Annotated in this window: 54 protein-coding genes, 1 tRNA gene and 1 pseudogene (1 of these 56 only partly in view); 34 read left to right on the top strand and 22 right to left on the bottom strand. The window is 62.9% G+C overall.

Features of this window, described 5'->3' with window-relative positions; all coding sequences use genetic code 11:
* The 6 genes in view from sufC to ABDJ38_RS09225 are tightly spaced (each overlapping or abutting the next) and all read left to right on the top strand, a layout consistent with a single transcriptional unit that may run on beyond the window.
* Window positions 1-39, top strand: partial view of a Fe-S cluster assembly ATPase SufC gene (sufC, locus tag ABDJ38_RS09250; RefSeq protein ID WP_346784817.1) — the 3' portion only. It extends 708 nt beyond the left edge of the window; 39 of the gene's 747 nt are visible here — the last part of the coding sequence; the start codon falls outside the window, past its left edge; it ends in the stop codon at window positions 37-39.
* A complete protein-coding gene (locus ABDJ38_RS09245) occupies window positions 36-782 on the top strand; it encodes a SufD family Fe-S cluster assembly protein (protein ID WP_346784816.1) in 747 nt (248 codons plus the stop codon). The genes sufC and ABDJ38_RS09245 overlap by 4 nt, the downstream gene beginning before the upstream one ends.
* Entirely contained in the window at window positions 779-1966 is a 1188-nt protein-coding gene (locus tag ABDJ38_RS09240) for an aminotransferase class V-fold PLP-dependent enzyme (RefSeq protein WP_346784815.1), read from the top strand. The genes ABDJ38_RS09245 and ABDJ38_RS09240 overlap by 4 nt, the downstream gene beginning before the upstream one ends.
* Window positions 1966-2469: an SUF system Fe-S cluster assembly protein gene (locus ABDJ38_RS09235; protein ID WP_346784814.1), complete on the top strand. Its 504-nt coding sequence runs from the start codon at window positions 1966-1968 to the stop codon at window positions 2467-2469. Before ABDJ38_RS09240 ends, ABDJ38_RS09235 begins: the two co-directional genes overlap by 1 nt.
* Entirely contained in the window at window positions 2469-2966 is a 498-nt protein-coding gene (locus tag ABDJ38_RS09230) for a GNAT family N-acetyltransferase (RefSeq protein WP_346784813.1), read from the top strand. Before ABDJ38_RS09235 ends, ABDJ38_RS09230 begins: the two co-directional genes overlap by 1 nt.
* Window positions 2966-3328, top strand: a complete 363-nt coding sequence (locus tag ABDJ38_RS09225) for a HesB/IscA family protein (protein ID WP_346784812.1) — start codon at window positions 2966-2968, stop codon at window positions 3326-3328. The genes ABDJ38_RS09230 and ABDJ38_RS09225 overlap by 1 nt, the downstream gene beginning before the upstream one ends.
* 13 nt (window positions 3329-3341) lie before the next feature.
* On the opposite strand, the gene ABDJ38_RS09220 is transcribed toward ABDJ38_RS09225, so the two are convergent.
* Window positions 3342-3776: a hypothetical protein gene (locus ABDJ38_RS09220; protein WP_346784811.1), complete on the bottom strand. Its 435-nt coding sequence runs from the start codon at window positions 3774-3776 to the stop codon at window positions 3342-3344.
* The gene (locus ABDJ38_RS09215; RefSeq protein WP_346784810.1) at window positions 3773-4489 is read right to left on the bottom strand and encodes an EI24 domain-containing protein; all 717 of its coding nucleotides are present in this window, start codon (window positions 4487-4489) and stop codon (window positions 3773-3775) included. Before ABDJ38_RS09215 ends, ABDJ38_RS09220 begins: the two co-directional genes overlap by 4 nt.
* 86 nt (window positions 4490-4575) lie before the next feature.
* Here ABDJ38_RS09215 and ABDJ38_RS09210 point away from each other — a divergent pair, with 86 nt between their 5' ends.
* On the top strand, window positions 4576-5568 hold the full coding sequence (locus tag ABDJ38_RS09210) for an adenosine kinase (protein ID WP_346784809.1): 993 nt from the start codon (window positions 4576-4578) through the stop codon (window positions 5566-5568).
* A gap of 218 nt (window positions 5569-5786) precedes the next feature.
* Here ABDJ38_RS09210 and purD read toward each other — a convergent pair whose 3' ends face one another.
* Complete coding sequence (gene purD, locus ABDJ38_RS09205; RefSeq protein WP_346784808.1) at window positions 5787-7076, bottom strand: phosphoribosylamine--glycine ligase; 1290 nt, start codon at window positions 7074-7076, stop codon at window positions 5787-5789.
* On the opposite strand from purD, the gene xseA reads away from it, so the two are divergent.
* Genes xseA through ABDJ38_RS09185 form a run of 4 tightly spaced genes read left to right on the top strand, consistent with a single transcriptional unit; the run spans window position 7075 to window position 10711 of the window.
* A complete protein-coding gene (gene xseA / locus ABDJ38_RS09200; protein WP_346784807.1) occupies window positions 7075-8529 on the top strand; it encodes an exodeoxyribonuclease VII large subunit in 1455 nt (484 codons plus the stop codon). The genes purD and xseA overlap by 2 nt on opposite strands.
* Window positions 8530-8556: 27 nt before the next feature.
* A complete protein-coding gene (locus tag ABDJ38_RS09195) occupies window positions 8557-8769 on the top strand; it encodes a DUF2093 domain-containing protein (RefSeq protein WP_346784806.1) in 213 nt (70 codons plus the stop codon).
* On the top strand, window positions 8766-9698 hold the full coding sequence (locus tag ABDJ38_RS09190) for a M23 family metallopeptidase (RefSeq protein ID WP_346784805.1): 933 nt from the start codon (window positions 8766-8768) through the stop codon (window positions 9696-9698). Before ABDJ38_RS09195 ends, ABDJ38_RS09190 begins: the two co-directional genes overlap by 4 nt.
* A gap of 11 nt (window positions 9699-9709) precedes the next feature.
* A complete protein-coding gene (locus tag ABDJ38_RS09185) occupies window positions 9710-10711 on the top strand; it encodes an esterase-like activity of phytase family protein (RefSeq protein ID WP_346784804.1) in 1002 nt (333 codons plus the stop codon).
* A 22-nt stretch (window positions 10712-10733) separates the two neighbouring features.
* Here ABDJ38_RS09185 and rpmB read toward each other — a convergent pair whose 3' ends face one another.
* Window positions 10734-11021, bottom strand: a complete 288-nt coding sequence (gene rpmB / locus ABDJ38_RS09180) for a 50S ribosomal protein L28 (protein WP_137680530.1) — start codon at window positions 11019-11021, stop codon at window positions 10734-10736.
* A 137-nt stretch (window positions 11022-11158) separates the two neighbouring features.
* Between rpmB and ABDJ38_RS09175 the strand changes: the two genes are divergently transcribed.
* Window positions 11159-11614 carry a nucleoside deaminase gene (locus ABDJ38_RS09175; RefSeq protein WP_346784803.1) on the top strand — a complete coding sequence of 152 codons (456 nt, stop codon included), beginning with the start codon at window positions 11159-11161 and terminating at the stop codon, window positions 11612-11614.
* A gap of 36 nt (window positions 11615-11650) precedes the next feature.
* Window positions 11651-12196, top strand: coding sequence for a hypothetical protein (locus tag ABDJ38_RS09170; RefSeq protein WP_346784802.1), 546 nt, complete (start codon window positions 11651-11653; stop codon window positions 12194-12196).
* A 22-nt stretch (window positions 12197-12218) separates the two neighbouring features.
* Here ABDJ38_RS09170 and ABDJ38_RS09165 read toward each other — a convergent pair whose 3' ends face one another.
* From ABDJ38_RS09165 to ABDJ38_RS09105, 13 genes are all read right to left on the bottom strand, one after another.
* Window positions 12219-12779, bottom strand: coding sequence for a DUF305 domain-containing protein (locus ABDJ38_RS09165; RefSeq protein WP_346784801.1), 561 nt, complete (start codon window positions 12777-12779; stop codon window positions 12219-12221).
* Window positions 12780-12845: 66 nt separating this feature from the next.
* Window positions 12846-13553 (bottom strand): ribonuclease T2 family protein, encoded by a 708-nt coding sequence (locus ABDJ38_RS09160; protein WP_346784800.1) that lies wholly within the window; start codon window positions 13551-13553, stop codon window positions 12846-12848.
* A 71-nt stretch (window positions 13554-13624) separates the two neighbouring features.
* Window positions 13625-14485, bottom strand: coding sequence for a carboxylating nicotinate-nucleotide diphosphorylase (gene nadC, locus ABDJ38_RS09155; protein WP_346784799.1), 861 nt, complete (start codon window positions 14483-14485; stop codon window positions 13625-13627).
* Between the two features lie 229 nt (window positions 14486-14714).
* Window positions 14715-15512: a LytR/AlgR family response regulator transcription factor gene (locus ABDJ38_RS09150; RefSeq protein ID WP_137680536.1), complete on the bottom strand. Its 798-nt coding sequence runs from the start codon at window positions 15510-15512 to the stop codon at window positions 14715-14717.
* Entirely contained in the window at window positions 15509-16693 is a 1185-nt protein-coding gene (locus ABDJ38_RS09145) for a sensor histidine kinase (protein ID WP_137680537.1), read from the bottom strand. Before ABDJ38_RS09145 ends, ABDJ38_RS09150 begins: the two co-directional genes overlap by 4 nt.
* Window positions 16694-16776: 83 nt before the next feature.
* Window positions 16777-17469: a DsbA family protein gene (locus tag ABDJ38_RS09140; protein WP_346784798.1), complete on the bottom strand. Its 693-nt coding sequence runs from the start codon at window positions 17467-17469 to the stop codon at window positions 16777-16779.
* Window positions 17470-17479: 10 nt separating this feature from the next.
* A complete protein-coding gene (locus ABDJ38_RS09135; protein ID WP_346784797.1) occupies window positions 17480-18967 on the bottom strand; it encodes a M48 family metalloprotease in 1488 nt (495 codons plus the stop codon).
* Window positions 18968-19033: 66 nt separating this feature from the next.
* Window positions 19034-20377, bottom strand: coding sequence for a PAS domain-containing protein (locus tag ABDJ38_RS09130; RefSeq protein ID WP_346784796.1), 1344 nt, complete (start codon window positions 20375-20377; stop codon window positions 19034-19036).
* Between the two features lie 113 nt (window positions 20378-20490).
* Entirely contained in the window at window positions 20491-20892 is a 402-nt protein-coding gene (locus ABDJ38_RS09125) for a DUF2141 domain-containing protein (protein WP_346784795.1), read from the bottom strand.
* 26 nt (window positions 20893-20918) lie between these two features.
* Window positions 20919-21599: a sterol desaturase family protein gene (locus ABDJ38_RS09120; protein ID WP_346785316.1), complete on the bottom strand. Its 681-nt coding sequence runs from the start codon at window positions 21597-21599 to the stop codon at window positions 20919-20921.
* 93 nt (window positions 21600-21692) lie between these two features.
* Window positions 21693-22202, bottom strand: a complete 510-nt coding sequence (locus ABDJ38_RS09115; RefSeq protein WP_346784794.1) for an MmcB family DNA repair protein — start codon at window positions 22200-22202, stop codon at window positions 21693-21695.
* Between the two features lie 58 nt (window positions 22203-22260).
* Window positions 22261-22662 (bottom strand): hypothetical protein, encoded by a 402-nt coding sequence (locus ABDJ38_RS09110; RefSeq protein ID WP_346784793.1) that lies wholly within the window; start codon window positions 22660-22662, stop codon window positions 22261-22263.
* Between the two features lie 102 nt (window positions 22663-22764).
* Window positions 22765-23571: a hypothetical protein gene (locus ABDJ38_RS09105; protein ID WP_346784792.1), complete on the bottom strand. Its 807-nt coding sequence runs from the start codon at window positions 23569-23571 to the stop codon at window positions 22765-22767.
* Window positions 23572-23741: 170 nt separating this feature from the next.
* Between ABDJ38_RS09105 and ABDJ38_RS09100 the strand changes: the two genes are divergently transcribed.
* The 7 genes from ABDJ38_RS09100 (at window position 23742) to ABDJ38_RS09070 (ending at window position 37481) form a co-directional block, all read left to right on the top strand.
* Entirely contained in the window at window positions 23742-24128 is a 387-nt protein-coding gene (locus ABDJ38_RS09100; RefSeq protein WP_346784791.1) for a DUF6152 family protein, read from the top strand.
* Window positions 24129-24428: 300 nt separating this feature from the next.
* Window positions 24429-24505, top strand: a tRNA-Arg gene (locus tag ABDJ38_RS09095).
* Between the two features lie 532 nt (window positions 24506-25037).
* Window positions 25038-27056 (top strand): ParB/RepB/Spo0J family partition protein, encoded by a 2019-nt coding sequence (locus ABDJ38_RS09090; RefSeq protein WP_346784790.1) that lies wholly within the window; start codon window positions 25038-25040, stop codon window positions 27054-27056.
* A gap of 741 nt (window positions 27057-27797) precedes the next feature.
* Window positions 27798-29909 carry a bifunctional rhamnulose-1-phosphate aldolase/short-chain dehydrogenase gene (locus ABDJ38_RS09085; RefSeq protein ID WP_346784789.1) on the top strand — a complete coding sequence of 704 codons (2112 nt, stop codon included), beginning with the start codon at window positions 27798-27800 and terminating at the stop codon, window positions 29907-29909.
* 23 nt (window positions 29910-29932) lie between these two features.
* The gene (locus tag ABDJ38_RS09080) at window positions 29933-31225 is read left to right on the top strand and encodes a sugar isomerase (RefSeq protein WP_346784788.1); all 1293 of its coding nucleotides are present in this window, start codon (window positions 29933-29935) and stop codon (window positions 31223-31225) included.
* 47 nt (window positions 31226-31272) lie between these two features.
* Window positions 31273-34629, top strand: a complete 3357-nt coding sequence (locus tag ABDJ38_RS09075; protein WP_346784787.1) for a glycosyl hydrolase — start codon at window positions 31273-31275, stop codon at window positions 34627-34629.
* 227 nt (window positions 34630-34856) lie between these two features.
* Window positions 34857-37481, top strand: coding sequence for a TonB-dependent receptor (locus ABDJ38_RS09070; protein WP_346784786.1), 2625 nt, complete (start codon window positions 34857-34859; stop codon window positions 37479-37481).
* 95 nt (window positions 37482-37576) lie between these two features.
* Here the strand turns inward: ABDJ38_RS09070 and ABDJ38_RS09065 are convergent, their stop codons facing one another.
* From ABDJ38_RS09065 to ABDJ38_RS09050, 4 genes are all read right to left on the bottom strand, one after another.
* Window positions 37577-38353 carry a DeoR/GlpR family DNA-binding transcription regulator gene (locus ABDJ38_RS09065; RefSeq protein WP_346784785.1) on the bottom strand — a complete coding sequence of 259 codons (777 nt, stop codon included), beginning with the start codon at window positions 38351-38353 and terminating at the stop codon, window positions 37577-37579.
* A 65-nt stretch (window positions 38354-38418) separates the two neighbouring features.
* Window positions 38419-39519, bottom strand: coding sequence for an L-rhamnose/proton symporter RhaT (rhaT, locus tag ABDJ38_RS09060; RefSeq protein ID WP_346784784.1), 1101 nt, complete (start codon window positions 39517-39519; stop codon window positions 38419-38421).
* A gap of 2 nt (window positions 39520-39521) precedes the next feature.
* Complete coding sequence (gene lldD / locus ABDJ38_RS09055; RefSeq protein ID WP_346784783.1) at window positions 39522-40676, bottom strand: FMN-dependent L-lactate dehydrogenase LldD; 1155 nt, start codon at window positions 40674-40676, stop codon at window positions 39522-39524.
* Window positions 40673-42073 carry an FGGY-family carbohydrate kinase gene (locus ABDJ38_RS09050; RefSeq protein ID WP_346784782.1) on the bottom strand — a complete coding sequence of 467 codons (1401 nt, stop codon included), beginning with the start codon at window positions 42071-42073 and terminating at the stop codon, window positions 40673-40675. Before ABDJ38_RS09050 ends, lldD begins: the two co-directional genes overlap by 4 nt.
* Before the next feature lie 903 nt (window positions 42074-42976).
* Between ABDJ38_RS09050 and ABDJ38_RS09045 the strand changes: the two genes are divergently transcribed.
* The 13 genes and pseudogenes from ABDJ38_RS09045 to ABDJ38_RS08990 all read left to right on the top strand — a co-directional run bounded on the left by ABDJ38_RS09045 (window position 42977) and on the right by ABDJ38_RS08990 (window position 52379).
* Window positions 42977-43276, top strand: a complete 300-nt coding sequence (locus ABDJ38_RS09045) for a DUF736 domain-containing protein (RefSeq protein ID WP_346784781.1) — start codon at window positions 42977-42979, stop codon at window positions 43274-43276.
* Window positions 43277-43428: 152 nt separating this feature from the next.
* Complete coding sequence (locus ABDJ38_RS09040) at window positions 43429-43872, top strand: hypothetical protein (RefSeq protein ID WP_346784780.1); 444 nt, start codon at window positions 43429-43431, stop codon at window positions 43870-43872.
* A gap of 82 nt (window positions 43873-43954) precedes the next feature.
* A pseudogene (locus tag ABDJ38_RS16970) lies at window positions 43955-44155 on the top strand (DUF7662 domain-containing protein); the annotation flags it as partial.
* A 258-nt stretch (window positions 44156-44413) separates the two neighbouring features.
* A complete protein-coding gene (locus ABDJ38_RS09035) occupies window positions 44414-45259 on the top strand; it encodes a DUF932 domain-containing protein (protein ID WP_346784779.1) in 846 nt (281 codons plus the stop codon).
* Window positions 45260-45503: 244 nt separating this feature from the next.
* Window positions 45504-45755 carry a helix-turn-helix domain-containing protein gene (locus ABDJ38_RS09030; protein ID WP_119593161.1) on the top strand — a complete coding sequence of 84 codons (252 nt, stop codon included), beginning with the start codon at window positions 45504-45506 and terminating at the stop codon, window positions 45753-45755.
* Window positions 45756-45894: 139 nt separating this feature from the next.
* Entirely contained in the window at window positions 45895-46158 is a 264-nt protein-coding gene (locus tag ABDJ38_RS09025) for a DNA -binding domain-containing protein (protein WP_346784778.1), read from the top strand.
* A gap of 162 nt (window positions 46159-46320) precedes the next feature.
* Window positions 46321-47097 carry a DUF2285 domain-containing protein gene (locus ABDJ38_RS09020; RefSeq protein ID WP_346784777.1) on the top strand — a complete coding sequence of 259 codons (777 nt, stop codon included), beginning with the start codon at window positions 46321-46323 and terminating at the stop codon, window positions 47095-47097.
* Window positions 47098-47218: 121 nt separating this feature from the next.
* A complete protein-coding gene (locus ABDJ38_RS09015; protein WP_346784776.1) occupies window positions 47219-47485 on the top strand; it encodes a helix-turn-helix transcriptional regulator in 267 nt (88 codons plus the stop codon).
* A 5-nt stretch (window positions 47486-47490) separates the two neighbouring features.
* Window positions 47491-48384 carry a replication initiator protein A gene (locus ABDJ38_RS09010; RefSeq protein WP_346784775.1) on the top strand — a complete coding sequence of 298 codons (894 nt, stop codon included), beginning with the start codon at window positions 47491-47493 and terminating at the stop codon, window positions 48382-48384.
* Window positions 48385-48621: 237 nt separating this feature from the next.
* Window positions 48622-49140 (top strand): DUF2840 domain-containing protein, encoded by a 519-nt coding sequence (locus ABDJ38_RS09005; RefSeq protein ID WP_346784774.1) that lies wholly within the window; start codon window positions 48622-48624, stop codon window positions 49138-49140.
* A complete protein-coding gene (locus tag ABDJ38_RS09000) occupies window positions 49137-49694 on the top strand; it encodes a S26 family signal peptidase (RefSeq protein ID WP_346784773.1) in 558 nt (185 codons plus the stop codon). Before ABDJ38_RS09005 ends, ABDJ38_RS09000 begins: the two co-directional genes overlap by 4 nt.
* A complete protein-coding gene (locus tag ABDJ38_RS08995) occupies window positions 49691-50383 on the top strand; it encodes a lytic transglycosylase domain-containing protein (protein WP_429771103.1) in 693 nt (230 codons plus the stop codon). Before ABDJ38_RS09000 ends, ABDJ38_RS08995 begins: the two co-directional genes overlap by 4 nt.
* Window positions 50384-50648: 265 nt before the next feature.
* On the top strand, window positions 50649-52379 hold the full coding sequence (locus ABDJ38_RS08990; protein ID WP_346784772.1) for a relaxase/mobilization nuclease domain-containing protein: 1731 nt from the start codon (window positions 50649-50651) through the stop codon (window positions 52377-52379).
* A gap of 176 nt (window positions 52380-52555) precedes the next feature.
* Here ABDJ38_RS08990 and ABDJ38_RS08985 read toward each other — a convergent pair whose 3' ends face one another.
* Window positions 52556-53710, bottom strand: a complete 1155-nt coding sequence (locus ABDJ38_RS08985; protein WP_346784771.1) for a DUF3644 domain-containing protein — start codon at window positions 53708-53710, stop codon at window positions 52556-52558.
* Window positions 53711-54159: 449 nt separating this feature from the next.
* On the opposite strand from ABDJ38_RS08985, the gene ABDJ38_RS08980 reads away from it, so the two are divergent.
* Window positions 54160-55167, top strand: a complete 1008-nt coding sequence (locus ABDJ38_RS08980; RefSeq protein WP_346784770.1) for a hypothetical protein — start codon at window positions 54160-54162, stop codon at window positions 55165-55167.
* The last annotated feature ends 522 nt before the right edge of the window (window positions 55168-55689 follow it).

Here is a 55689-nt window from a genome sequence, read left to right as displayed (position 1 = left end):
CTTGAGGAAGAGGGCTACGACGAGGTGATGGCGGCATGAGCCATATGCCGACGATACGTGACGAGGAATGGCGCTATGCCGATTTCGCCGCGCTGGAGACCGTGCCCGAGGCCAAGGTCACCGGGTGGGACGAGATTGCCGTCGCACCGGGCGAAGTGCTTGCGCGCACCTTCGTGCTCGACGGTAACGCGCCCGATGTTCAGCGCCTGCGGGTAACGCTGGGTGAGGGCGCGCGGGCGGAGATTTTCGCCGTGAACGCCGCCAGCGCCTATGCCCGGCTCGAGATCGAGGTCACGCTTGCCCCGCAGTCGCACTTCGAGTTCGGCGGGGTGCTGATCGGCGGCGGCGATGTGACGCGCGAATTCGTCACCCGCACCATCCATGCCGAGCCTGAGGCGACCAGCAACCAGACCGTTCGCGCGGTGCATTGGGGCACGGCTTCGGGCAACTACCTTGGCCGGATCGACGTCGCCCGCCACGCGCAGAAGACCGACGCCGCGCAGGATTTCAAAGGCCTGTTGCTCGAGAAAGGCGCCAGTGCCAACGCCAAGCCCGAACTGGAAATCTTCGCCGACGACGTGAAGTGCGCGCACGGTGCCACCGTCGGCCAGCTCGACGAAATGGCGCGCTATTACATGGCGAGCCGCGGCATCGCGCCTGACGTGGCGGAGCATTTGCTGATCCGCGCGTTTCTCGCCGATGCGCTGGCCGCGCTTGGTGACGAGGCCGAGCAGGAACGCCTGTTCGATCACGCCCTCGCCGCGCTCGAGAAGGCGGCATGAGCGAGGCCCAAACCATCAGCCGCAAGGCAGACTTTCCGGGCCTCGTCCGCCCCGATGGCTCGCCCTGGCACTATCTCGATACCGGCGCGACGGCGCAGAAGCCGCAAGCCGTGGTCGATGCCGTAACCCGCGCGATCGGGATCGACTACGCCACCGTTCATCGCGGCGTCTATGCCCGCAGCGCCGACATGACCCGCTCTTACGAAGCGGCGCGGCGCAGCGTCGCGGCGTTCATCGGCGGGCGCGAGGAGGAGCTGGTCTTCACCCGCGGCGCGACTGAGGCGATCAACCTCGTCGCCTATTGCTACCCCGACAAGGGCCGTGTGCTGCTGAGCCAGCTTGAGCATCATTCGAACATCGTGCCTTGGCAACTGGCGGGCTGGCAGGTCGATGTCTGCCCGCTCACCGAAGACGGCTTGATCGACCTCGATGCGGCCGAAGAGATGCTCACCCCCGAGCACACCATGGTCGCCTTTGCCCATGTCTCGAACGTGCTCGGCTCGGTGCTCGATGTCGGCCGCGCGGCGGAGCTGGCGCACAAGGTAGGGGCGAAGCTGCTGCTGGACGGGTGCCAGGCCGTTCCGCGCCTTGGCGTGCATGTGGCGGCGCTCGATTGCGACTTCTACGCCTTCTCGGGCCACAAGCTTTATGGGCCGACGGGGATCGGTGCGCTGTGGGGCCGGGCCGAACTGCTTGATGCCATGCCGCCGTGGCAGGGTGGCGGCGCGATGATCGACAAGGTCGCCTTCAGCGGCACCACCTTCGCCCCGCCGCCGCAGCGGTTCGAGGCCGGCACGCCCGCCATCGTCGAAGCGGTCGGTCTGGCTGCGGCCTGCGACTACGTTTCCGCCATCGGCATCGACGCAATCGGCGCGCATGAGGCCGCGCTAGTGACCGAAACGCGCGCCCGGCTCGGGGCGATGAACGACGTGACGCTCTATGGCTCCGACCAGTCGGCGGGGATCGTCAGCTTCATGCTCGATGGCGTTCACCCGCACGATCTGGGCACGATTCTCGACGAGGAGGGCGTGGCGATCCGCGCCGGGCATCACTGCGCGCAGCCGCTGATGGAGCATCTGGGCGTGCCTGCCACCGCGCGCGCCAGCTTCGGGCTGTATTCGGACGAGGACGACATCGCCGCGCTGATCCGTGGCATCGAACGAACCAAAAGGATTTTCGGCTGATGGACCAGGAAACCAAACAAACCGATTTCATCGCCGCGCCTTCGCCTGCCGAAGACGTGGCTGCCAAACCACCGCGTGCGCGCGTTTCCGATGCGCCGATCGAGGAGGAAAGCGCGAGCGAGAAGCTCGAACGCAAGCGCGACTATCTCGAAGGCTTTCTGCAGAAGAAGCCCGAACCGGCCGGCGCGGGCGAACCGGGCGGCGCGATCTACGAGACCGTGATCGAGGCGCTGAAGGACATTTACGACCCGGAAATCCCGGTCAACATCTATGACCTTGGGCTGATCTACAATGTCGAGGTGAGCGATGAAGCCGACGTGGCCGTCACCATGACGCTGACCACGCCGAACTGCCCGGTCGCCGAATCGATGCCGGCCGAGATCGAGCTGAGGATCAGCTCGCTTCCCGGGGTGCGCGATGCCGAGGTGATCGTGACCTGGGACCCGCCGTGGGATCCGGCCAAGATGAGCGACGAGGCCCGGCTCGAACTGGGTATGCTCTGATGGCAACAAGTGCGCCCGCACTGGTGATCGAGCTGGCCGACTATGCGGATCCGCGTGATGCGGCGGAGCTGGTCGCGCTGCTCGATGCCTATGCGCGCGATCCGATGGGCGGCGGCGAACCCCTCAGCGACCACGCCCGCGCTCATTGCGTGGAGGGCCTTGCCGCGACGCCCGGCGCGTTCAGCCTGATCGCGCGGCGCGATGGCGAGGCGGTGGCCCTAGCCAATTGCTTTACCACTTTCTCGACCTTCGTTGCCGCACCGCTCGTCAACATCCACGATTTCGCCGTCGTGCGGCAAGCCCGCGGACAGGGCATCGGGCGGGCGCTGATGCAGGCGGTCGAGGCCGAGGCGTTGAAACGGGGCGCGGCAAAGATCACATTGGAAGTGTTGAGCGGCAATGCTCCGGCCCGCGCGCTCTATGCCGCCTGCGGCTTTAGCGACTACCAGCTGGACCCGACGGCCGGACAGGCCATGTTCTGGCAGAAGAGGCTTTGATGACCGAAACCACCAAAACCCGCCCCGCACCCAAGGCTGCGGTCGTGCTCACCCCCGGTGCCGAGGCGCGCATCGCCGCGCTGATGGCCAAGGCGCCCGAAGACGCCATCGGGGTCAAGCTCTCGACCCCTCGCCGGGGCTGTTCGGGGCTTGCCTATTCGGTCGACTACGTGACCGAGGAACAGCCCTTCGACGAGAAGATCGAAACCCCCGCCGGCATGTTCTATATCGACGGCGCTTCGGTGCTTTATCTGGTGGGCTCCACAATGGACTGGGTGGAGGACGACTTCTCCGCCGGATTCGTGTTCGACAACCCCAACGCCAAGGGTGCCTGCGGTTGCGGCGAAAGCTTCATGGTCTGACCACCCGCCCTGCTCACCGGCGCTGAAGCGCCCTTGCGCAGGCCGCGCGGTCCACCGCTGCACCATCGCTGGCCCGCCGCGCCTCGACCCAGGTGGCGACCGGCTCGCGCCCCTCGGCCAGCGGATAGAGGAACACGTCGAGCACGCAGGCTGGCCCGGCGAACTGCAGCTTGCGCATGTCGCCCTCGGCCACATTCAGCCGCGCCTCGCCGAACTTGCGCAGCAGTGATGCGCCGTCTTCACGGATAATCCCGGCAAGCCCCGGTTCGTTCATGATTTGCGGCGCGCGGAACCCTGCCACCGGGCGCGGCGGCGGTTGCGTCGGCGGAACGGGGACTTGTCCACGCGGCGGCGGAGGCGACTGCGGACCCGGCGAAGGCGCGCCAGAGGCGCAACCAGCCACGGCAAGCAATGCCAGCGGCGCGAGGGCCGAACGAAGTGCGATCATCGAAAACCCTTATGCACGCGCGCAGCCTGCGCACGATGAACGAGATGGGTGGCACTCGCCGCGCCGAGCACGGGAGCGAGGAAATTGACGAAGGGCACCAGCATCAGCGCGGCCACTACGCCGCCGAGCGCCAGCCGCGCGGAGCCGCTCACCGGGGCCTGCTCGCCAGCCAGATGAGTATGGCGCAGCCACACCATGTCCTGCAATTCGCGCCCCAGCAGCCAGGCGTTGACCGCCCAGAACAGCAGCGCCGTGCCGATCCCGGTGAAGGCCAGCGCCAGCGCGAAAGGCGCGGCGATCAGGTTCGACAGCAGCGCCCGGCGCGCGCCGCGCAGGGCCTGCCGCAGTTGCATCGACACGGGCAACTCGCGCGCCTGCGCGGCTGCTTCGGGATAGTGCCTGCGCTCCACCGCGAGCACTATCTCGTCGGCGTAGAACTGGATCACGGCCATGGCCACAATCCGCCACAGGAGCCAGGCCCCGATCAGCGCCAGCACGGCGGAAGCTACCCCGCGTAATGCGCCCGCGCCGGTGAACAGCCGATCGCCCAGCCCTGCCACGGTCAGCAGCCAGTCCACCGCATACCAGCCCAGCCCCGCCAGCACGGCGAAGATCAGCAAGGTCAGCGCTGCGCTCTTCAGCAGCAGGCGCAGGACCGCGCCCTGAAACATTTGCCCGAAGCCAAGGGCAAGGCTGGTGAAGAACACGGCCATCACGGCTTGCGATTGCGTCTGGCTTGCGCCAAGTCAACGCCGCCGCGCGGCCAGCGTCCGATAATTGCCGCAAAGAAGGAAATTTCATGACTGAACCTCGATACGATGTAATCGCCATCGGCAATGCCATTGTCGACGTTGTGGCGTCCTGTTCCGACGAGTTGATCGATGAATTCGGCATGGCCAAGGGCGGCATGACGCTGATCGACGAGGACGGCGCGCGCGATCTTTACGAAGCGATGGGGCCGGCACGCGAGATTTCGGGTGGTTCGGCGGCCAACACGCTGGCGGGCCTCTCGGCGCTGGGCGCGCAGTGCGCCTTCGTGGGGCAGGTGGCCGACGATCAGCTCGGGCAGGTCTTCGCGCACGATATCCGCGCCGTGGGGATCGACTTCGATATCGCGCCGCGTGCGGGCCAGCCCAGCACCGCGCGCTGCCTGATCTTCGTCACCCCCGACGGCCAGCGCACGATGAACACCTATCTCGGCGCCTCGCAGTACCTGCCCGCCAGCGCGCTTGACGAAGAGGCTGTCAGTGCGGCGGCGATCCTCTATCTCGAAGGCTATCTGTGGGACCCGGAAGAGCCGCGCGCAGCCATGCGCCGGGCGATTGAGGCGGCCAAGAAGGCGGGGCGCAAGGTCGCCTTCACGCTGTCCGACGGCTTCGTGATCGCGCGCTACGGCGATGATTTCCGCAGCCTGATCGCCGATGGCCTGATCGACATCCTGTTCGCCAACGAGGCCGAGCTGGCCGCACTCACCGGCGAGGACGACTTCGAGGCCGGCATCGCGCAGCTCGCGCCGCAGGTCGAAGTGCTGGTGGTGACCCGCAGCGAAAAGGGCGCGGTGTGTGTGCGCGGCGGCGAGCGGGCCGAAGTTGCTGCAGAGCCGACAACGGTGGTCGACACGACCGGCGCGGGCGACCTGTTCGCCGCCGGGTTCCTGTTCGGTCTGGCGCGCGACGAGACGCTGGAGGCCTGCCTTCGTCGCGGCGCGATCTGCGCGGCGGAAGTGATCTCGCACTACGGCGCACGGCCCGAGGCCGACCTCAAGGCGCTGATGGCCGAAAAGCTCGGCTGAGCCTTCGCAAACTTGACGAAGTTGACACGGCGGCGGCGCACTTGCGCCGCCGTTTTTGTTGCGAATCACGGCAATATCATACGGTTGCCGCGATCGGGGCGAAGTTGACACTTCGCGGGAACTGCGCGGCAGGGAAAGGGCTTCGGCGAGCAGCATCACCTCGCCAGCAAGCACGAAACGGGCGGTGTAGGAAAGCCGCCCGCATCGCATGAAGCGGCCTAGTTGCCCCGCTCAACCTCGCGCCAGCCGATGTCGCGGCGGCAGAAGCCGGTCGGGAAATCGATCTTGTCGACGGCGGCGTAGGCAGCCTCCTGCGCCGCCTTCGTGTCTGCCCCGCGTGCTGTGACGTTGAGCACGCGGCCGCCGTTGGCGCGCAGGCTCTCGTCCTCTTCGTCGCGCGCGGTTCCGGCGTGGAACACCACCGCGCCCTCGGCCTCGGCGTCGTTCAGCGCGATCAGGCCGCCCTTCTCGGGCGTGCCGGGATAGCCCTCGGCCGCCATCACCACCGTGAGAGCAACCTCATTGGCAAATCGTAGCGGCTCCTGCGAACCAAGCCGGTCCTCGGCGCAGGCGAGCAGATAGTCCGCCAGATCGCTTTCGAGCCGCATCATCAGCACCTGGCATTCAGGATCGCCGAAGCGGCAGTTGTATTCGACCAGCTTGGGGCCGTCCTCCGTCAGCATCAGCCCGGCGTAGAGCACGCCTGAATAGGGCGTGCCGTCGTCGGCCATCTGGCGCACGGTGGGGATGATGATCTTGGCCATCGCCTCGGCCTGCAGCTCGGGCGTCAGCACGCGGGCGGGGGAATAGGCCCCCATGCCGCCGGTGTTGGGGCCGGTGTCGCCGTCGCCCACGCGCTTGTGATCCTGCGCGGTGCCGAAGGCCATCACGGTCGCGCCGTCGGTGAGCGCGAACAGGCTCGCCTCCTCGCCCGCCATGAATTCCTCGATCACCACTTCCGCGCCCGCATCGCCGAACTGGCCGTCGAACATGTCCGCCAGAGCGGCCTCGGCCTCTTCACGCGTCTCGGGAAGGACCACACCCTTGCCCGCCGCCAGCCCATCGGCCTTCAGCACATAGGGCGGCTCGAACCGGTCCAGCGCGGCCAGCGCCTGTTCGAGGCTGGTGCAATGCTCATATCCGGCGGTGGGAATGTTCGCGCGGTCGCACAGGGCTTTGGTGAAGCTTTTCGAGCCTTCGAGCTGCGCCGCAGCCTGCGACGGGCCGAAGGTGGCAATGCCCTCGCCGCGCAGCGAATCGGCGAGGCCATCGACCAGCGGGGCCTCGGGGCCGATCACCACCAGTCCGATGCTCTCCTGCTCGCAAAAGCCCACCACCAGCTCATGGTCGGTGATGTCCATGGCGAAGCATTCGGCGAGGCCTTCCATGCCCGGATTGCCGGGGCTGGCGAACAACTTGCCCCCATCTTGCGCAATGGCGCGGGATTGCGCGAGCTTCCATACCAGCGCATGTTCGCGCCCTCCCGACCCCAGAACGAGGATATTCATGGCTTGCCCGGCCTCTTATTACGATGACAACGATCCGGCGCTCGTAGCGGCGAGCCGCCCCGGCGACAATTCCCACGCGCTCACGATCACCGAGATTTCCCAAGCGCTCAAACGTACGGTGGAGGATCGATTCGGCTTCGTGCGGGTGCGCGGCGAGCTTTCCGGCGTGAAGCGGGCGGCCTCGGGCCACCTCTATTGCAGCCTCAAGGATGAAAAGGCGGTCATCGACGCGGTGATGTGGAAGGGCACCACCGGCCGCCTCGCGTTCAAGCCCGAGGACGGCCTCGAGGTGATCGCGACAGGCAAGCTGACCACCTATCCGGGCCGCTCGAAATACCAGATCGTGATGGAGTCGATGGAGATCGCGGGCGAGGGGGCCTTGCTCGCGCTGCTCGAAAAGACGCGCCAGCGGCTGGCGGCGGAGGGGCTGTTCGCGCCCGAGCGCAAGCGGCCCCTGCCCTTCGCACCGAAGGTTATCGGGGTCGTGACCTCGCCCACCGGCGCGGTGATTCGCGATATTCTACACCGTCTGCGCGACCGGTTTCCCACCCATGTGATCGTCTGGCCGGTGTTGGTGCAGGGGCAGGGCGCGGCCTCGCAGGTCGCCAATGCGGTGCGCGGGTTCGGCGCGCTGGATGCGGATGGCGCGGTGCCCCGGCCCGACCTGCTGATCGTGGCGCGCGGGGGCGGCTCGATCGAGGACTTGTGGAGTTTCAACGAGGAAGAGGTGGTGCGCGCCATCGCCGATTCGCCGATTCCGGTGATCAGCGCGGTGGGCCACGAGACCGACACCACGCTGGCCGACCATGCCGCCGATGCCCGCGCGCCCACGCCCACCGCAGCGGCGGAGATGGCGGTGCCGGTGCGGCGCGAGTTGCTCGGCTATCTCGAAGACCTGAGCCTGCGCCAGAAACGCGCGGCCTGGCGTCCGCTAGAAATGGGCCGCGAGAGGCTGGCGGCGCGCGCCCAGCGCCTGCCGACGCCTGAGACACTGCTCCAGCCCGCGCGCCAGCGGCTCGACGATCTGGCCGAGCGCCTGCGCCGCGGGCTGACCGACCGTGCGGGCGCCGGTCGCGAACGTCTCGCCAAGGTCCGCTTCGGGCCGCACTTGCTCGGCAGCAACCTGCGCGATGCCAAACGCCGATTCGAACAGGTGCGGCTGGCCCCGGCGCTGCTCACCCGGGCGCAGGCAGACCGCCAGCAGCGCCTCGCCGGGCTGGAGCGCATCTTGCACCAGCTTGACCCCGAAGCGCCGCTTGCACGCGGCTATGCCTTGGTGAGCGCGCCGGGGCATCGGGCCATTTCCTCGCGCGATGTGGCGGCGGGGCAGCCCGTGCTGACGCTCAAATTCGCCGACGGTACGCTCGATGTCGCCACCGGCGGCGCTAAGAAGCCGAAACCCAAGCCGTCCGCCGCAAAAGATTCACCGCCGGGCCAACCCAAATTGCTTTGACCCGCCCGTGCCCCTACATGAGGCTCCATGCTGATGTCATCGGATACCCCTTCGCACCGGGCTGCCACGCTGATCTATGGCCCGAACGACTTTCGGGTGGTGAAGCCCGGCCACTTCGTGGTCTGCGCCATGAGCGGCGAGCCGATCCCGCTTGAAGTGCTGACCTACTGGAGCGTTGACCGGCAGGAGGCCTATGCCTCGGCCGAGCTGGCGACGCGCCGCGCGCTCGAAGATCTGTGAGGCGCGCCGCCGCTGCCGCGGCGCTGGCTGGCGCTGCGCTGATGTCGGTCGCCTGCATTCCGCCTGCCGAGGCGGGTGAGGACGTGCAGGTCGCGCCGGCTCCCGCCCCGGTCGCCGCGCCGGCACCTGCGCCGGTTCCGACGCCCACACCGTCTCCAGTGCCTAGCGGGCCCGCGCAGTTCACCTTTGCCGGTGAGACCGAACAAGGCGGCTGGATTCGCGGACAGGCCCCGGCGGGCACTGTCTCGGCCGAGCTCGGCGATGTGCCGCTCGCCCTCGATCCCGAGGGCTATTTCTTCGCCGCCTTCGACCGTGATGCGGGGCCAGAGGCTAGACTAACCGCGACGCTGGCCGACGGCACCACCAAAAGCGCGACGATCACGGTGCGCCCGCGCGCCTGGCAGCTCGAACATATCAACGCGCCCCTGCGCCCCGGCGGCGGGTCGTCGGAAGCCTTCCGCCGCCGTCGCCAGCCCGAACTCGATGCGATCTGGGATGCGCGCACCGCCGATTCGCCGGTCGATGGCTGGCGCGAGAGCTTCATCTGGCCTGCCGAAGGGCGGATTTCCGGGCGCTTTGGTGCGCAGCGGATCTATCAGGGCGAGCCGGGCAGCTACCATTCGGGGCTCGACATCGCGGGAGGTGCGGGTGCGCCGGTGGTGGCCCCTGCCTCGGGCAAGGTCACGCTGGCGACAACGCGGCCGTTCAGCCTCGAAGGCAACCTCGTCATTATCGACCACGGGGACGGGCTAAATTCGGCCTTCCTGCACCTGTCGCGGATCGACGTGGCCGAGGGGCAGATGGTGAAGCAGGGGGATCCTATCGGCCTGATCGGCGCGAGTGGTCGCGTGACCGGGCCGCACCTGCATTGGAGCATCAAGTGGCATCTCGCGCGGCTCGACCCGCTGTTGTTCGTGCCCCCGCGCTGATCGGCAGCCTCATGCGCAATACCCGGATCAGGCGGCTGGCAGTGGTGGTCGCGCTGGCGCTATTGATCGCGCCCGTTACCTGGTTGCGCAGCGATCCCGAGGTGACGACGCAGGATCTCGTGCAGCTCCAGCCGCTCGGCGTGGCACAGCCTGAAGGTTGGCCCGCCAGCCTGACGCTGGAAGGGGCGTGGAATGTCGCCAATGACAATCCGGCTTTCGGTGGCTTTTCGGCGCTGCGGATCGAGCCCGTCAGCAATGGTCTTGTCGCCTATTCCGACCGTGGCACCTATGCCCACATTCCGCGCCCGCCGTTCGCTGGCAGCTCCCCTGCACAAACGGCAGCCTTGCCGCGCGATCCGCTGCTGCGCGACCCGCAGGACATCGAATCGGTTACAGCCGATTCTGCCAGCGGCGCGATCTGGCTTGGCTACGAGCATCACAACGCAATTCGTCGCTATTCCGCCAACGGCACCTCTCAGTTTGTGCAGCCGGATGCCATGGCCGAATGGAGCACCAATTCCGGCCCGGAAGCCATGGTGCGGCTAAGCGACGGGCGCTTTATCGTGCTGGCCGAGCGGGGAGACGAGGGCCTGCTGTTCGCTGACGATCCGCTCACGGGCGGCGAGCCGATGCGCTTCTCCATCGATCCGCCGGGCGATTTCCTTCCCACCGACATGGCGCAGCTGCCCGATGGCCGGGTGCTGATCCTGTTGCGCGACGTGACTTGGGCTCTGCCGCCCTTCGCAAGCCTCCTGATGGTGGCTGACCCCTCGGCGATAGGTGAAGAAGAGATCTGGCCCCTGACCGAGCTGGCGCGGATCGACGAGGCGGGCCTGCGCGAGAACTACGAGGGAATCACGGTTGAGCCCGATGGCACAGGCGCCGCGACCGTCTGGCTGATTGCTGACGACAATCTGTCGCAGCTCCAGCGCACGCTGCTGCTGAAGCTGCACTATGTCTATGCGGCAGGCAAGCAAACGGCCCGCGAGGCGCAATCGCCTGCGGGCCGCTAGCTAGCTGGCAATCGCGAAGCCGTTAGGCTGCGGCGATGGCCTTCTTCAGCTCGCGCTTCACCTTCTGGGCGTTGGTCGAGAGCTTCTCGTCCTTGGTCTTCAGCAGCCAGTTGTCGAGGCCACCGTTGTGCTCAACCGAACGCAGGCCCTGCGTCGAAACGCGGAACTTGAAGCTGCGATCAAGCTTCTCGCTGATCAGCGTGACGTTCTGCAGGTTGGGCAGGAACACACGCTTGGTCTTGTTGTTGGCGTGGCTCACATTGTGGCCGACCTGACGGCCCTTGCCGGTAAGTTCGCAGATGCGCGACATGGCGAAATCTCTCGTTCGAAACGGTTTCAGTGAATCAGCAACTAGGCTGGGAAAGGCGCGCGCATACATAGTGGACGAAGGCGCGTCAAGAAAATGGCACATTGCCGCGCGCTTTTCGATGCCCTAGCGCCGTGGCCATGACCCGCTGGCCCATGCCCCCGCCGATGCTGCGAGCCCTTGAATTGGCTGGAGAAGCTGCCGCTTTCGGCGAGGTGCCGGTTGGCGCGGTGGTGGTCAAGGGTGGCGAGATTGTTGGCGAGGCGCACAACCTCACCCGCACCACCAATGACCCGACCGCTCATGCCGAGATCGTAGCGATTCGCCGCGCTGCCGAGGCTCTGGGGCAGGACCGGCTGGAAGACTGCGCTTTGTTCGTGACGTTGGAGCCCTGCGCGATGTGCGCGGGCGCGATTGCCCATGCGCGGCTGGCCTCGCTCACCTATGGCGCGAGCGATCCCAAGGGCGGTGGGGTCGAACACGGCGCGCGGGTGTTCGCGCAGGCGCAGTGCCATCATCAGCCCGAGGTGGTCAGTGGCGTGGGAGAGAGTGAGGCCGCCGAAGTGCTGCGCGGGTTCTTTGCGGGGCGGCGGTGAGCCGGTTGGCCCCGGCGCAGAATTTACGGAGTGCAAGTGATGATGGTGAACAAGGTCAGGGAGATTCGCGGATCGGCATCCTGTCTGCTGTTGGTGCTGCTGATCCTCGCCATTCCCCTCCTGTTCCTGTTCGGCCTTGCCGAGTTCAGCGTCTGGGCGCTCAACTGGATACCGGATGTGTTCCGGGTCGCGATGGTCCTGTGCATCGCCATGGTTCCGCTTGCGGTCATTATCCCCGCCAGAGCCATCGCCGGCGCCGCCTATGGCGTAGCGTCCTTTGTGTTTCTCACCGGTTTGTGGCTCTATTCTCTGGCCTTTACCTACACCGAGTGGGGCATGATCGGCGTGGTGCTGGGGGTGATCGTGGCGGGCATCGGCGTGGTGTTTACGGCGATTCTGGCAGCGCTTTTCAGCGCATCGTGGGAAGTGCTGGGCAACGTTGCGATCCTGATCGCCCTTGGCCTCGGCACGCGTTTCCTTGCCGGGTGGCTGAATGCCTCAGCGCAGCAGCGCCTCATGCGCCATCAAATGCAGGACCACCCATCCGAAGCGATCATCACGCAACCGCCGCAAGACGAGTAGCGCGCGCCCGCTCCGCCATCCACTAGCGAATCGCCGCTTTTGCCTCGGCCTTCAATTCCGGCGTCAGCTTGGCTGTGCGCGGGGCCAGCGGCTGACCATCGCCGCGCGGGCCGTTGGCCTCGATATCGGCGACCAGCATCTTCATCTGGGCGATCTCCTTGACCTGCGCTTCAATGATGTTGTCGGCCAGCTCGCGCACGCGCGGATCGCGGATGGTGGCCTTGCGGGCATTGTTGATGGCGATCGAATGGTGCGGGATCATCGACTTCATGAAGGCGATATCGCCGATCAGGCTCTGCTGGCGATTCACCGATAGCGTAATCACGCCCAGCACGATGGCACCGATCAGCACGGCCAGCTTGGTGCCCGGCCCGCGATACATTTTCCACATGAAGGCGAGCATGATCACCGCCATCACACAGCCCATCACCACCGAAGATACGAGGCGCGTCAGGGCAAAGGTCGCGTGGTCGGGAGTGTAGACCAACTGGTACATCAGCGGGAACATGACGATGGTGGACGTGAGGATCATGGCGAAGAACCGCCCCCAGCCCATGTGCATCGAAGTGTCGTCGTTCTGCATGGTTGCCTCCTGAGCCGCTTTTTTGTCGAAGCGGACGAAGGCGGGCCTAGGTTCCCGTTGCTGGCGTCAGAGCCCGCGCCAGATCCGCACCCGCGTGTCCTCCTCCGGCCCGAGCCGTCGCCGGTCGCAGCGGGTGGGCATGAAGTCGCGCCCGTAGCAGAGCCGCAGTTCGCGCAGCCAGCCGCGTTCGTTCACCACCAGCCCGACCATCTCGGGTTCGAACGCCGCATTGGCATCGGCAAAGGCGCGGCGCACGTCTGCGGCGGTGAGGCCATCGCGGCGCGAGAGCGCATCGTAATCGGGCAGGCGAAGCGAGCGCCACAGGATGCGGGTGGCGCGCAGGTAGGCGTCGGGGCTCTGCGTCATGCAGCTACCATGTTTGGTCCATTCGTGCGCGAGCAGAGCTGCGTCAGGCGTCATGCAGAGCGACTGACGCAGCTCGGCCTGGCTTGGCTGTCGGCGCACCTCGCACCATTGCGGCCAGCTTGAGCGACCCTCGGGCCAGAGGCCATGGACGATCAGGCCGAAACTGCCCGCCCGCCCTGAGCACTGGCGCGCGTATTGCGGGCGATCCTCGCGGGTGCGGCAGAATTCCGGGCTCCAGCTCAGCGCGAGGGTGTAGCCGGTGACGGGCATGTCGCGGCGCGGGCCGTCGGGGGTGACGCGGGGCAGGGTGATGCTACCGCGTGGGATCGAGCACTGGTAGGCCTGGGCCTGGGCGATGCCGCCATGGCAAAGCAGCGCGACTATCGGGCTGACCCAGACAGCCCGCAAGCGCGACCGCGCGCCGGCCGTTAGGCCGCCCCGGCGGAGGCGTCGGCGCAGCCGACTGGCCGCGAGCGAAATCACAGCGGCGTGAAGTCCAGCCCGATGTCTGCCGCAGGCGCGCTTTGCGTGAGGCGGCCGACCGAGCAATAGTCCACGCCCGTCGCGGCCTTGGCGGCGATGGTGTCCAGGTTGATCCCGCCGCTCGCTTCCGTCCTGGCACGGCCTGCGACCACCCGCACCGCCTCGTGCAGGGTCTCGGGGTCCATATTGTCGAGCAGGATATGGTTCGCGCCTGCCTCCAGCGCCGGTTCGATCTGGTCGATCCGGTCGACCTCGCAGATGATGCTGGTGATCCCGGCCTCCTTCGCCCGCTTCACCGCTTCGCCCACGCTTCCGGCGACGAGGATGTGGTTGTCCTTGATCATCGCCGCGTCCCACAGGCCCATGCGGTGATTCTGCGCGCCGCCCTGGCGGGTGGCGTACTTCTCCAGCACGCGCAGGCCGGGGATCGTCTTGCGGGTGTCGAGCAGCACACACTCGGTCTCGCCCATGGCGTCGACATATTCGCGCGTCATGGTGGCGATGCCGGAGAGGTGCTGCACGGTGTTGAGCGCGCTGCGCTCGGCGGTGAGAAGCGCGCGGGCATTGCCGGCGAGCCGCATCAGGTCGGCCCCGGCGGGAACCTTCTCGCCTTCTTCGCGCAGGATGGTGATCTCCATCTCGGGGTCAAGCTGGCGGAAGAAGGCGGCTGCGATCGGCAGGCCCGCAACGACGATGGGGTCGCGCGTGTCCATCACGCCGGAGAAGCGCGCATCGGCGGGGATCACGCTGGTGGCGGTGACGTCCTTACCGCCGCCCGGCCAGCCCACGCCGAGGTCTTCATCCAGCGTGCGCAGGACGAAACGTTCCAGATCGAAGCCTTCGAGTGTGAATTCCATGGGGTTCCTGTGCGGCGCATGAGGTGTGGCTGTCCTTCGACAAACTCAGGACGAGCGGGATTGGGTTCGTAAAAGCGGAAAAGCGACCCTTCGACAAGCTCAGGGTGAGCGGGGCGGTCCGGCGCATCGGTCACGCAGCGACCGCAAGCACGACCGTGCGCCCGCAGCGGGGCCAGCTTGCTGGCCGTCTAGCGAGGACGCGGCCCCGGATGGGGCCGCGAAACGAAAACTAATGCACGAACCGCGCAACCACATCGCGGTACGAGCGCGAGACCTTCACCTCGGCACCCGATTCGAGCACGAGGAAGCATTCGCCATTCGTGTGCGGCTTCACCTGCCGCACCAGGTCGAGGTTCACGATGGTGCTGCGATGCACGCGCTGGAAAACCTTGGGATCGAGCCGCCGCTCCAGATCCTTCATCGTTTCGCGCAGGATCAACGAGTTGTCGCCGGTGTAGATCACCATGTAGTCGCCCGCCGCCTCAATATGCTCGATGGTGTCGACATCGACGCGGAAGATCTGCCCCTTGTCCTTCACATTGATCATCTTCTCGTAGCGGCTGGTGAGATCGTCCTCCCCGCTGGTAAGGTCTTCGAGGCTTTCAGGGCTGACTTCGGCCAGCACGTCCTTCAGCTTCTCGGCCTCTTCGGTCGAGCGCTTCTCGGCCAGCCGCTGGCGCACACGCTCCACCGTGTCGGCGAGCTTGTCCTCGTCGACCGGCTTCATCAGGTAGTTCACCGCATTGGCCTCGAAGGCGCGGATCGCGTGTTCCTGATAGGCGGTGACGAACACGAACAGCGGCGGCTCGATCTCCATCACGCCCTTGACCACCGAGAAGCCGTCGAAGCCGGGCATCTGAATGTCGAGAAAGACCAGATCGGGCTTCAGCGTCTTGATCGCACGGATCGCCTCGCGCCCGTTCGAGCAGGTTTCGATAATCTCGATATCGGCGAACTTTTCGAGCCGCAGGGCGAGGCCCTGAACGGCAAGGCTCTCGTCATCGACGAGGATAGTGCGAATGGTCATGCGGGGGTTCCGATTGTTTGGGCCGGGGCCGGAGGGGATGGCCGCGGCTGGGGGGATGGGAATTTGTCTCTGCTCGCCTCGTCGCTGGCGATCGGCTCGAACGGGATTTCGATGATGACGGTAAACCCGCCCTCGGCCGGGGTCTCGATCGTGAAACGGTGATCTTCGCCATAGGCCTGGCTAAGGCGTTCGGCGATATTGGCAAGGCCCACGCCGGTGGACGAAGGCGTCTTGGTCAGCTCGTTGGCGGGGCGGCTCACGTTCTGGAGGCCCGGCCCGGTATCCGAAACCGACATGCGTAGCCGCGTGCCGATGACCTTGGCGCTGAGGCTGATGCGCGCGCCTTCTTCCTGCCGGGAGACGCCATACTTGATCGCGTTCTCGACCAGCGGCTGCAGCAACATCGAGGGAATGGCGGCGCGCGAGGCGAGCGCGTCGACCGCGAACTCGGTGCGGAGCCGTTCCTCGAACCGCATCCGCTCGATCTCGAGGTAAAGCTGCAAGGTCTCGACCTCCTGTGCCACGGCCACCTTGCCGCCCGGCTCGCTCACCAGCGTATGGCGCAGAAAGCCCGACAGGCGCGTGAGCATGGCATTGGCGCGCTCGGTCTGCTTGAGCAGCACCAGCGTGCTGATCGAATTGAGCGTGTTGAACAGGAAATGCGGATTGAGCTGATAGCGCAGCATGGCCAGCTGCGCGCTGGTGGCCTGCGCTTCGAGGCGTTCGAGCCGGTCGGTCTGTTCCTCCACCTGAAGGAAGAAGTTGATCATGTAATAGAGCGCCGACCACGCGCCGAGCAGCGTCATGTCGATATAGAGCAGGCCCAGCACGAGGCTGAGGAAATCGGTCTCGCTCGCTTCGGGGCGCAGGCTGATGGTCGAGGCGTTGATGAAGGCGGATACCGCCACGGCCACGGCCAGCGCCGCTATGGTGCCGGTCCAGGTGATGATCGGGCGGCGGTTGATCAGATAGCCATAGATCACCGAAAGGATCAGGCTGATCGAAAAGCCGGTGACCGTGGCGATCAGAACCGAAACCAGGAATTCGGGCGGCCGTTCGTTGGTGATCGCCGTGGCCGAACGCAGCGCCATGGCGCCGCCCCAGCCGATCAGCTGCAGCCGCCAGAAAGCCCGGTTCTTGTCCTTGAAGAACGGCGTAGGTTGAAACGGCAGCATCGCCATGGGCTTTGTCTTAGCCGAAATTGGCCTCCTGCAAGAGTCCGCGCATCAGCCTTGCGACGATATGTGCCCGGCCTGCGCCCGACTCACGTATTGCGCGCCGTTTCGATGGCGTCGGAAAGGGCATCCATCCCCACCGCACCGTTAAGAACCTGATCGCCGACGATCCAGCTCGGCGTGCCGGAGAAGCCGAGCGACTGGGCAAGGAACAGGTTGTTCTGCAATTGCCCCTCGAATGCGCCGCTATCGATAGCGGTCTGTGCCTTGGCAAGGTCGACGCCGGCCTCGCGCGCGGCGGCGGCGATGTTTTCCTCGCTCGGCCCGTCCTGGCGGAACATGGCATCGTGGAAGGCAGCGAACCTACCCTGCTGCGCGGCGGCGAGCGCCATGCGTGCGGCATTGCCGCTGCCTTCGGACAGGATCGGCAGCTCGCGGATCACCACCTTGAGATCGGGGTTGGCCTCTATCAAAGCCATCACATCGCCCATCGACTGGCGGCAATAGGTGCAGGCATAGTCGCTGAACTCGACCAGCGTAATCTTGCCATCGGGATTGCCCAGCACCGCGCCGGGGAAGGGGGTTTCCAGCTCGTCGCGCAGCGGCTCCACCTTGGCGAGCGTCTCGCGCTGGTTGAGCACCTCGATCGCTTCGGGCAACACCTCAGGGTTGGCGAGCAGATATTCGCGGGTGGGATTGGGGCCAATTCCGGCAAACTGCCAGGCTGCGGCACCGGCAAAGCCGCCGACCAGAGCGATGACAAGGGTGAGTAACCAGCGCATTCGTATGCCCCTAGTTGCGGTCGCGGGCGCGTTCAAGCTGGGCGCGGGCTTGCAGCGCGATGTCCTGCGCGCGCAGCCAGTCGGGGCTGCCGGCGGGCAGGCGCGCCTCGGCGGCCTCGGCACTGCTCAGCGCGAGCTGCGGCTGGCCCGACATGATCTGCTGCTCGGCGCTCGCCAGCCGGGCGCGCGGGATGTCGCCGCGTTTACCGTAAACCACACCCAGTTGATACCAGGCGAAGGGGTTCTCGCGGTCGCGCCCGACTGCCGCGCGCAGCACCTGTTCGGCCTCGTCGAGGTTGGCCGGGTCTTCGGTGGCGACCAGGGCATGGCCCAGCATCCCGGCGATCAGCGGGTTCGAGCCGGACAGCCGGGTAGCTTCGCGCAAGGGCGGCAGCGAATCGTCGACGCGGCCCGATTCGAGCAGGATCTGGCCCTTCAGCTCGAGGAAATAGGGGTTTTCCGGTTCGCTCGCGATCAGCGCGTCGGTTTCTGCCAGAGCCCGATCGACCAGCGCCTGCTTGTGATAGGCATAGGCGCGGGCATAGTGCGCGGGTTCATCGGTGACGTTAACCGGATAGAAGTCGAGCGTGCGCTCAGGCTCTGCAAGGTAGCCGAACAGCTTGGCCTTGGCATTGGCGAATCGCGCTTCGAGCGCGGCCGTCTCCGCTTCGGGCTGCTGCGTGGGCCGGCAAGAGGCTGCGCCGCGCGGGATCACTTCGGTCTGCGGATCGACATCGACCCCCTCGGTAACGACGGTGACGAGATCGGCCGGTGGGCTATCCGAAGGCGTGTCCGATGCAAGCGATTCTTCGAGCCGCTGGATACGGTTGCCCGTCAAAGGGTGCGAGCGGGAAAATTCGGCATCGTCGCCCTGCCGCACATTGTGGCGATATTCGAGGTTCTGCAACTTGCGGAAGAAGGCCACCGCGCCATCGCCGCTGATTCCCGAGCATTTCAGATAGCTCACCATCGCCGCATCGGCGCTGGCCTCCTGCACACGGCTGAAGGCGAGGAACGAGCCCATTGCCGCCTGTTGCCCGGCGGCGAGCACGCCCATCGCCGCTTCTCCGCCACCTGCCGCCGCTGCGGCCGCCGCGAGCAGCGCGGACAGCAGCGTGATCGAAGTGGCCTTCGAGGCGCCTTCTGAAAAGCGGTTGATATGCCCGCCGGTGATATGGCCCAGTTCGTGCGCGAGCACGCCCTGCACTTCGTTGGCGCTGTCGGCGGCGTTGATTAGCCCTGAGTGGATATAGATCCGCTGGCCCCCGGCGACGAAGGCGTTGATCGAGCTGTCGTTCAGCAGGACCACATCGACCTGGCCCGGATTCATCCCTGCCGCTTCGAGCAGCGGATCGAGCATGTCCTGCAGCAGTTCCTCGGTTTCGGCATCACGCAGCACGCTTTGCGCCGCAACCGGCTGCGCCGCCAGCGCCAGCACGGCAAATGCAGCCATCGAACGGGTGATCAGGCGGGCAATGGGGCGGACAAGTTGGCGCATGGCTGGCACAGGCGTAGCGACCCGGCGGCTGAACGCAAACTGAAGCTTTCGCTGAAGGGCCTTCGGTCAGGCCAGCAGACGGCGCGCGGCCTTCTCCACCAAGGCCACATCGTTGGGCACTTCGCCCAGCACGCTTACACTGCCGCCCGCACTGCGACGGACCATCACAAGCGCGAATTCCTCGCCCTCGGAGTCGACGGTATCGAAGGTGCGCGGTTCGATTTCGCGCAGCTTGCGGGCGATGACCTTGCGCGGGGAACTGCGCGGAGCGGGGGCCGACTTGCCCGCTTCCTCGCGGCGCAAGCGCCGCTCCATCGCGACCACGCCCTTGAGGCCGCCCTCGGCCTCGCGCAGGAATGGGGCGAGACTGCCGCGCGGCATGGCGTTGCGCTGGGCATGGGCGAGCACGGCGGCATATTCGGTGAGGCGGGTCTTGTCGTAATCGGCGCCGAACACGAGCTTGACGACGGGTGTCATCGGCGCGCGCTCTTGCATCGTGAGCCCGGCATCGTCGAGCATTTCGGCGAATTCGGCGGGCGCTTGCGCGGCGGCAAGGGCAAAGTCCCATGCGCGGCTCACCGCATCGTAAAGCGCGTTTCGGGTGCGATCCTCGCTATCGCAAGCCTGAGTGGCCTGTTCGCGGGCGCGGGCCAGCCAGTCGGCAAGGCCCATGTCTTCATCCTGCGCCGCTGCATCCTGCGCCGCTGCGCCATGGTCGGCAAAGTCGGGGCCAAAGTCCGGATTGTCATTCAGGGCAGTGCCCGGACCATCAGCCCAGTCGGCCAGTGTCGCTCGCTCGGAGCGCTTGCGCAGGGCAGGCTCGATGGCCTGCTCGATTTCGAGGAGCAGTTCATCGGCAGTCGCCTGATCCGCCAGCTCCTTCCAGTTGATCACGCCGTAGATATGGGTGATCGTTTCGCCGTCCCTGGTGTAGGGGAGCAGGATGCCGCGATAGAGGATCGAACGGCCGCGCTGATTGACGAACTCCGCCTCGAATCCGATCGGCGCCTGATTGGCGATGATCTGCATGTAATGGTCGGTGATCCGGCTCAGCAGCGAGCGGGCCGGAACGTCGGACAAGCGCTGGATTTCCTTGGTACCGACTTCACATTCTTCGGCGAGGTTCGCGCCAAGGAAGGTCACATGCGGATCGTCGCTACCGTCGGTGAAGTCGAGCAGGACGGCGTTGACTCCGAAATCTTCCACACTCGCCGGGTCGAGCCTGGTGATGTGCGGGAGGTGCCCATCGTTGAGCTGGCTGGCCCAGAAATTGTAGGCGCGCACCTGCATGCGGCGCTCGTTGTTGCCGATGGCGGGGGGAGGCGCGTCGTGGGGCTCGTCGAGCAGGTGCTCGTCCGTGCGGTCAAAATATCCCTCGTAGTCGTTGCCCGAACTGCGGAACGTATCCATGCCGATGGCCCTTTGCTTGCTATTGGCAGGGCCCGTTCTGGCGCGACATGGTAAATTTAGCGTGAAGTTGCGCTCAACTAGGTAAACATTTCGATTGTCATGCCGGGCTCCGGCTAGAGCAGGTAACGCATGCGAATGGTCTGGGTGATGGCGGTGGTGCCGATCGGGAAGGCCGCATCTTCGAAAGACGGCGGCCCCATCCGCACCGGCGCATCGCGCGAGAAGCCGAAGCCCTCGCGCGGGATCAGGGTCAGCGCACGATCGGCGCGGCCATTCTCGTTCTCGTCGTGCAGCAGGGCGATGGCATAGGTGCCCGGAACGACCCCGGCGAAATGCAGCACCACATCGTCAGCCGCAGCGGCATTGGCCTTGTAAGAGCCGGCCACGTCGCGGCAGCGCGGGAAGTGACTCTCGTCGCTGGTCATGCAGGCGATAATCCGGCCCTTGGTGTTGCGCAGCCCGGTTACGGTCACGTCCACATTCACGCCGCCCTCAGCCGGAGTGGCGGGCGCCATGGGCAGGGTCGCCAGCGTGAGGGCGATCAGGGCGAGGAGAGGCCTTTGTCGGTTTTGCACAAGCGATCCCAGAAACGAAAGTAGAGGCCGTAATTACAGAGGTAAGCCTCGTGGTGAACGTGATGGTGGCTGGCCGTTATCACCCAGTTGCCTAAGCGCGAATGAACGAGCCAGCGTGGGAACATCTCCCAGCCCATGTGATTGGTGACGCCCATGATCGTCATGATCGCCAGCACCAGCCCTAGCACGCCGATATGGATCGGCACCAGGAAGACCAACGCGGGGATCACCACCGCGCCGGTCAGCGCTTCGATGGGGTGGAAGCTCATCGCGGCCCAGGCGGTGGGCGGGCGGCTGGCATGGTGGACGGAATGGGCGAGGCGAAACCAGCGCGGCACGTGCATCAGCCGGTGCGTCCAGTAGAACCAGGTGTCGTGCGCGAAGAGGTAGATGACCAGCGAGAGCGGCAGATACCACAGCGGATAGGCGCCGATGTCGGTGTAGATGCGGGTCCAGCCGTGCTCCTGCCAGCCCCATGCGACCACCCCTGCGGGAATACCGTAGATCGCAGCCGAGGCGAGCGACCAGCCGATCTCCTTGCGAATCTGCCGCCCGCGCCCGGCATAGTGGCCGGGCCGCACGCGCGCCGTTGCCAGCGCGAAAATCCCGCTGGTGGCGAGATAGCGCAAAGCCACGATCACCGTCATGGCAAGCGCGGACAGGATAATGGCGGTGGTAACGTCGAAGGTCACGCCTGCGCCCTAGCACTCCGCAGCCTCAGGCGACAGATGGCCTGCGCCCTATTCTTCCCACCCGGCGCAGTGCGGATCGATCGCAACCTGCTGCCGACGCAAGGCCGTTCGCGCGAGCCGTTCGACCTCGACCTTGCGCCGTGCGGCGGCGAGCGGATGGCTGGGGGCAGGGCGCACGATTTCGGCATCGTAGCCATCGGCCACGATCACCCCGCACATGTCGGGCCGAAAATCCTCGCCATTGAGGCAGCCGCGATCGAGTTCGGGCGGCAGGCCCCAGTAGAACCGGTCGCAGAAATCGAGATAGTCGGGCCACTTGGCATCGCCCAGCAGGTCTGCCCGTGCGACTTTGACTTCGACAATCACGATCCGCCCCTTGGCATCGAGCCCCATGAGATCGGCCCGGCGCCCGTTGCGCAGCGGCATTTCCGGGAGCACCCAGATCCCGTTGCGCGCAAACAGCCGACCGATCCCGCGACACACTTCGCGCGCACGGGCAGGCGCAACATCGACATCTGTGGCGGGCGGGAGGGCGGAGGGGGAAAGCGATTCGATCATGCGCAAATGCTGGAACGAAATGCGAACATCGTCAAGTGACGATGTGCCCGCAAGCCGTTCAGGCGGCGCGCAAGGGTCCGAAGGTTCCGGCGGCTGGGACCATGGCGAGCAGCGCCGCGCGGGCGGCCGAGAATTCGCTCCACAGCGCCTCGGCTGCGGAGCGGCAGTCGCCGCCGCGGGCGTTAATCGCCATCAGTGCGGCTATGCCCGGTTCCATGATCGCGCTCAGATCTTCAAGTGCGCGTTCCGCGGCTTCGCGGCGCCACAGCTTCGCCTCGCGCAGGAGCATCGGAAAATCCCTGATCTCGCGGCCCGGACGCCCGGTGCTGACACCCGCCAGCATGGCGACGACCTGTCCGGCATCGGTGAGCGCCGCCCAGCGCAGCGCGCAGGTGCTCGATCCGCTGGGATGGCGCCCGGTGACCGGGGCGAGGGCAGGGGTAGGCGAAGCGGCGTTCATCCGACGAGTCTATGCTCGCCTTGGTTGAGAAGCCGTTAGCGATCAAACACGTGCGAATCGGGGTGCTGGCTGTCAGGCCTGCGCAGGCTAATTCGTCCGCGCTTACTCTTCCGGAGGCGGGCCGAATGGATCGTCCTCAAGTTCGTCGAACCCGAGATCGATGTTGGCACCGCCCTCATCGTCGGTCAGCCGGTTGTTTTCCTCGCACACATATTCGCGCATGTCCCAATCGGGCTTGCGCCGGTAAGCCTGCAACTGCACCAACGGCTCTGCCAGCACGCCGGGATCGGTTATGGTGGTCTCGACCATCAGCACGTCGGGCTCGGCCAGCCAGAAGTGTTCGTGGATGCGCATCTTCTGCGAAGGTTCGATCCCGCTCTGGTAGGTCACCAGATGATTGAAGCCGACCGTATCGACCACCAGCACGTCGCCCTCCCAGCGGCCTACCGAGGTGCCGTTGAACAGCGGCTCGGGATCCTCGGGCAGAGCGCGCCCGTCGAGGTAAAGGCGCCGGGCCTGCGAGTAGGTTTCGGTCAGGAGCGTCACCCGGCCTGGTGAGAACAGGAATTCGACCGGATAGGGCTGGCGCATGATATTGGGCATGCCGGGCGGGATGCAGTTCACCTGAAGGTACTGGTCGACCCCCTCGCGCTTCTGCTTCTCGAGGAAGGCATCGTACTTGGCCTGAGCTTCGGGTGTGAGCACAGGGCTCGCCCCCCGCCGCGCGCCTCTCGTGGCGAACAGGTAGGCCCAGTCGGGGCTCCACACGCCGGTGAAGTCGGGCCAGTCGGTTACCGCGGCATAGCCTTCGGCGCGTGCGGGCGTGAAGGTCTCGTCGGGCTGGGCTGCAACTGGTGCTCCGGCCAGCGCCAGCGCAAATCCGGCGACAAGCGTTGTCGCTTTCACCATGGCTATTCTCTCCCCCGAGATGCGATGCCCGTTCAGGCTATCAACTTTGCACACTGAGTGGCGCAACTTTATTGCACAAGTTAAGATAGAGGTTGATTCTGTCAACTCGCTGGTGAAAAATCGCTCGCACGGCACGGGGACGCAAGCTGCCCCGGCGAGGAGAGGCAGCGATGGGCAAGGCAGGGATCACCGGATTGGCGCTGGCGGCAGCGGGCGTGGTGGCGGCACTGAGCGGATCGGGCGCGGCGCACCATTCGACCGCGATGTTCGCCTGGGGCGACGAAGTGCGACTAAACGATATGACGGTGGAGCGCTGGGTGTGGACCAACCCGCACACCTTCATTTACGCGCGCGACGCCGAGGGCAACCGCTGGGCTTTTGAGGGGATGAGCCCCAACCACCTGAGTCGTGAAGGCTGGACCCGGCGCACGCTGGCCCCGGGAGAAAAGGTCTCGCTAACCTACTACCCGCTGCGCGACGGGCGCAATGGCGGCTTTAGCGTGCGGGTGTTCAAGGCTGACGGCAGCGAGATGAAACAGTTGCCCAGTGCGATGTGAGGGCGTGACGTGAGCGCGAACAGTGTGTGGTGACGATTGCGCTTGGCGTTCGCGTGCCGCATTGCTAGGCGCGAGGGCGCTGACCGCAATGCACCCGTAGCTCAGCTGGATAGAGCGCTGCCCTCCGAAGGCTTATGTCCGACGCGAGAGCAGCGATTTTATACCGGATTTGCGCGGGTTTAGGAAGGCTGAAGAAAGGAAGGACGAAAAAACTCACCAAAATCTCACTATGGTCGGACAGCCGAATTTGATCATGGATTGACGTTCTTCGGCGCAAATCTTACGGCTTTTACGCCTTACGCACCCATAGCTCAGCTGGATAGAGCGCTGCCCTCCGAAGGCAGAGGCCAGAGGTTCGAATCCTCTTGGGTGCACCAAAATCTCCAGTAAAATCAGCATCATATGGGCCTTGCAATCTTCCGCTTTGCAAGTTGGTCGTCACCAAAACTCACCAGCTTTGGTGCTTTCACCTCCACAAGCCCTTCGATTTCCGCCAGAAACGATCTGTTCGTTTCTCACCACACGAAATGAGTGTGAGGGGAAAGCCTTCCCCTGACCGGGAGCCCATAGGTCTCCCGCTGCCCCTTCTGCGGGGACACCCCGCAACGCCCCGCTCGGCCCTCCGCGCCGATGGGTAAATCCGCATTCGCGGATTTGTGTCTTTCCGTAAGTGTGGAGATCGGGCCAGGGCATTCGCCGTCCCGATCGCGCGTGTTTGCGGCTCTCCCCGTCGGTGGGGTGGGCGACGCTTCCCTCTAGGCCCGCCGCGCCGGGGCGCAACGCGCTTGCGCGCTTACCTCCTCTATCGTTCCGGCCCTGCGGGTGCGCTCCGGCTCTGCCGGCGGGCCTTCGGTTCGCTCTTTCACCGCCCACCCCATTCCGGGGTGAGTGTGTTGAAGGAGAAGTGTGATGAACGCTGTTACCGAAACCACCGCTGCAGAGCCTGTGTCGGGCGTCGAGATTTTCGTGCCATTGAATAAGCTCAAGAAGTCCCCGCGCAATGCGCGCAAGGTGCCGCATGGGGGAAATGCCATCGAGGCGCTGGCCGCACCCATCGCGCACAAGGGGCTGATCCAGAACCTTGTCGTTGAACCCGAAGTGAAGGAGGACGGAACGCCGACCGGCTTCTATTTCGTCACCGCTGGCGAAGGCCGCAGGCAGGCGATGCTGCTGTGCGCCAAGCGCAGGAAGATGAAGAAGTCCGATCCGGTGCGCTGCTGGCTCGATACCGAGAACGATCCGTCCGAGATCAGTCTGGGCGAGAACGTCACCCGGACGCCTATGCACCCCGCCGACCAGTTCGAGCGGTTCCGCGAGCTTTCCGAAACCAAGGGATGGGGCGCGCAGGAGATCGGCGCACGGTTCGGCGTGTCCGCCCATGTCGTGAAGCAGCGGCTTCGCTTGGGCGCTGTCAGTCCGAAGCTGTTGCAGGTCTATCGTGAGGATGGGCTGACGCTGGACCAGTTGATGGCCTTTGCCATCACCGAGGACCATGAACGGCAGGAGCAGGTGTTCGAAAGCCTGCATCACAACCGCGAGCCGTGGATCATCCGGCGCGATCTGACCGCCGCCAATGTTCCCGGCCATGACCGGCGTGCGATCTTCGTGGGCGAGGCAGCCTATGAGGAAGCGGGCGGCACCATCATTCGCGACCTTTTCGCCGATGAAGCCGGCGGCTATTTCGAGGATGCGGGTTTGCTCGACATGCTTGCCATCGAGAAGCTGCGCGAGGCGGCCGCCGAAGTGCAGGCCGAGTGCTGGAAATGGGCCGAGGCGCATATCGACTATCCCCATGCCCACGGCATGCGACGCTTCTATCCCGAACCCCTTGCCCTGTCCGATGAGGACGAGAAGCGGTTGGAAGCGGCATCGGCCCAGTATGACCAGCTTGTCGAGGGCTACGATTCCTATGACGAAATGCCCGAGGACGTGGCCGCGAAGGTCGAGGCGCTGGACGCGGAGATCGACGCGATTTCCGACAAGCGTCGTGCCTATGATGCCAATGTGATCGCACATGGCGGCGTGTTCGTGGTGCTCAACCATGATGGCACGGTCAGGATCGAGCGCGGTTTCGTTCGCGCAGAAGATGAGGCGCTGGCCGATCCGCAGCCCGAAGGTGAAGTCATTGACCTTGAGATGGTCGGGGATGAGCAGGCCGAAGGTGATGAAGAAGTGCAGGACATCGAGGACGAGGAAGTCGGCAAGCCGATTTCCGATGCCCTGACCCGCGACCTGTCCGCGCACCGGACGCTTGCCCTTCGCGTGGCGCTTTGCGAGCGGCCCGACATGGCTTTGATCGCGCTCACCCACGCGCTGACCTCCCAACTGTTCTACAGCTATGCCGAGACCGGTTGCCTTGAGGTTCGTCCGACCGTGACGCCGCTGGGCAGTCATGCAGACGGGATCGAGGATACGCCGCTGGCAGCCAAGGCAAACGCGGCGCATGAGGCATGGGCCGAACGCATGCCGCGTGATGTGGCGGACCTGTGGCCCTTCATCGTCGCGCTGGACGATGAGGACCGGATGGCGCTGCTGGCGCACTGTGTGTCCTGCACCGTCAATGCGCTGCGTTTGCCGTGGGATTGCAAGCCCCGATCGCTGCAAACCGCCGACAGGCTGGCAAGTGCGCTGACGCTCGACATGGCGAAGGACTGGACGCCCACCGCGGACAGCTATCTTGGACGAGTCACCAAGGCGCATATTCTTGAAGCCGTGAGCGAAGGCGTGTCGGAAGAAGCCGCCCGCCGGATCGCCGACATGAAGAAGCAGGACATGGCGCAGGCCGCCGAGCAGCTTCTCACCGGAACTGGATGGTTGCCTACTCTCCTTAGGACGCCGGAGGCGGAAGCGGCTCAACCATCCGACGCGGAGGCTCTCGAAGCGCCAACCGAGGATGGTGAAGACTTCTACGCCGTTGCCGCCGAATAGCGGCATGAAGCCGGGGCTGCGCGAGCGGTCCCGGTTTTCTTCGTGACTGATGAAATTTTCGGCCGCGCCCGATGGGCGCGGCCCTGTTTCGGGGAAACGGCTCATATTGGGCCGGTTGAAGAATGTCAGTTATTGGGAAGCGAACCCGTAATAGCCCTCGTTCGTAACCCACGTCAGTAGCATCACGAATCGACCAAATTCTGGTGTTTTGACCAGCTAACGCGAACGTCTTCTCCTGATAGAAACTGCCGATGGAACGCTGCGACGCGGACCTGCAGCAAGGCGCCTCTATCTCAGTCATATAAGTTCTACCCCAGATCGTCTGAAAGCAGACATCGGATAAAACAATCCCACGTGGTTGCCATGGTGGACGTACCGCAACTGCGACTTTGCAGCGGCCCGTTCCGACGGCGAGTTGCAGTCAGCTTCACCCTAGAATCGGCGTTCGGACGATTTCCATTATAAGCCTCTGATATGGAGCTTTTTCATGTAATCATCGCTCCGTCCTCGGCCAACTAAATCAGGGAACTCCATCGCTGTCTGCTAGCGCGAATAGAATGCTAAAGCCAAGTCATGCCCTTGCTAGCTTGATCATATAGAATCATCGGTACAGGCCAACTGTTTATCGTCATCGCTCTAAGCCCCGGACTGTCCTGGCCCCGCAGCGTCGAGGTTCCGTAGTGAGCGAAAACGATTGAAACTGATTGCTATTGATGGCGGAGAGCGTTATTGGCGTGAGTTATGACGACTCAGACAAAATCGGCCCCAAGGGCCAGTTCGTTTGCTGTCCCGGTTAGCCGGTGGCGCGAGGAGGAAGCAGCCGGGAAGACCGAGGCGGAGCTGCTGCTCTATCGTTCCAACCTGCTGGGATCGGACCTGACCGTGACAAATTTCGGCGGGGGCAATACCTCGGCCAAGATCTCGGAGAGGGATCCGCTTACAGGCGAGGACGTGGAAGTGCTCTGGGTCAAGGGTTCGGGCGGGGATATCGGGTCAATGGGGCTCGATGGTTTTGCCACCCTCTACGAAGATAAGCTGCTTGCTTTGGAAGGTCACTATTCCGGGGAGCAGGACGACGACAAGATGGTCGGCTTTCTTCCCCACTGCACGTTCAACCTCAATGGTCGTGCAGCTTCGATCGACACTCCTTTGCATTCGCTTTTGCCGCACAAGCATATCGACCACGTTCACCCTGATGCGATAATCGCTCTCGCGGCGAGTTCCGAAGGTGAGGCGGTCACGCGGGAATTGTGGGGTGACACGATCGGATGGCTACCCTGGAAGCGGCCCGGCTTTACGCTTGGCGTGTGGATACGCGATTTCGCCAAAGCGAACCCACAGGCGCGCGGCGCCATGTTGGCCGGTCACGGCATCATCTGCTGGGCCGACACTGCTCAGGAGTGCTACGAGCAGACAATCCAGCTTATTGCCGAAGCTGCCGAATATCTGAACAAGAGCTCGGCGCAGGGTGAAGCATTTGGCGGACAGCGGGTCTCTCCTGCCGACGATCGGGCTGCCATCGCAGCCGACCTCATGCCAAGGCTGCGTGGCCTGATGGATGGCGAGCGGCGCAAGATTGGTCATTTTTCGGATGACGATGCGACTCTCGAATTTGTCGGCTCCGTCGATTTCGAGCGGCTGGCTGCACTGGGCACATCCTGCCCCGATCACTTCCTGCGAACCAAGATTGCGCCGTTGACGCTTGATCCCTCGCGTGTGTCCGACGATGACTATCTTTCAGGGCGCCTGAGCGATTATCGCGAGATGTACGCAGCCTATTATGAACGATGCAAGCGACCTAATTCGCCGGCCATGCGCGATGCGAACCCGGTGGTCGTGCTTGTTCCGGGCGTAGGCCGTTTCACCTTCGCTAAAGACAAGGCGACTGCACGGATCGCCGGTGAATTTTATCTCAATGCCATCAATGTTATGCGCGGCGCCGAAGCGATCGGCCAATACGTCGCGCTTGATGAGCAGGAAGCATTCGACATCGAATACTGGCTGCTTGAGGAAGCCAAGCTTCAGCGCATGCCGGCGCCGCGTGAAATGGTCGGCAAGATCGCGCTCGTGACGGGCGGCGCCGGGGGTATCGGCTCTGCCTCGGCAAGGCGCCTTCTCCAAGAAGGCGCGTGTGTGATGCTTGCGGATCTGGATGGCGATTCGGTGCAATCCATGGAGCGCGAACTTGCTGCAAAGTTCGGCAAGGACGTCGTCAGTTCGGTAACGTGCAATGTGACCGATGAAGCGCAGGTTGCCGAAGCCATCGGCGCCTGCGCGCGCCAGTTCGGCGGGATCGATCTGCTGGTTGCAAACGCTGGTATAGCATCATCCGCTCCGATCGAGGAAACCAGTATCGATCTGTGGAACCGCAATTACGAGGTGCTTGCGAAGGGCTACTTCCTGACTGTTCGGGCGGCCTGGCCTCTTTTGTGCCGCATGGCGGCGCAAGGCGGGGCGAGCATCGTCTTTGTCGGCTCGAAGAATGCAGTCGCCGCAGCGAAGAATGCGAGCGCTTACGCAAGCGCGAAGGCTGCTGCCAACCACCTCGCGCGATGCCTTGCGTTGGAAGGGGCCGGGCACGGGGTCCGAGTGAACATCGTCAATCCCGATGCGGTGATTAAGGGCAGCCGCATCTGGGACGGTGACTGGCGGCGCGAGCGCGCCGGCGCTCACGGGATCGATTCCGGCCAACAGTTGGAAGATCACTATCGCAAGCGATCCATGCTCGGCCGTGACGTGTTGCCCGAGGATGTCGCCGAGGCCGTTTTCTTTTTCGCCAGCGAAGCCTCGGCCAAGTCGACAGGTAACATGCTCAATGTGGATGCCGGGAACGCCCAGGCATTCCCGCGCTGACAAGAACTCTTGGGAGAGAGAACATGACAAATCTGCCAATCTCGAGCGACCTTGTTGCAGAGCATAATACCGCGCGCGAGGAGGCCCTGCGGGACGACTACGACAGTCTGGGCCGCAGGCTCGAACGTTCGGGGATCGCGATCGATGCGATCAAGGACCGTGTGAAGCAATGGTCGGTCGCCGTTCCCAGTTGGGGGACGGGTCGCGGCGGGACACGCTTCGCCAAGTTCGCTATGGCAGGCGAGCCTACCAATATTCACGAAAAACTGGAGGATTGCTCTGTTATTCAACAGCTTGGCCGTTCCACTCCGCGGGTGAGCCCGCACTTTCCGTGGGACAAGGTCGACGATTATGCGGGGCTGGCCGAAGAGGCTTTTGGCCTTGGCCTGAGCTTCGACGCGGTCAATTCCAACACGTTCCAGAATCAGCCCGGCCAAGCCCACAGCTACGAGACCGGATCCCTGTCCAGCACCTCGCAGGCTACCCGCCAGCAAGCGATCGAGCACAACGTCGAATGTATCGAGATCGGCCGTAAGCTTGGCTCGCGCGCGCTGACTGTCTGGGTCGGGGACGGCACCAATTTTCCGGGCCAGCAGGACTTTGGCCGAAGCCTCGACCGCTATCTGGAAGCCGCGGCACAGGTCTATCGTGCATTGCCGGACGATTGGACGATGCTGCTGGAACATAAAATGTTCGAGCCTGCGTTCTATTCCAGCGTCATTTCCGACTGGGGCAGCTCGCTGATCGCCGCGCAAGAACTCGGCGAGCGGTGCCGCTGCCTGATCGATCTGGGGCATCATGCGCCCAATGTGAACATCGAACAGATCGTGGCTCGCCTCCATCATGCCGGCAAGCTGGGTGGCTTCCACTTCAATGACAGCAAGTACGGCGACGACGATCTCGATAGCGGCAGCATCGATCCGCACCAGCTCTTCCTCGTCTTCAATGAGCTGGTAGAGGCTGAACGCAATCCGCGCTCTGGCTTCGATCCGGCCTATATGATCGACCAGTCGCACAATGTGACCGACCCGATCGAGTCCATGCTCTCCTCCGCCGAGGCGATTGCCGGATGCTATGCACGCGCCAGTTTGGTCGACCGTGCGGCCTTGCAAGAGGCGCAGGAATGCAACGATGTCATGCTCGCCTTCCGGACCCTGCGAAGCGCCTACGAGATCGATGTCGGCCCGATCCTGGCCAAGGCGCGGCAGGAACAGGGCGGCGCGATCGACTGGCTGGGCGCCTACCGCGAGAGCCAATATCGCGACCGCAAGGCGCAAGAGCGCAAGCCGGTCGGACTCGGGGCGGGCATCGTCTAGGGCGAAAAAGCCTGCCAATAGTGCGGGCGCGGAGAGGAAAACTCGCGATGAGACCAACTCTGGCACTGATCGGCGTTGCCTTGGCGCCGCTGCTGGCTGCGTGTTCGAGCATGAGTCCGGAAGATGGCTCTGCCGTACCCACGACGCGGGTTGCGCCTGGCGATCCGCTGATGGCCGGTTTCCGCGATCCACCGCAGCGCGCCCGGCCCCGGACCTGGTGGCACTGGATGAACGGCAACGTGACGACCGAGGGCATTGCGGCTGACCTCGCATGGATGGCGGAAATTGGCTTGGGCGGCGTTCAGGTCTTCGATGCCAACCTGCAGACCCCGCAAATTGTGGACGAGCGGCTCGTTTATATGACGCCGCAATGGCGGGATGCTTTTCGGTTCGCGGCGAAAGAGGCGGATAGGCACGATCTGGAGATGGCCATCGCATCATCCCCCGGATGGAGTGCGACGGGCGGGCCTTGGGTGGCGCCCAAGGACGGCATGAAAAAGCTTGTCTGGTCCACGACGCGCCTCGCTGGCGGTGTTGCTTATTCCGACGCGCTGACGCCGCCACCGTCCGTAACCGGCCCCTATCTTGACGCTCCTCTTCAGGACGACATGGCGGCACTTTCGTCAGACGCAGGCGACCAAGTGCCCCAGGCAAGCGGATCGATTGCCACGATAGCGGTCCCCGCTCCGCCGGCGATCGAGGGTTTGCCTCGGCTCAAGGATGATGCCGGGCAGCCCGTAGATGGGGCCGTACTGACCGATGGAAACTTCGCCACCGCAGCGACAATCCCGCTTGAGGATGACCGGTCGGCCGCGATCACGCTCGAATACTCACAGCCGGTGACGGTTCGCTCGATCGAGCTTTTCGTGCCGGGCCTTGCGCGCCCATTTCGCGCTTTTCCCCTTGAAGGCACCCTCGATGCCTTCATCGATGGAGAGTGGCACGAGCAAACCCCGCTACCCCTTTCAGGCACTCCTACAGTGATGGGGTTTGACGCCGTTACCGCGCAGCGCTTTCGCATCAGGTTCGCTGCAAACAGCGATGTGCCAGATGCTGGCGGCAGCGGTGGTGCGCCGGGCACGCGTGGCGGGGATGTGTTTGCGCTCGGCGATCTTCAGTCCATTCCTCTGGCCGAAATCTCCCTTTCCTCGGCCTTGCGCCTCGACCATGCCCGCGAAAAGGCAGGGTTTGGGACGGTGCCTGATTTCCTTTCCGTAATGTCCGGCGACGAGCAACCGCTGGGTGCCGCTCCCACGCAGGTCATCGATCTCACGGATCGTGTTGGCGAGGACGGCCGCCTAGACTGGACGCCACCTGCCGGGACGGACTGGACGGTCTATCGGTTCGGTTGGTCTTTGACTGGCAAGACCAATCACCCGGCTACCCCGGAAGCGACGGGTCTTGAAGTCGACAAGCACGATGCCGAGGCGGTTCGGCGCTATCTCCAAACCTATCTCGACATGTATCGCAGGGCGGTGGGCAATGACCTGCTCGGTCGAGCCGGTATCGAGGCATTGCTGACCGATTCCATCGAAGTGGGATCGACCAACTGGACGCCGGCGATGGAGGAAGAGTTCGCTCGCCGGCGCGGCTACTCGCTGCGGCCATGGCTGCCAGCGCTGGCGGGTGTGATCATTGGCTCCCCTGCAAGGACCGAGCGCTTCCTTTACGACTTTCGCATGACGATGGCCGAAATGCTGGCCGAAAATCACTACGGCACGATCGCCGAGGTTGCGCATGAGAACGGGCTCATCGTGTATGGCGAGGCCCTGGAACTCGGTCGGCCAATGATCGGCGATGACCTCGATATGCGCCGCTTTGCAGATATTCCCATGGCCGCCCTGTGGACCTGGTGGCGCGGTGATAATCCGCGCTGGTCTTCGCTCGGGGACATGAAGGGGGCAGCATCGCTCGCACATGTCTATGGCAAGCCGCGCGTTGCCGCCGAGAGCATGACCTCAGCCGCAGCATTGTGGGACTTTGCTCCGCGTGACCTGAAGCGGATTATTGATCTGGAGTTCGCTTATGGCGTGAACTTGCCGGTGATACACACCTCGGTTCACGTGCCGGTGGAGGATCACAAGCCTGGTCTTTCGCTTCTCAGCTTCGGGCAGACCTTCAACCGGAATGAGACATGGGCCGACATGGCCGGCCCCTGGATCGATTATATCGCGCGCAGTGCGTACATGTTACAGCAGGGGCGGGATGTGGCCGACATCGCCGTGCTCACGGGTGACGATGCCCCGCTGTCAGGGCGGTTCTATGAAGGCCCTCCGCCGGGCCTGCCCACGCGTTTCGCATACGATTTCGTCAATCCGCGCATGCTGGCAGAAGCGATCTCGGCGCAAGACGGCAAACTTGTCTCGGAAGGCGGGGCATCATGGCAGGCGCTCTGGCTTGGCCGTGGCCAGCGCGCATTGACGATCCAGACCCTCGAACGATTGCGGGGTCTCGCAGAAGCGGGCGTGACCATCATCGGTGAGCGTCCCCAATCCTCACCGTCACTGGCAGACAACGAGCAGGCGTTCGCCCGGGTTGCGGATGACCTGTGGAGCTTCCCCAATGTCGTCGAGAAGCTGGACGCCGAGCGCTTTCTCGAGAGCGATCGCGGTCTCACGGCCGATTTCGAGATTCTGGAGGGGCGCGCCGATCACAAGATTCTCTACGTCCATCGGCGCAGCGAAGATGCCGACATCTATTACGTCAACAATCGCCTGAATCGGGCCGAACCGGTGATGGTGGCCTTCCGCATTTCTGGCAAGGTTCCTGAGTTATGGGATGCGGTTACAGGCAGAGCGCGCGCGCTCTCCTACCGGATCGAGGGTGGCAGGACCATTGTGCCGCTGGTTCTCGATCCGGAAGACGCGAAGTTTGTGGTGTTCCGCGAGGATGCGGAGCAGGTCCAAGTAGAAGTTCCTCGCCATGACCTTGTGGAGATTGGACGGGTGGACGGACCCTGGACGGTTCGGTTCGAGAATGGACGTGGTGCTCCCGCTCGGATTGAACTTGACCGGCTCGCGCCGTTGAACGAGCATGAGCGTGACGATGTCAAATACTTCTCCGGTATCGCGACGTACAATACGCAGTTCAGCCTTTCATCTGACCGGCTGGCCGGCCCGCTCTGGATAGACCTCGGCAGGCTTGGGGAGATTGCTGAGGTTTACGTAAACGGTGTGAAGGCCGGGACGAGCTGGCTGGCGCCGGACCAGCTAGAGATCGGCAATTTGGTACGACCCGGAAGCAATGAGCTCGAAGTAAGAGTCGCCAATCTTTGGGTGAATCGCCTTGTTGGAGATCAGCAACCCGGGACGGAGCCCATCACCTTTGCCGCAACTCCGATTTACACCGCAGATGCGCCGTTGCGAGCGTCGGGTCTCATCGGTCCGGTGCGTTTGCTTCGATAAGGCCGCTGTTCTGCCAATCGGCCAAACCATGCGGCGAAGCTATGTTGATGAAGCCTTCCAGTAGCGCTTCAGACAGCGAACCCAAAATTTTCATCTCCAATCAAATTTTGGCATTTGAATAATCATAACAAATCAATTACAATCATTGCCATTCAGTACGAGGATGATTCCATCGGTTCGGCAAGCAAGAAGTTGCTGCCAGCGAGGAGCACACAGGGAGAGTATGAATGAGTTCAGGTCAGCACAGCCGCAATCTATTCGCAGGTGTCGCGCTAGCGGCGCTGCTCCTTCCGGCGACCGCCGCGACCGCACAGTCGTCTGACGCAACCGGGGAAAACAATGACGTCATCGTCGTTACCGGCGTTCTTACGCCGCAGTCGCCGGACTCCGTCGCCGTAACGTCTATCGACGACTCGGTTATCGAGGCAGCGGTGCCGATGAGTGCGGCCGATATCCTCAAGAATGTGCCTGGCGTTTATGTGAACTCGTCGCTTGGCGAGGTCCGAAACGTCGTATATTCGCGCGGGATCTCCGCCAATTCCACCGACGCGGCGGCAGGGTACTATTATGTCTCCCTGCAAGAGGACGGGATGCCCGTCTCGAATGTCACCTTCAACAATTTCGGCCCTGATTTCTTCTATCGCTCCGACATCAGCTTGGCCTCGGTGGAAGCGCTGCGTGGCGGAACTGCCGTGGTCACAGGTCCGAACGCCCCGGGCGGGATTTTTAACTACATCTCCAAGAACGGCGAGACGCACCCCGGCGTCGAAGTGCGCGCACGGGTCGGTCTCGAAGGAGACGGGCGCAACCCCTATTACCGCGCTGACGCCTATGTCGGCGGACAGATTGGTGACAGCGACCTGTTCTATTCGCTTTCCGGCTTCTACCGGCAGAACAGAGGTAGGGCAGATCCGGGTTATCCCGCCAATCGCGGCGGGCAGATCAAGGGTAATCTCGTCTGGGATTACGGTAGCGGTTCGCTCAAGGCGACGGCCAAGTACCTTGATGACCACAATACGTGGAACGAGTTTCTTCCTGCCCGCAATTTCGACGACCCCCAGCTTATCGAGGGTTTCGACAGGTATGATTCCTTCCTCGTTCCCGCAGCGCCTCACGAATTCGTGACCAACCTTGGAGCGCCGGTGCAGGAGTGGAACGGTCGTCAGGCTGCTCACTCGAAGTCGCTCGCGCTCAACCTGGATTGGGAGCAGCGGTTCGGTGACGGCTGGACAATCCGCAACAATGCGCGGTTTGCGAATAACACATCGGATTGGAACAGCTCCGCGCTGGTCTTCCCGGTCCAGCTGACCGACTTCCTGACCAACATCTTTATCAACGCTGGCCTCGATGGGACCTACTCTTACCGCGATCCCCGCACGGGCAATTTGCTTGCCGAGATGGTCAAGAGCGGCGCTACACGCACCGTAACTGCCAACAACCTGCCCAATCAGCAGGGGCTCGAAAATCGTGTGCTGACCCAAGTGGCATTTAACTTCCACCCGGAAACCACCGAAATTATGGATCAGCTGACTGTCAGCAAGGAGTTCGACCGAGGAAGCCTGACAGTGGGTGGCTACTTCGCGCATGCCGATGTGGAGCAGTATGGCGGCGGAGCTGGGATCGGGCTCGCGACGCTCGAGGATCAGCCGCAGATGCTCGATATCACTCTTGAGACTCCGGGCGGCGATATCAAGCAGGTGACCAGCCCGGCCGGATTCACCGGCATTGGGCAGCGCATCGCCGGCACACCATTCCGCGGCGAGCAGACACAGTTTTCGCTGTTCGGTGGCGCCAGCTACGAGCTGACGCCGGAACTGATACTCGAAGGAGCGGTTCGTTATGAACGGATTGCCTATTCGGGTTCGAACGATGTTCAGGTAGCCAACCCGCAGTCCAGTGATCCCCAGTATGGTGGCCTTGATGGCGATCCCGATACCTTGTTCGACAACTTCGCCGTTACCTACAACACACCTTTCAACTATGATTTCGATCTCGACTATGTCTCCTTCTCTGGGGCTGTGACTTACGAAGTGTCTCCGGATGCCTCGGTTTATGTTCGCTATTCACAGGGCAAGAAGGCGCCAGATTTCGGTTTCTTCACGACTTACGACACGCTCGATGAACTGAACAATCTGGTTCCGATGCCGCAGAAGATCCAACAGCTGGAAGCGGGCCTGCGCCTCAATCTGGCTGACCTGCGTCTCTCTGCCATTCCCTTCTTCAGCAAGCTGAGCAATGTCGGCACGCAGCAAATCGGAACGCGGGCAGACGGCTCGACCTATGTGCCTCCTGTCTTATTCTCAACCACGGAAACGGTGGGTATCGAATTGGAGGCGGACTGGGATATCACCCGGGATTTGAACCTGTATTCCGCAATTACTCTGCAGGATGCCCAATCCAAGGGCTTCGCGGTCTATGTGTTCAACGCGCCTGGCGAGAGCGACGACACGATCACGACCGTCCCCGATGGCGATGCGGACAACACGCCCCGTATCATGACGTCCAGCACGCTTCGCTACTCTCCGGGAGAGCGCTTCACCGCCTTCGCTACCTGGCGGTACCTCGGGGAGCGCGCTGCCAACCGGTACAATGCGTTCTATTTCCCCGGTTATCATACGGTCGATATTGGTACGAACTTCAATGTATCCGAGAACTTCACGCTCGGTGCGAACATCAACAACCTGTTCAACTCGGCAGGTGTTTCCAGCTTCGCTCCCGCGGGAACGCTGCTCGGCGCGCTCGATCGCCAGAACCTGACGCCTGAAGCTGTCGCAGCCGATCCGGATCAGCCGTTCAACGTGATCCTGAGCGAACCGCGTGCGTTCTTCCTGACCGCGAGCTTCAAGATGTAGGCGAAGCGCGGCAAGCGTTTTCGAATACCCGAACCGGTCGGAAGCATGGACATTACCCCGCCATGCTTCCGATCGGTTTTCTATGCAGGGTTTGTTCAGACGATCTGGAGGTCGACCCCGGCAGCGCGCACGGCTGCTGCCATGTCGTCATCGATCCCGCTATCGGTGAGGATCACATCGACATTGTCGAGGCCGCACACGATCGTTCCTGAGGATTTGACGAACTTGCTGCTGTCGGCAAGCACTATCACTTCTTCGGCTCTTTCGAGAAAACGACGTTGTGAGGCAACGTGAATGGCGTCGGCCTGCATGATTCCATGCAGCCCGATCGCGCCGGCCCCCATGAACAGACGTGGTGCATGGAAACGCGGCATGCTCTCTTCCCCGGCGGGAGCCAGAATGATGTTCTGCTCGCGAAAGACCGTACCGGAAGGCACCAGGACGCGTGTACCGTCCTGCTTCAGCAATGCTTCCACAATAGGCAGGGAGTTCGTCAGGACCTGCAGCTGCAAGCCGTCCAGAAACGGGCACATCTGAAACGTGGTGGTGCCGCCGTCGATCATGAGGCCATCTCTAGGCCGGCATAGCTTAGCGGCAGCCTCCCCGATCGTCGCCTTCGCCGAAGTGTTGAGCGTGAGGGCATCGGCGAAGGGAGTGCCAGTGAGATGCGATGGTTCTCCCATGTGTTCGTCTTCGGGTATTTTTGCGCCGCCGCGCACGCGAACAATCTCGCCGCGCGCATCAAGCCTCGCGAGATCCCGTCTGATCGTCGCGGGAGAAGCCTCTATGCGGGCTTCCAGATCGCGATAGCTGACAAACCCTGTGCCTTGGAGAGCAGCGATGATCAGCTTTTCACGTTCGGCGACATGCATCGTGGAGGAGGCCTCATTGTGTTTATGGCCCCATCTAGCCGATCAGGCGTTTGAAAATCCATGCCTCAATGCGAGGCGAGGCTACCGTCAAGCATATTGCCCAGCCCGATGACAACGGTCGATCCGACAAGCAATGCGATACCGAGCCAAACGGTCGCGCGGGTTTTGCCGCTTGCCTGTTTCCACTCCTTGAGCGCAAATCCCCACAGCGTCGAGAACAGGATGATGCTGGCCATGTGCAGCGTCCACGAGGAAAAGCCATACTTGCCCATCTGACTTTCGCCCATCGTGTAGAAGAAGAACTGAAAGTACCAGATCGCGCCGCCTGTGCATGCCAGCAAGTAGTTCAGGGCAATTGGCATTCGGTCTGTCTCCGGTGCATCGATACCGGGAGCGAGCGGTGCCGCATTGCGCCCGATGAGCTGTCCGAACGACCGGTTCTTGCGGATCAGAACGGCGCACCAGATCGCATTTGTGGTGAATCCACCCATCAGCACCACACATAACACTGGCAGGCCTTGCGTGAGCTCGTCGGTGCCGGCCGCGAGAGTGAGCTCGCGAATAGGCTCGCCCGCATTCAGCCCCCAGGCCATGCAACCTGACATCACGCCCGAAAAGACCGCGATCAGGAGGCCCCGTTTGAGATTGAATTCCTCCACGCCGATCTGCTGCGCGCTGCCCACATCGCGTTCCTTCGCCGATCCTGCCCTTGCCACTACGGCTATGCCCAGCAGGGTCATGACGATGCCCGCCAAAGTGAGCTGCCCACTCGTCGTCGAGGCGGTCTCACCCAGCGTCCCCTCGTATATTGGAGGGCCAAGCGTGCCGATTACAGTGGTGAGGCCAAGCGCAACCGCCATTCCCAGAGAAATGCCGAGATATCGCAGAGTGAGCCCGAACGTCAGGCCTCCGAAGCCCCACATCGCGCCCCAGAAATAGCACCAGAATAGAGTGTCACCCGGCGTTGCGGCAAGCACACCGAACAGGTCTTCCGTGTTGAGCGCAGCAAACAGCCATGGCGCGATCAGCCAGGACATGACGCCGCCGACGAGCCAGAAGATCTCCCACGACCACATGCGTATGCGTTTGTAGGGGACGTAGAAGCTTGCTGCCGCAAGGCCGCCGATCCAGTGGAAAAATACGCCCAGCAGCGGGTTCGCGCCCATGATCAAACTCTCTCCAGATCCATTATTATTCCGCGGTCGAGCTGCGCGATATTGCGCGCTCCGCACAGTGCCATCGCCACCCGCATCTCGGCGGCGATAAGCTGCAATACATGATCTATTCCCGCCTCGCCTCGCGCTCCCAACGCATGGACCCAGGCGCGTCCTAGCAGAACGCCCTGCGCGCCGAGAGCGAGCATCCGGACCACATCGAGCCCGGAGCGAATGCCGCCATCGGCAAGAACGGTCAGATCGTTGCCAACCGCATCGGCAATGGCGGGAAGCGAGCGCGCGGTGGATGGCGCGCCATCGAGCTGCCTGCCGCCATGGTTTGAAACGACGATCCCGTCTGCACCCAGCTTGACAGCTTCGCGGGCATCGTCCGGATCCAGGATGCCTTTGATGATTAGCGGACCGTCCCATTCGGATCGGATGAAGGCGAGGTCGCTCCACGAGATGGACGGGTCGAAATTGTCGCGCATCCAGGCGAAGAAGTCCTCGATCCCCGACTTGCCTCTGAGGACGGGCGCGACATTGCCCAGCGAATGGGGACGGCCGCACACGCCAACGTCCCATGCCCAACCGGGATGCATCGCCCCCTGCAATGCACGCCTGATGGCACCCCGCAGGCCCGGGCTGCCGGCAAGACCGGAGTGGTAATCGCGATAGCGGGTGCCGGGCACGGGCATGTCCACCGTGAAAACGAGGGTATTGCAACCGGCCCCTCGTGCGCGTTCCATCATGTCCCGCATGAAGGCGCGGTCGCGAATAACGTACAGCTGGAACCAGAAAGGGCGCGTGGCAGCACCTGCTACCTCCTCAAGTGAACAAGCTGAAACGGTGGAAAGGGTGAAGGGGATTCCCGCCTTCTCGGCGGACCTGACCGCTTGGCATTCACCGCGACGGGCGTTCATGCCGGCCAGTCCGATCGGCGCCAACGCGACCGGAAGGGCAAGGTGCTGTCCGAAGAGTTCGGTTGAAAGATCGAGGGAGGAAACGTCACACAGAACCCGCTGGCGTAAGGTGACAGCTTCCAGATCTGCGATGTTCCGCTGCAGCGTGACTTCTGCAAAAGATCCGCCGTCAATATACTCGAACAAGAACGGCGGCAGACGGCGCCTCGCAAGTTCGCGGTAATCCGAGACTGAAGCGGCAATCATGTGAACGCCTCGACATGACTGTGCCATTTCTCGGCATAGGCCGAGAGATCATGATCCAGCGGCTCGACAGGCTGCAGCGCAGCCGCCGGCACCAGTTCTGGGTCGATCAAGCGAAGGGCCCCGAATGAGACGTCGGTTTCGCCATCGGCGACAAAGATCTGAAGATCGGGTCGCAATGAGGCGAGCGCACGAACAAAAACTTCTGAGTCGGCAAACCGCCCCTCGACGAGCAAGCAATCGATCGATCCGATCAGTCGCAGGGAAGTAGTAGTTACCAGAGCAGCATAGAGACAGATCGCTGCGAGCCGGGCGTTTTGTTCTGAGGGAGGGTTAAGCCACTCGCTTTGTCCTTGCGGGAAAGGGCCGCAGCCGGGGGCAAGTGTGGGAAGCACCATCGCTTGCTCATCAAGAACTTGTGGAACGGCCGCAATAAGCGCTGATTGGATAGCCTTATCGTCGATGCGTCCGGGAGATTCGCCGATGAGCGTCTTGATCTCGCGGCCGCCCATGAACCGCGCCGAGGGGACGGGGGCCGAGTAGGCATCGACATTGATAAGGCAGTCTCTTGCTTCCGGAAGCCGCTCCATCTCGATGCGCTCTCGCGCCATGCGCATGGCAATGAACCATGTCCCGGTTGACAGTACAGTCGCTTCCTTTCCGGAGACTTGCGGAAATCCGCGGGCGGCCATCAAGGCCGCATTTGAGTCATGCAGCCCGGCTAGGATCTTTGTTGTGTTTGGCAGACCTGTCTTGGCGGCTATGTCCGCACGAAGTTGACCGACAACTTCGCAAGCCTCCACCAATTGAGCGAAGCGCTGATCCCAGCCTTTCAGGCGTGCCATCGAAGAAAAATGGCCAGGCAGAGGTGACCAGAGATCCGAATGACAGCCTAGGCTGGTAACTTCGCTGACGCAGCGGCCGGAGAGAAACCAGGCCCAGTATTGCGGCCAAGGGACAATGGTTCCGCTCTCCATAGCCTGCGGATAGAGGCTCTGGAGCCAACTGAGCTGAGCTCCCAGGTTCAGGCCATTTGGGAGGCTCGGGGAGCCGGTTTCGGCAAAAGCGGGGCGTTCCGCCTGATAGGCTGCGCACACGTCCTCCGGCAGTGCCTGTTCGTAATCGATCGGCGGAAAGGCGAGTGCGTCATCTTCAATGACTGCGGCCGCTGCTCCATGCGCAACTGGAACGATAAATTCTACCGGGTGCGGCGCGTAGCTGGTCAGGACATCCATCAGCCACGCCTCAATGCCGGACGCATCCAGACGAATTAGGCTGTCAATGCTGGCAGCGCGGTTGGGGCGAACCTGTCGATCCAATAGGCTTCCTTGGCGAGACCACAGGGTTACCTTGCTGAGTGTTTTGCCCACGTCGATGCAGACGGCATAGCCTTCAGCCACAAATTCCTCTCCATGGCCGACTCATATAGTGGTCCTGCCCTTCAGTGATAGTGATCATTTAATATCGAAAATGATTGGATTTGCAAGTTCGCCCACGTCTGGCTTGCAAAGATAAAAGAGTGCGAGGCGTCTGCCAGGCTTTCCTCGGCTGGTAGTCAGCCAAATTAGCCTCGCGCAAGGAGTGTGCTGTACGCCTCTCGGCGCTCTGCTAGTTCATGAGCCGATTCTGGATAATCCGCTCGACGCGCCGCAGTTTTCTGAGCCACCGACTTGCGTCCCATCTATCAGCGGAAATACGGCGGTTAGCGCTAATTACCTGCCCCTCGAATGAATGCTTCGACGTTGCAAACAGCTACGGTCTGGCGCTTTTCCGATTGCAACTGTCGCCTTTTTGTCAACTCAAACCGGACAACTCGGAGACGGTCCAGCCACTGTCACTCTTTGATAGCCAGTTGGCGAAATGCCGGATGTCAGCTCTTGGCGGGACCAGCCATTCGACACTTTACCTCGGAAAGGCAGGAAAGTCCCAACTGCGGCTGTTGAGACCTATTGATAAGCACGTTCGCTTTCAGGTCAGCGTCGAGCGATCCACTATAAACGCCAGTAGGGCGCGAAGCCGACAATGCACCATCGATCCTCTCGGGTGCCGCCAGCCCCACACGGCCTCTCTCATGGCTGGTCTGACCGGAGACAGCCTCGCTCGATCAGCTATGCCGCAATGACGGCCGTGCCGCTTTTTTCCGCCGCCTGACGGCTTTGCATCGCGAAACGAAAAAAGCGGCTTCCCGCGATCCTCCGCTTCGCTGCGGTCCCTTTGGGATGCGCCGCCGATCGCTCCGGTCCCTTGAACCGCCATCGAGGCCGCGATGGGCGCGGTCCGAGCAACACGAAAGGAACTGCAACATGGCTAACATCGGCACCTTCACCGCCAACGACAACGGCGAACTGGGCGGCACCATTCAGACGCTCACCCTCAACACCCAGGCAATTGTCCGTCCCGTCGACAAGGACGGCGAGAAGTCCCCCGACTTCCGCGTCAGCACCGGCGATCTCGACATCGGGGCTGCCTGGAAGAAGACCAGTCGCGAAGGCCGCAACTACATCTCGGTCAAGCTGGACGATCCGAGCTTCCCGGCCCCGGTCTATGCCACGCTATCGGAGACCGACACCGCCGGCGAATACGCCCTCATCTGGTCGCGCTAACGGCCACGAGCGCCCCGCCCGTTCGGGCGGGGCGAATCCACCATCGGATGGATCGACCGGCTTTCGTCTTGCGGTCATCGCCATCGCCAGCTAACACTTGCGAGTGAATCGCAATAAGCGGCGTGAGGGAATAGCGCAGAAAGGACAAATCGATGACCCGCCACTTCCCTCCGCCAAGCCTCGACGATGCTGCGCATCGGTCATTGCTGGTCGAGGCGGCACGGTGCTGGCGCAATGCGCGAGATACTGGTCAGTCTGTCCAGCCTTGTCTCTACAAGATTCTCGCTTCCCATAATTGCGATATGCTTGCCCCCGTGTTCGATAGCCTGATGCGCCTGTGCGAAGATGCGCTCGGGCGTCCGGTCGCTGTTGGCGAAGCCGCGGCGCTGTCGGGCGATGAGCATCTGCTGCTAGGCCTTATCGACGGATCGAAGCCGCGCCGCGCCTGTATCGACTGCGCCGAAAGCGCGGCTTCGGCCCTCGATTGCGCCATCTGCTCGACACGAATCATGATGGGCCTCGCTTTTGCCCATACCACTGGCGATGTTTCTGGCCGCGTGATGCCCACGCAATCCGTCCCGCCCGTTATGCACTGAGGGCGGATACGGCGGGATGGGTAAATATGATGCACTGGGCACTCTCCTGAGACGCTGACGGTGGCGCAACGACGCAGAAGGCGTCGAACTGCGCTTCGCGCATATCGAGGACATTATCGGCGGACTGCTGCCACGCGGAGCGCCCGAGCCAGAATGGTGGTGCGCGAACGGTTGCGCCGATGCCCATCCGCCGCCTCGTCGTGCCTGGCTCGATGCCGGGTTCGAGGTGATCGCCGAACCGAAGGCCGAAAAAGTCTATTTCAAGAAACGGCCCACGCTCTGACCAGCGTGGGATGATCTCTGTCGGCGCGGCTAACGCCGCGCCTTGGATCTAAGGGCGTTGCCCTCGCGCCGGACAAGGGAAGCTGCGCCGTCCGGGCCGGGGTCCCCGGCCTTCCTCCATTTTCATTGCGTGCAGGCCGGGTGATCCCCCTCCGGCCCGGCCGCCCTTGTCCGTTGCTACCCCAGCCTCGCCGACGGGCAGGGTTTCCGCGCGGCGCTTCCCGCTGCGCGGAAACCCAAGCCAAGGAAGGAAAAGCACATGAGCATCCATCACCTCGCCACCCGGTTCGGTCGCAATGCCCATCAGATCGGCGGGCGCGAGCCGCTCGATAACGAGGCGCTCTATCGCCACGCCCCGTCCATCTTCGCGCAAGAGGCGCACGACAGCCGTTCGCAGCGCTATGTCTATGTCCCGACCATCGACATCGTGGAGGGGCTGCGCCAGGAGGGATGGTTCCCGTTCTTCGCCGTGCAGTCGGTGCCGCGCGACGGTAGCCGCCATGGCCATGCCAAGCACATGCTGCGCCTGCGCCGGGATGAAGGTATCGGCAAACCCGAGGCCGCCGAGGTCATTATCGTGAACAGCCATGACGGGACGAGCGCCTATCAGATGTTCGCCGGGATGCTGCGTTTCGTCTGTACCAACTCCATGATTGCGGGCGAGCGGTTCGAGGAAGTGCGCGTTCCCCACAAGGGCAATATCCAGCACGACATTATCGAGGGCGTTTACACCGTGGCTGAGGACTTCCCCCGGCTGATCGATGCCAGCGAAAGCATGAAGGAGATCCAGCTTGGCGAAGATGAGCAGCGCGTACTTGCCGAAGCCAGCCTTGTCGCACGCTATGGCGAGGACGAAAGCCCGCTGCGGCCCGAACAGATCCTCGAACCGCGTCGCCGCGAGGACAGGAGCCGCAGCCTCTGGACGACCTTCAACGTCATTCAAGAAAATGTCGTTCGCGGCGGTCTGTCAGGTCGCAAGCGCAATGCGCAAGGCCGTATCCGCCGCAGCACCACCCGCGCCATCAACGGTATCGACCAGAACGTGACCCTCAACCGCGCGCTGTGGACGCTGGCCGAAGGCATGCAGCGCATCAAGGCGGGTTGACCGCAATGCCGTGGAGCCGGAGAACCGGCTCCACGGCTTTCCGAATTTGCACAGATGCGGTTTGACGCATCGCAGGAACTGCGGCGATCCGGCCGCGCATCCCCATAGGTCCGCGCGGCCGGACGAATATATGTACTCACCGGGCCACGGCCCAGCTCGCGATTTAACCATTCCCGTTCGCCGAAAGCGACTATAACAGTCGTTTGTATGGCGAACAACGCGCAGGTTGTGGAGGTGATCGTGCATGATCACTTCCCGCCAGGTGCGGGCCGCTCGTGCGCTTCTGGGTTGGACACAGGAGATGCTTGCTGACAAGGCCCTTGTTGCGCTGACCGCGCTCAAGCGCTTGGAATCTGAGAACAACCTGTCCGTACGTGACGACACTCGCCATCAGGTAGTCAAGGCGCTGGAAAGCGCAGGAATCGTTTTTCTCGATTCGGACAGGGGACAAGGCGTGCTCCTCGTAAGCGAAGCCCAGAGCGAACCGAACGAATAGCGCCATGCAAGGCGCCAGCTTTTATCCGTATTTTCTCCGACCGCTATAGCAAGCGCGGGACAATTGCTCCGCTTCGTAATGGTGTATGTGCCCCGAGACGCCACGCGCCAGGACACATGGCTGAATGCGGAGCGAAGCGATGACGATACCCGCTTTCGAAGACAGCGCGCCCGATGCGGCGCATGTCACCGACTATGACGAACGCCATCACCTCACCTATTGGCGGCTGCTCGATGCCGCGGCGGAAAATGCCGATTGGCGCGAGGCCGCCGCGATCATATTCGGGATCGACCCTGAGGCCGAACCCGAGCGCGCGCGCTTGGTGCATGACTCCCATCTCGCGCGTGCGCGCTGGATGACCGAAACCGGCTATCGCCATTATCTGCGCCCTCCCGAATCCTGAGACCGGGATGGGACTGCGGAGCCAAACTGGCAGCCAACATAGCCAGACCGCTGACTTGAAACGGCTATGTGCCCGCGCGCTCGACAGGGCTTCTGCACAGTTGCTCGGCTGAGAACATCTTCCGCGGCGCTCCAAAAGAGAGCCACGCTTGGGAGAGGTTCGATGCCGCCTGAGAGGGACTGGCGCACGCCCCCGGACGAAGCCAGGGACGAGGCGTTGCAATATTCGGACATTGCGGTGGGCTATCTCAGTCGCAACGCCAACTATCGTACCGAATATCGTCGCGCCATCGACCGGGTGAAGCGAGGAGCGGTCAAAGCCGACGACGCCACCGCCGCTCTGGTACGGCGGTGGGGTATCAGCTTCCATACGGACCCGTCCGCCGCTTTCGATCCGAAGCTGACGGTCGCGCGGCCCGATCTTTCGCCGACTGATATAGTTCTGGCTCCGGCGCTCTCGGGGATTGCCGCCAAGCGGCTTGACCCGAAGTCGCTCGGCGAGGTTCGCGCCTGTATTACCATCGGCGAGTTCCGGCATTTCATTCTCGCCGACAAGGATGGCGATGAGCACCTCTGGGTCGCTGGTTCGTTCGGCCGTCCGCTGGCCATGATGCTGCCGTTCGGGCCCGACCCACTCGTTCGCCTCGCATCCGCCGAGCGCTTCTGCCGCCGCCTGCTCGGCATGGCGGCCGGACCACCGCCGCTACGGCCAACACAGTTCCGGCGGCATCATCTGCTGACCTTGTTGCAGGTGCTCGACGGGCATCATGCCGGTGCCACCCGCCGAGAACTCGCGGCGGCGCTAATCGATCGCGATGTGCGCGATTACAGCGCTGCCGACTGGAACGATAGCCGCGAGCGCAAGCGCATTTCGCGCTGGATAAAGGACGCCGTCGAACTGCGCGACGGTGGCTATATTCGTCTGCTGCGCGGGGGCTGAAAGGGGGACATTTCCCGCCCCCGTACTTCTGTCTCTTCTCCGCTACGCATCCCCTTCGCCATCATCGCCTCCTGTCCGCCGGTCCCGCTTTTCGGGGCCGGCCATCACAAGGAGGATCATCATGAGCGAACCGGCAGCCGCCACCACGCCACGCTATCTCAAGACACCCGACGCGGCGGTCCATCTCGGCCTGTCAGCCCGGACACTGGAAAAGCATCGCTGCTATGGCACCGGCCCGGTCTTCCGCAAGCTTGGCGGCCGTATCGTCTATGCCATCGAAGACCTCGAGGCTTGGGCAGCGCTCGGCACACGCCGTTCGACCTCCGATCCTGGGAAGGGCACCGTCCACCCCGCGAAGCGCCTGCCCACCGACTGTGTGCGTCGCTGAGCCCTATGCGCGCTGCACACTCTCCTTCCGGCGGCCCGGACACCGAACGGACGCAGCTTGAACTGTTTCGTTCGGTCCCCGGCGATCTCGCGCCGCGCGATGCGCAGGATCTGATGGCCTGGCCGTTTTTCAGCCTCGCCAAGAGCAGGCGCATAGCGCCGATCGATTTCAATATGGGCAAGACCAGAATATCGGTCGAGGCCGTGCCCGAACATGGCATGGCGACGATTTGGGATGCCGACGTGCTGATCTGGGCAGCGAGCCAGCTCATCGAGGCACGCGATGCCGGCCGGCCCACTTCGCGCCTCATGGTGACGACACCGCACGAGATACTGGCGTTTACCCGGCGCGGCACAGGCAAGGCAAGCTATGAGCGGCTCAAAGCCGCGCTCGACCGGTTGCAATCCACCACCGTCGCCACCTCGATCCGGCAGGAACATCAGCGCCGACGTCATCGCTTCTCGTGGATCAACGAATGGCGTGAACTCGCGGACGGCCAGGGCCGTGCGCTTGGGATCGAGCTGATCCTGCCCGACTGGTTCTATGCTGGTGTGCTCGACCGCGCGCTCGTGCTGACAATCGACCGGGCCTATTTCGATCTGACCGGCGGGTTGGAACGCTGGCTCTACCGCATCGTGCGCAAGCATGGCGGGAGGCAGGAAGGTGGGTGGAGCTTCGACATTCCGCACCTCCACAAGAAGTCCGGCGTGCTTTCGCCGCTCCGTCGCTTCGCTTTCGAACTGCGCGGGATCGTCGCTCGCCAGCCGCTGCCCGGTTACGCCCTCAGGCTTGAACACGCACTTGGCCGGGGGCGGCTGAGCTTCGCTCCGATCCCGGAACATCCGCTCGACACCGCCATGCGCCGAATGGGCATTGAGCCTGTGGATAACCGGTCATGAGGTTCGGACTATCGGGAACACCCGCACTCGGACGATCAGGAACGCGATCCTCGGACTATCGGGAACAGGAGTGGCCCGCGAGCCCGCAGAAATCCTCGCGGAATTGCGCCCCCTCTAACAGTGCTAATAGAATCGAATCCTTCAGATTCTTGCTAACGCAACTCGCTGCTGTGGACAGATCGTGCGCCGCTTCGTCGGCAAGGCATCTGCTCGACAGCAGCTCACAGGAGATCGGCAATGAATAACGACGCACCCAGCGGTGCGCGCGGAGGCTGCGCATTGGGCTCGACACGCAAGCAGCTGACCGAAGTCGAGCTGACCTGGATCGAGAAGAAGTTCGAGCACTGGATACGCTTCGGTCGGATCGCGCAGGATCGCATCGTCACGCGCAAGACTCGCGTCGTCAGCTTCCGGGCCGGCGCGATCTTCGCCTTCGTGCGCTGGATGGCGAACGACTATGGTACGATCAGTTCGCGCATAGATGTGCTGCGCGCAGTCGCGCCCGGCGAAGCATACACGACCTTGCCGTTCGTGCGGCCCGGCGGTGAAATTCTGCTGCACATCGAGGGCTGGCCGAAGGTCAATGAAGTGTTGTCAGCGATCGACAGCGTGGAGGCTGCCGGTGTCGATCCTTGCGAAGCCGCACCAGACCACTGGCGCCATGTTCACAACCGTATCGCCGCCGGACAGAGCCCACGACCCTATACGATGGAACGCCACCTTGCCTGGCTCAAGCGCCGGGAGATCGAGGGATGACCCGCTTCGGCTATGTCATCGCCACGGCCGTTGCCGTGCAGGTGTTTGTCGTTCTGTTCGTCGCGGTGGCACTTGCTGATCCGCACCCGCGCGTCATCTGGAACGCCAGCGCGAGCGTGCCGATCGGCCTTTACCGGTTACATGTCGACGACGATCCGCCGACCGGTACACTGGTAGCCGTTACCCCGCCGCGGCCATGGGCGCGCTGGATGGCCGAGCGGGGCTATCTCCCGGAAGGCGTGCCGCTTCTGAAACATGTCGCGGCGAAAGCGGGGCAGCGTGTTTGCCGCATCGGCAACATGGTCAGTGTCAATCGTCAGCCCGTTGCCGTTGCGCTGGATCGCGATAGCCGGGGCCGCCCGCTGCCCGTCTGGCAGGGGTGCCGAAAACTTCAGTCGGGCGAATTTCTGTTCATGAACTCGTCCGTGCTCGACAGCCTGGACGGCCGCTATTTCGGACCGCTTCCGGCCGCGACACTGTTGGGCCGCGCGATGCCGATGCTCACCCGCGACACGGCGAATGGTCCGCTCGTCTGGCGGGGAATTGCGCCATGAGATGCGGGTGCCTTGCAATTGCCCTGGTATTCGCCGTGCAGATGGCAGGCTCGTCGCCGGCCGCTGCGCAACCTGCGCCCGGCATTGCCGCAGTCCATCCTTATGCAGCGCATGTGGCCGATGCAGCGCGGCGGTTCGGCATGCCCCAAGACTGGATATGGGCAGTCATGCGCATTGAAAGCAACGGTAACAGTCGCGCTGTCTCATCCGCTGGGGCCATGGGCCTGATGCAGATCATGCCCGCGACCTGGGTCGATCTGAGCGCGCGCTATCATCTCGGATCGGACCCGTTCGATCCGCGCGACAACATCATGGCGGGCGCAGCCTATCTGCGCGAGATGCACGACCGCTACGGCAACGCCGCTGCCATGCTCGCCGCCTACAATGCGGGACCGGGTCGATATGAGGAATACCTTTTTGGCGGTCGACCGCTGCCTCGCGAGACGCGCGCCTATCTCTCAAAGCTGACGGCGATCACGGGCAATTCCAATGACGCGAATCTTGTTGCCTCGACGCCGCCCGATCCATTGGCATGGCGCCGGGCGGCACTGTTTCCCACACGGGCGGATGGCATTCCGAATACGCAGGATGCGGTGACTGACTATCCTTCGGATGTTTCGTCGACCGCGTCAGCCGTTGCCGTCGAGCCGTCGGGAAACGGTCTTTTCGTGTCGCTTTCAGCGCAATGACGGTTGTTGACACCTGCAGGGCCCAATGGCGTGCTCTCCGCCCCGCTGGAGTGCAGCAGAGAAGTGATGAGTTCCCTCAACTCACGAAGAAAAATCGATGGCAAGATAAAAGCCGCGATGTACCGAGCCATCTGCAGCCGGTCGTGGCCTTGTTTTACAAGGCTTTGCGGCGTTCCGCCGCGAGGTGCGCGCCCGATGGCGCGATGTGTAGCTTGTGCCGCTTTCCGCCGTTTGTGCGGGCTTGCCGCACATCGCAGGCCCGAACATGACCGACGACAGCGATTTCCGTGTCCGGCCAGGCCGCATCCGCACGCGGGGCGGACAGCGTGCACGACCCGCTATCGCGCAGGCTCTTGCCGCCGCCCAACGAGCCGGCGGCCTTGGCGCGGGACGCGCACGATCTTCAGGTGTGGGGTTTTCGACCTTCGGACGCGGGCGTGTGGCGAGCATTCGCGCCGCCCATCGTCTCGGTGGCCGGGCTCGCAATGTCGTGATCAAGGCGCGCGTGGTCCGGCACGGGAGCCGCTCGTCGCTTGGTGCACATCTCGATTACCTGCAACGCGATGGCGTCACCCGCGATGGCGAGCGTGGCATGCTATTCGGGACCGAGGGCGACGAATTCGACCGCGGCGAGTTTGCCGCGCGCTGCGAAGATGACCGGCACCATTTCCGCTTTATCGTCTCGCCCGAAGACGCCGGGCAAATGCGCGACCTCAAGACTTTCACGCGCGAGCTGATGGGGCAGATGGAAAAGGATCTCGGCACCCGTCTCGACTGGCGCGGGGTCGAGCACTGGAATACCGACAACCCCCATGTACATGTCATCGTGCGCGGCGTTGGCGAGTACGGCCGTGATCTCGTGATCGCGCGCGACTATATCCGCGAGGGAATGCGGGCACAGGCGCGCGAGATCGTCACGCAGGAACTCGGCCTGCGCACCGATCTCGAAATCCACCAAGCACTGCAACGGCAGGTCGATGCCGAACGCTGGACCAATCTGGATTACCGATTGGCGCGAGAGCGTGACTGCAACGGCATCATCGAAACGGCACCTAAACGGGGAGCGCGGCCCGCTCCGGATCATGCGCTGCGCATCGGCCGGTTGCGCAAACTTGAAGGGCTCGGCCTCGCCAGCGAGGTTGCGCCCGGCCAATGGACGATGAGCGGCGATGCCGAAACCGCGCTGCGCGAGTTGCAGGCGCGCGGCGATATCATCAAGCGGATGCACCGCGCCATGACTGAGCGGGGCATCGACCGGGGCTCAGCCAGCTATGCACTCGAATCCGAACCCGGACAGAACGTAATGGGCAGGCTGGTCGAACGTGGGCTCCACGACGAGCTGACCGGCAGGGCCTATGCGATCGTCGACGGCATCGACGGACGCATGCACCATATCCAGCTTCCCGACATCGATGCGACCGGCGATTGCAGGCCCGGTGCGATTGTCGAACTACGGCACTTCGAGGATCGCAAGGGCCGGCAGCGGATGGCGCTGGCCGTGCGCTCGGACTTCGACCTTGAAGCGCAGATCCGCGCACCGGGGGCGACCTGGCTCGACCGGCGGAACCTGGCGGGCGGCGGTCGCGATCTCGGCGGCGGGTTCGGGACGGAGGTCAAGGACGCGATGGAAGCCCGCGCGGAGCATCTCGCAGACGAGGGGCTGGCGCGGCGGCAAGGGCGACGGATCGTCTTTGCGCGCAACCTGCTCGATACGCTCCGGCGGCGCGAACTCGATGCCACCGCCGAGAAGCTGTCGGCGGAAATCGGCCTGCCGCACAAACCATCACAGACCGGCGATTATGTCATGGGCACGGTGCGCCAGCGTCTGAACCTTGCCTCGGGTCGCTTCGCCATGATCGACAATGGGCTGGGTTTCCAGCTCGTGCCCTGGTCCCCCTCGCTCGATCGACAGATGGGCAAGCACATCTCTGGCGTCATGCGTGGCGACGGCGGCGTGGACTGGTCGCTAGGGCGCGGGAGGGGGTTAGGGCGATAACGTCGCGAACTGGGCCGATAGCTGACCGCCCGGATTTGCGCGACCAGTTGAGGAAGCTGACATTCGCGTTTCGATCTCAACAAGCGCCTTCCCAAGGATCGTTCCACTTGGCCATGATCGAATGCTGGTTCGAGCTGACTCTTGGGCTGGATCGTTGAGCAAACATCGATGGCGACTCAAGCAGCATATTTCTCCGAATTCTCTTCGCAGTGCGCGCGGACGCGTTCGACCCAGCTGTCGAACCAAACCCAAGTGTTTGCGTAGTCTCCCTGCTTTCCAAAGCCTTTCTCCTCCGCCTTTGCGTCAAGCTCCTGCCAAAGGGTTGTGTGATGTTGCATTTTGAACTTCGGAAAACCGTTCGCTTGCATCAATTCCACAACTTGCGAAGGTGTAAACCGGTTCTTGTCGACTTCCTTCAGTAGCACTGAATTGAGCTGCTTGCCCTCCTCAGAATCGGCCTTGATGAACTCGACCGCCTGATCGGCTTTGCTGGCTTTCGCTCCGACTTTAGGCACGAATGCGACACGATAGCTGAAAGCCGGGTCGCGAAGCTCCTCATCGTTCATGTTCGCATGAAACCTGTCGATCGTCGCTTCGAGCACAGCGGGAAGGGCAGGGGCCGATTTGATTTTAGCAATCTGCGCTGCATCGAAAGTGACAAATTGAAGGGCGATTGGCAGTCGTTGCTCCAGCCCATACTGATCGCCGAACCACTCTTTGATCGATCTATTGAAGTTTATGCAGCAGGCTTGGAGAAGCGGCCCAAGCGCATCGTCGATCCGGCTCGTGCTCCTATGCTCGATCTCGTGCCGTATCTCGAGGATCAGCTCGAGATTAAGCTTTGCTCCAGTGGCGAGCGGGAGCTTATTGTTTCTGATGCATTTGCCGAGTTCCCAGAGTTTCTCGGCACAATTCGAGGTTTTGGCGACCTCCCCGTTCTTCTTGTATCGGAAGTCGATGCCCTCGCGCTTCAGCCAGGCGTGACAAAGGTAGGTCCAAGCAATCATTGCGGTAGTGATGAAGATCTCGGAACGGAACGTAAGGCCGGCCGAATTGAAGCTATGCACTGCTGCGATCATCGCTTCACGCGCCTTCACTAACAATTCGTCACCTCGCAGGCTCAGGCCGGTCTCGCCATCTACATCTGGCCAAGTCTCGAGGTAGACCGCCAGCTCGTCAGTCGATGCCGCCTTCACAGTTTTGTGCTTCTTCTCAGAACGAATTTCGGAGATGAGACGGTGATTAATCGAGCGGGTAGGGCGCGTGAAGAAAGCCAAAATGTCCTGATCGTTGTATTTCTGTGTCGCCAGCATCGCTTTGACAATGCTCACCTCCCACCGCTCTAGGTGGTGCCCTCTCTTCCTCTTTGGCAACTGGCCCTCCATCGACATCGCAATAGGGATCGGCGTTATCACGTCGATCGAAAACGCACATGGGGTTGGCAAATCGGTAGGTAACGCAGAGGTCGGTAACTAAACAACGTCATATTCGGCAGAATATGGGCCTTTGGCGGACTGTCCGGCCTTGAAGGCGAAATCCGATTTCGTTTGGCTGGCGAGGAAGATTCCACACAAGGTTCGGCGGACAGTTAGCGCATGTGCGCTCGAAAAGCCCAACGTCTCAAAATTTCTGTGTCTGACCGGTCTGGGTGGTCTCCCTCAGGTGCTGTCAGCCTGAACGCAAATCGCTTTAGACCGGCGCACGGCCAGATTGCGCAGCATCACCGAGCTTGCCTCAGGGGGATACTTTGAGGCAGGAAATCGTCTGAGGGGATTTCATTGTGCCGCTTCTTCTTCTTCTAAATCTTGAACCAAACGAAATCGGATTTCGCCTTTCTACTAATCAATTCGTTCCCGCTGAGCGAGCATTAAAATTCGCCGATGCGGTGGTGGAAATAGTTAGAAGCGAATGCGGGCCCGACGCACGAATTGAAATCGTCGAGATGGGGCGCGGTAGTCTCTATACTCGATTCTTGGTTACCGGTGCCGCTCTCGCAACCATCTACATGGCTGTCGACCACGCAGTTCATGATCTTCTGAGCGAAGGAAGCGAACTCGGTCAGTGCGTCGCAGAGATGGTGGTCGAAAATGGCGTTACCAAAGTCTCGGCAATGACCTGTGAGGGGTCAATCGAGGTTTTGAGGGATCAAATCCCAGAAGTCGATAAGTTCCTTGGCGGTGGCTCCCTGAAAGATGATAATGAATCGGGCGGGGTGCGTATGAATTATGTTGGTCTGGCAAGCATCGATCGGCCCACACTTGCATTTGGTCGGTTTGCTTACGAGGGCCAAGTTCTATTTTTCGTCGCCGAGGATGGCGAACGAGGTCGGGTGGATATCTTTGACCCTCCGGGATCCCCGCCTATCGACGAACCCGTTCTAGTCGAATTGCTCGCTACGCGCGGTGACCAAGGTGGCTGGGCAGACAGGGGACTGAGAGTGTTACGTTGGCAACGCCCTCCGAACGATGAAAGTGAATTCGATCTTGCACCGGGTGCCGGATTCGATGAGATGACCACAGCAGAAGATCTGGACGAAGCAGAGCCCACAGCGAGCTTCGTGCAAGGGCAGCCGCGTCGAGCTTTTACTGGAGAATTCGCCAACCAGCGCGAGGGCCTCGTTTTCCATGGAACGAACGGCCAGACTTATGTTCTGGATCGCGTCGTCGGTTCGTCGCCCATCGAACTGGGAACTCCCTATGTAGTCATCGGGCGGGCGGGCATGGACTTCGAGGAGACAGGTCATCGATTGCTCTATGCGCAAATTGTGATGCCGGTATCCGGCGAGTGATCTCACGCAGCCTCCGGCTTTCGCTCCACACCATTTCCCGCTCCATAAGCGGCCTTTCATGCGCCAGCGGCGTCCTCAGTTCGTTCCTGCGCACAGTCTTGATGAAAGGTGCCTTCGGCTCCGCCTTTCGAGCTACCAGAAACTTGATGGAATTCATCGAGCTACTGTGGGAGGAAGTTGTCCAATCCTATTGGAGAAGCAATCGGACTTCGCATGCCCGCCAACGGGACCGCTACGGATTGTCGGCAGTTCTTGGGGCGGAAATAAGTGGCCTCGAATGACCAGGAATGGGGCGCGAAGCCGACATTCTGCGACCAAGCGAAATACGCGCCCACGCCATTCCCTGTCTTTCTTCGCCACGCTGCGCTGGGCACGATTAGCGCTTGAATCCGCGCCTTCCTAGGCGGCGTGGACAAATTTGAGCCAATATCTGGCGGTCGCGAGATGAACCATTCCGAGGAAGCTGTTGGCGAGCTGGTCGTAGCGTGTAGCGATCGCGCGGTTGATCTTGAGGTGGCCGAA

Source organism: Aurantiacibacter flavus (assembly GCF_039710615.1).
Taxonomy (GTDB): Bacteria; Pseudomonadota; Alphaproteobacteria; order Sphingomonadales; family Sphingomonadaceae; genus Alteraurantiacibacter; species Alteraurantiacibacter flavus.
The sequence above is the reverse complement of the archived record's forward strand: the minus strand, read 5'-3'. Positions and strand labels throughout refer to the sequence as shown.

What these genes read in the sequence shown, in the direction of transcription:
- ABDJ38_RS08990 (WP_346784772.1), top strand. Translation starts at nt 50,649, where the DNA reads ATGACCGACGACAGCGATTTCCGTGTCCGGCCAGGCCGCATCCGCACG.
- xseA (WP_346784807.1), top strand. Translation starts at nt 7,075, where the DNA reads ATGGCTTGCCCGGCCTCTTATTACGATGACAACGATCCGGCGCTCGTA.
- ABDJ38_RS09010 (WP_346784775.1), top strand. Translation starts at nt 47,491, where the DNA reads ATGCGCGCTGCACACTCTCCTTCCGGCGGCCCGGACACCGAACGGACG.
- ABDJ38_RS09085 (WP_346784789.1), top strand. Translation starts at nt 27,798, where the DNA reads ATGACGACTCAGACAAAATCGGCCCCAAGGGCCAGTTCGTTTGCTGTC.
- ABDJ38_RS09175 (WP_346784803.1), top strand. Translation starts at nt 11,159, where the DNA reads ATGACCCGCTGGCCCATGCCCCCGCCGATGCTGCGAGCCCTTGAATTG.
- ABDJ38_RS09185 (WP_346784804.1), top strand. Translation starts at nt 9,710, where the DNA reads ATGCGCAATACCCGGATCAGGCGGCTGGCAGTGGTGGTCGCGCTGGCG.
- ABDJ38_RS09100 (WP_346784791.1), top strand. Translation starts at nt 23,742, where the DNA reads ATGGGCAAGGCAGGGATCACCGGATTGGCGCTGGCGGCAGCGGGCGTG.
- ABDJ38_RS09020 (WP_346784777.1), top strand. Translation starts at nt 46,321, where the DNA reads ATGCCGCCTGAGAGGGACTGGCGCACGCCCCCGGACGAAGCCAGGGAC.
- purD (WP_346784808.1), bottom strand. Translation starts at nt 7,076, where the DNA reads ATGAATATCCTCGTTCTGGGGTCGGGAGGGCGCGAACATGCGCTGGTA.
- ABDJ38_RS09005 (WP_346784774.1), top strand. Translation starts at nt 48,622, where the DNA reads ATGAATAACGACGCACCCAGCGGTGCGCGCGGAGGCTGCGCATTGGGC.
- ABDJ38_RS09135 (WP_346784797.1), bottom strand. Translation starts at nt 18,967, where the DNA reads ATGCGCCAACTTGTCCGCCCCATTGCCCGCCTGATCACCCGTTCGATG.
- ABDJ38_RS09035 (WP_346784779.1), top strand. Translation starts at nt 44,414, where the DNA reads ATGAGCATCCATCACCTCGCCACCCGGTTCGGTCGCAATGCCCATCAG.
- ABDJ38_RS09195 (WP_346784806.1), top strand. Translation starts at nt 8,557, where the DNA reads ATGCTGATGTCATCGGATACCCCTTCGCACCGGGCTGCCACGCTGATC.
- ABDJ38_RS09025 (WP_346784778.1), top strand. Translation starts at nt 45,895, where the DNA reads ATGACGATACCCGCTTTCGAAGACAGCGCGCCCGATGCGGCGCATGTC.
- ABDJ38_RS09215 (WP_346784810.1), bottom strand. Translation starts at nt 4,489, where the DNA reads ATGGCCGTGTTCTTCACCAGCCTTGCCCTTGGCTTCGGGCAAATGTTT.
- ABDJ38_RS09125 (WP_346784795.1), bottom strand. Translation starts at nt 20,892, where the DNA reads ATGGCGCCCGCCACTCCGGCTGAGGGCGGCGTGAATGTGGACGTGACC.
- ABDJ38_RS09110 (WP_346784793.1), bottom strand. Translation starts at nt 22,662, where the DNA reads ATGAACGCCGCTTCGCCTACCCCTGCCCTCGCCCCGGTCACCGGGCGC.
- ABDJ38_RS09075 (WP_346784787.1), top strand. Translation starts at nt 31,273, where the DNA reads ATGAGACCAACTCTGGCACTGATCGGCGTTGCCTTGGCGCCGCTGCTG.
- ABDJ38_RS09065 (WP_346784785.1), bottom strand. Translation starts at nt 38,353, where the DNA reads ATGCATGTCGCCGAACGTGAAAAGCTGATCATCGCTGCTCTCCAAGGC.
- ABDJ38_RS09210 (WP_346784809.1), top strand. Translation starts at nt 4,576, where the DNA reads ATGACTGAACCTCGATACGATGTAATCGCCATCGGCAATGCCATTGTC.
- ABDJ38_RS09105 (WP_346784792.1), bottom strand. Translation starts at nt 23,571, where the DNA reads ATGGTGAAAGCGACAACGCTTGTCGCCGGATTTGCGCTGGCGCTGGCC.
- ABDJ38_RS09045 (WP_346784781.1), top strand. Translation starts at nt 42,977, where the DNA reads ATGGCTAACATCGGCACCTTCACCGCCAACGACAACGGCGAACTGGGC.
- nadC (WP_346784799.1), bottom strand. Translation starts at nt 14,485, where the DNA reads ATGGAATTCACACTCGAAGGCTTCGATCTGGAACGTTTCGTCCTGCGC.
- rhaT (WP_346784784.1), bottom strand. Translation starts at nt 39,519, where the DNA reads ATGGGCGCGAACCCGCTGCTGGGCGTATTTTTCCACTGGATCGGCGGC.
- ABDJ38_RS09165 (WP_346784801.1), bottom strand. Translation starts at nt 12,779, where the DNA reads ATGCAGAACGACGACACTTCGATGCACATGGGCTGGGGGCGGTTCTTC.
- ABDJ38_RS09225 (WP_346784812.1), top strand. Translation starts at nt 2,966, where the DNA reads ATGACCGAAACCACCAAAACCCGCCCCGCACCCAAGGCTGCGGTCGTG.
- ABDJ38_RS09120 (WP_346785316.1), bottom strand. Translation starts at nt 21,599, where the DNA reads ATGACGGTGATCGTGGCTTTGCGCTATCTCGCCACCAGCGGGATTTTC.
- ABDJ38_RS09220 (WP_346784811.1), bottom strand. Translation starts at nt 3,776, where the DNA reads ATGATCGCACTTCGTTCGGCCCTCGCGCCGCTGGCATTGCTTGCCGTG.
- ABDJ38_RS09000 (WP_346784773.1), top strand. Translation starts at nt 49,137, where the DNA reads ATGACCCGCTTCGGCTATGTCATCGCCACGGCCGTTGCCGTGCAGGTG.
- ABDJ38_RS09230 (WP_346784813.1), top strand. Translation starts at nt 2,469, where the DNA reads ATGGCAACAAGTGCGCCCGCACTGGTGATCGAGCTGGCCGACTATGCG.
- ABDJ38_RS09090 (WP_346784790.1), top strand. Translation starts at nt 25,038, where the DNA reads ATGAACGCTGTTACCGAAACCACCGCTGCAGAGCCTGTGTCGGGCGTC.
- ABDJ38_RS09235 (WP_346784814.1), top strand. Translation starts at nt 1,966, where the DNA reads ATGGACCAGGAAACCAAACAAACCGATTTCATCGCCGCGCCTTCGCCT.
- ABDJ38_RS09140 (WP_346784798.1), bottom strand. Translation starts at nt 17,469, where the DNA reads ATGCGCTGGTTACTCACCCTTGTCATCGCTCTGGTCGGCGGCTTTGCC.
- ABDJ38_RS09070 (WP_346784786.1), top strand. Translation starts at nt 34,857, where the DNA reads ATGAGTTCAGGTCAGCACAGCCGCAATCTATTCGCAGGTGTCGCGCTA.
- ABDJ38_RS09150 (WP_137680536.1), bottom strand. Translation starts at nt 15,512, where the DNA reads ATGACCATTCGCACTATCCTCGTCGATGACGAGAGCCTTGCCGTTCAG.
- ABDJ38_RS09145 (WP_137680537.1), bottom strand. Translation starts at nt 16,693, where the DNA reads ATGGCGATGCTGCCGTTTCAACCTACGCCGTTCTTCAAGGACAAGAAC.
- ABDJ38_RS09030 (WP_119593161.1), top strand. Translation starts at nt 45,504, where the DNA reads ATGATCACTTCCCGCCAGGTGCGGGCCGCTCGTGCGCTTCTGGGTTGG.
- ABDJ38_RS09040 (WP_346784780.1), top strand. Translation starts at nt 43,429, where the DNA reads ATGACCCGCCACTTCCCTCCGCCAAGCCTCGACGATGCTGCGCATCGG.
- ABDJ38_RS09015 (WP_346784776.1), top strand. Translation starts at nt 47,219, where the DNA reads ATGAGCGAACCGGCAGCCGCCACCACGCCACGCTATCTCAAGACACCC.
- ABDJ38_RS09115 (WP_346784794.1), bottom strand. Translation starts at nt 22,202, where the DNA reads ATGATCGAATCGCTTTCCCCCTCCGCCCTCCCGCCCGCCACAGATGTC.
- ABDJ38_RS09130 (WP_346784796.1), bottom strand. Translation starts at nt 20,377, where the DNA reads ATGGATACGTTCCGCAGTTCGGGCAACGACTACGAGGGATATTTTGAC.
- rpmB (WP_137680530.1), bottom strand. Translation starts at nt 11,021, where the DNA reads ATGTCGCGCATCTGCGAACTTACCGGCAAGGGCCGTCAGGTCGGCCAC.
- ABDJ38_RS08995 (WP_429771103.1), top strand. Translation starts at nt 49,691, where the DNA reads ATGAGATGCGGGTGCCTTGCAATTGCCCTGGTATTCGCCGTGCAGATG.
- lldD (WP_346784783.1), bottom strand. Translation starts at nt 40,676, where the DNA reads ATGATTGCCGCTTCAGTCTCGGATTACCGCGAACTTGCGAGGCGCCGT.
- ABDJ38_RS09080 (WP_346784788.1), top strand. Translation starts at nt 29,933, where the DNA reads ATGACAAATCTGCCAATCTCGAGCGACCTTGTTGCAGAGCATAATACC.
- ABDJ38_RS09245 (WP_346784816.1), top strand. Translation starts at nt 36, where the DNA reads ATGAGCCATATGCCGACGATACGTGACGAGGAATGGCGCTATGCCGAT.
- ABDJ38_RS09240 (WP_346784815.1), top strand. Translation starts at nt 779, where the DNA reads ATGAGCGAGGCCCAAACCATCAGCCGCAAGGCAGACTTTCCGGGCCTC.